The following is a 55,974-nucleotide window of genomic DNA, read 5'->3' as shown; positions in this document are numbered from 1 at the left end:
GGTGAATGGCCTGCCCATCGGCCTGACCTACGTCACCGGCGCCCTGTCGCGCTTCGGCCGCGGCCTGGGCCGCTGGCTGCTGGGCGAGCGGCGTAACGGCTGGCGGGTGCAACTGGTGCCCTGGGCCGGCATGCTGCTCGGCGCTGCCCTGGGTGCCTGGTTACAGCAGCGCCTGGGCCTGCAGGCAATGGCCGGCAGCGCCGCGCTGGCCTGCCTGCTGGCGCTGGTGTCGCGCTTCATTCCGCGCGCCTGGCAGCGCGGCTACATGCCGCGCTGAGCCTCAGTCGATACGCGGGTGCTGCTGCGCCAGCACCTGGCGCTTGGCCTCAAGCTCGGCGATCTGCGCGTCGATATCTTCGATCTTCTGCTCGATGTTGTCGTGATGCTCCTGCAACAGTTCGCGCGCTTCTTCGATGTCCGACGCCGCAGGCGCTGCGCCACGCAGCGGCTTGTTGGCGGTTTCCTTCATGGTCACGCCGGTGACCAGGCCGACCACGGCGATCACCATCAGGTAGTAGGCCGGCATGTACAGGTTGCCGCTGCTTTCCACCAACCAGGCGGCGAGCGTCGGGGTCAAGCCGGCGATCAGCACCGAGATGTTGAAGGCACTGGCCAGGGCGCTGTAGCGGATGTGCGTGGGGAACATCGCCGGCAAGGTCGAGGCCATCACACCAATGAAGAAGTTCAGCAGCACGGCGATGATCAGCAGGCCGGCGAAGATCAGCCCCAGCGCGCCGCTGTTGATCAGCATGAACGCCGGGATGGCCAGGGCGAACAGCCCGACGCTGCCGACCACGATGAACGGGCGGCGGCCATACTTGTCGCTCAGCAGGCCGATGATCGGCTGCACGAACAGCATGCCGACCATGATCGCGATGATGATCAGCACGCCGTGGTCTTCGCTGTAGTGCAAGTTGTGCGACAGGTAGCTGGGCATGTAGGTGAGCAGCATGTAATAGGTGACGTTGGTGGCGATCACCACGCCGATGCAGGTGATCAGGCTGCGCCAGTGCTGGGTGGCAACCTCCTTGAACGACACCTTCGGCCCCGAGGCCAGGCCTTCGCGGTCACCCTGCTCGAGTTTGTCCACGTGTTGCTGGAACGCGGGGGTTTCTTCCAGGGCGTGGCGCAGGTAGAGGCCGATGATGCCCAGCGGCAAGGCCAGGAAGAACGGCAGGCGCCAGCCCCATTCGAGGAACTTCTCTTCGCCGAGCACGGTGGAGATCAGCACGACCACCCCCGCCCCCAGGACAAAGCCGGCAATCGAGCCAAAGTCCAGCCAGCTGCCGAGGAAGCCGCGCTTGCGGTCCGGGGCGTACTCGGCAACGAAAATCGATGCCCCGGTGTACTCCCCGCCCACCGAGAAGCCTTGGGCCATCTTCGCCAGCAACAACAAGATCGGCGCCCAGATGCCGATCGAGGCGTAGGACGGAATCAAGCCGATGGCAAAGGTGCTCAGCGACATGATCACGATGGTTGCGGCGAGGATCTTCTGGCGCCCGAAGCGGTCGCCCAGGGCGCCGAAGAACAGCCCGCCCAGCGGGCGAATCAGAAATGGCACCGAGAACGTGGCCAGTGCCGCGATCATCTGCACGCTGGGGTCGGCATTGGGGAAAAACACTTTGCCCAGTGCATAGGCGACGAAGCCGTAGACACCAAAATCGAACCATTCCATGGCGTTGCCCAGAGCGGCGGCGGTGATCGCCTTGCGCATCTTGGCGTCGTCGACGATGGTGATGTCCTTCAAACCGATCGGCTTGACACTTTTCTTGCGAGATTTCATGCCCGTTTCCCTGTTGCTGATAGCTCTATGGGATCTGATACAACGGGACACTAAATAATTCAGCGCTTAGTGCTTTTTTGTCTGTGTTGAGTGATGTGGTGATGCGGGAACCGAGCGCCGCGCGGGCGGCGCTCGATCTCGCCGGCGACAAACCTCTAGAGGCGATCAGATCCCATCACGGGCCAGGTCCATGGCGAAATAGGTCAGGATCAGGTCGGCACCCGCGCGCTTGATCGCGCCGAGGCTTTCACGCACCACCCGGCCTTCGTCGATGGCACCGGCCAGGCCGCCGAACTTGATCATCGCGTACTCGCCACTCACCTGATACGCCGCCAACGGCAGGCGCGAGGCGGCGCGGATGTCGGCGATCACGTCGAGGTAGGCACCGGCCGGCTTGACCATCAGCACATCAGCCCCTTCCTGCTCGTCAAGCAGCGACTCACGCACCGCTTCGCGGCGGTTCATCGGGTTCATCTGGTAGCTCTTGCGGTCGCCCTTGAGCGCGGTGCCACCCGCTTCACGGAACGGCCCATACAGCGACGAAGCGAATTTGGTGGAATAGGCCATGATCGCGGTGTCGTGAAAACCGGCACCGTCCAGGGCGCTACGAATGGCCTGCACCTGGCCGTCCATCGCCGCCGACGGAGCGATGAAGTCGGCACCGGCTGCGGCGGCGATGACCGCCTGCTTGCCCAGGTTGGCCAGGGTGGCGTCGTTGTCCACGCCATGGTCGTGCAGCACGCCGCAGTGGCCGTGGCTGGTGTATTCGCAGAAGCAGGTGTCGGACATCACCACCATTTCCGGCACGGTGTCCTTGCAGATGCGCGACATGCGCGCGACCAGGCCGTTCTCGTTCCAGGTGTCGCTGCCGGTGGCATCCAGGTTGTGCGATACACCGAAGGTCATCACCGACTTGATGCCGGCGCGGGCATAGCGCTCGATTTCCTGTGCCAGGCGTTTTTCCGGGATGCGGTTGACACCCGGCATGCTGGTGATTGGCACGAAGTCATCGATGCCTTCTTCGACGAAGATCGGCAGGATCAGGTCTTCCAGGCGGAATTCGGTTTCCTGGAAGATCGTGCGCAGGGATTCGTTCTGGCGCAGGCGGCGGGGACGAACGGACGGGAAACGGTTGGACATGACAGCTCCAGGGCATTTTTTAACGGCGTATACCTTATGCCTGTCGGGCGCCAGTGAAAAGGCCGGATGACGAGATTATGTCTTGCGTCAAAAGTTATGAGCTTTTTCCTGTGCCGGCCTCTTCGCGGGCTCGCCCGCTCCCACAAGGATTGCTCAGGCCTTCGGGCTGGCGTCGTACCTGTGGGAGCGGGCAAGCCCGCGAAGAGGCCGGAACAGGAAAATCAATCTACTAACCTAGGCCCCCACCTCAGCCGCCTGTCGGTCCAGCCCATGGGTCTCGAGCATCCGCGCAATCTCGCCACTGCCATGCAATGCCTGGATGTTCGCATCCAGCGCCTTGCCCAGCTCGGCATTGCTCAACATCTACGGATCGATCACCGAGGCGATCCTCAACGTGTTGGACTGCTGGCTGAACAGCGAACTGTTCGACTCGCAATGTGAGCGTGGAACCGGCGGCACATGAGCTGGAGCGCTCCTGCCAGCGCAACGACTTTGTGCCGCTTGGCGCTTGAGCTCAATCATGCCGCGACGGCGATAGTCGAGTCCCAGCGCTGCATGGGCGCCTCGGCAAGCAGGTTGGTACTGGCTGCTTGCGGGGCGGCAGCCTCCTTGATCAATCACACATCACCCAGCCTTCTTGCTACTGACAAGAAACGCTTCGATCGCACGCCTGACCTCGTGCCATTGCACAAGTTTTTCTGGCGACATGGTAACTTTCACCTTCAAGATCCCGCTTATCAAAAACGTCATTTCACAAGCATAAAAATCGGGTTCCCGCGCCTGCCAATTGCAAATAATGACAGAGGAAACCTCCTCTAGTGCTTCGCTCCAAAAGATTCTCCTGCTTCGCCTCCCCCAAGCGTAATCGCTTCCCACATTCCGATAGAGACCTAGCTGACTGTCATATTCAACAATCGGCGCATCCCCAAATGAGCGCATCTCCAGCAATTGGTCTCGCCATTGCCGCAGGTCGATTTCATTGACCGCAATCGGAGTAACCGCAACCAACAAACCTCCCCGATCCAAAAGCCGTTCATAAATCCGATGGTTGCCTGCCGGCTCCAACTTCGGCCAATTCATCGCAATGAAAATTGACTTGATACTGATATCGCAGTCGTTTTTCTTTACATAGTATGCACCCTTTGTAGACCTTTCCTCGTATTCCGGCCAAAACGGAAAATAGAGCCGGGAGAACTCATACACCTCGCCCGCCAGTTTTCCGCAGAAAACTGGAGGAGACACATAAGACTGCGCTGGTTTTGTATACGCATGATAGATCAACCAAGCATATAGAATGACCCGCATCGCCAAGATCAAACCTGCACAGACTCTCAGCGTTTGCCATGCGACAACGTATAACCGAACCGCATAAGCCTTCAGCATTGGTGAACCGCCGTCAGTATTTGAGCAACTGAAAATGGCCAGTCATCAGTTGCGAACTCATGACTGAGCTGTTCGATTTCAGATAGTTCGGACATCTGCCCACCCCATGTGCGACTTGAAACAGGGGCAGATAGTAGCGCTTGGCAATAGGATAATAGCCCTACGCAGGCCAGACTTATCCTGTAGGAAGATTCCGAGAAGAGCGAATTTATGCGTAGGAATTTATTACCTGCAAAGTAGGATTATATGCAGGAACATTAGAATTGAAGCGGATTAGTGGCGCTTACTCAATTTACATGCCAGCTCCTTCAGAGCCCCACCCTACCCAGATAATGGTGGAGCCCCGAAAAGAGCGAAATGCTCGGCAGTGCACGTGCGGTCAAACCATTACTGCATCCAAGGCGGCGTCGGCTCTTCAGCCTTGGCCGGCCCATGCTCGGCCTCATCCCGCGCCGCACGGCGGCGGGCTTCATCGCGCAGAGTGGCGTCGATTTCGCGCATTACCCCGGCCACGTCGGCGGCATGGTCGTCTTCCTCGAATTGCCCGCTCAGCGGGCTGTCTGGCCGCAGTTCGCCAGCTTCGTACAACGCCCACATCTCATCGGCGTAGCGGGTGGCCTTGAGCTCCGGGGCAAAACGCCCGAAGTAATGCGCCATGTTCGCCACGTCCCGCTGCAGCATGCTGAACGCATGGTTGTTGCCCGCTGCGTCCACCGCCTGTGGCAGGTCGATGATCACCGGGCCGTCAGGGCCGAGCAGCACGTTGAATTCAGACAGGTCGCCATGCACCAGCCCGGCGCAGAGCATCAGCACGATCTGGCGGATGACGAAGGCATGATGCTCACGGGCCTCTTCGGCCTCCAGGTGCACGTCGTTCAAGCGGGGCGCGGCATCGCCGTCGGCGTCGGTGACCAGTTCCATCAGCAGCACGCCGTCCTGGAAGTCGTACGGCTTGGGTACCCGTACGCCGGCATTGGCCAGGCGGAACAGCGCCGCGACTTCGGCGTTCTGCCAGGCGTCTTCGGCTTCTTTGCGGCCGTACTTGCTGCCCTTGGCCATGGCCCGGGCCTGGCGGCTGTTGCGGACCTTGCGACCCTCCTGGTATTCGGCGGCCTGGCGGAAGCTGCGCTTGTTGGCCTCTTTGTAGACCTTGGCGCAGCGGACCTGGGCACCGCAGCGCACCACGTAAACGGCCGCTTCCTTGCCGCTCATCAAGGGCCGCAGTACTTCGTCGACCAGGCCGTCTTCGATCAGTGGTTCGATTCGTTTTGGTGTCTTCATCAGGCTGCGTTCGGGGGTCCTGGCTGGGGTGGTGGACATCCTCTCACAGCCTGCCGAGAGTTGCTCGTTTGTCTGCGCGGGCCCTTTCGCGGGTAAACCCGCTCCCACAGGTGAAACTCAAACTTCAGGCACTGCAAAACCCTGTGGGAGCGGGTTCACCCGCGAAGGGGCCGGAAGCCCTAGCCCAATACTTCTCGGCTGTAATCACCGTCGACCAACCGCAACAGCCCCAGCGGATTCCCGTCCTTCAACGCCTCCGGCAGCAAGCCATCCGGATAGTTCTGGTAACACACCGGCCGCAAGAAGCGATCAATGGCCAACGTACCCACCGAGGTCCCCCGCGCATCGGACGTGGCCGGATACGGCCCTCCGTGCACCATCGCATCACTTACCTCGACCCCGGTCGGATAACCGTTGACCAATAACCGGCCAGCCTTGCGTTCAAGCAACGGCACCAGCGCTGCGTACCGTTCCAGATCCTGAGGTTCGGCAATCAGCGTTGCGGTCAGTTGCCCATGCAAGGCGCCCAACGCACGGCGCAGCTCAGCTTCGTCAGCCACTTCGACCACCACCGTGGTGGGGCCAAAGACTTCTTCCTGCAGCAGTTCATCACCCTCCAACAGCAAGCTGACATCGGCCTGGAACAGCTGCGCATGGGCCTGATCACCGCCCTGCTCGGCCCCTGCCAGGTGGCGTACACCCGGGTGCTGGTGCAGGCGCGCCACACCACTGGCATAACTGCGCAGAGTGCCAGCATTGAGCATGGTCTGCCCCGGCTGGTCGGCCATGCGTGCAGCCAGTGCGGCCACGAACGCCGAGAAAGCGGGCCCGGCCATGCCGATAACCAGCCCCGGGTTGGTGCAGAACTGCCCGCAACCCAGTACCACCGAAGCCGCCAGCTCCGCCGCCACCTGCTCGCCCCTGGCCTGCAACGCCGCCGGCAGTACCAGCACCGGGTTGATGCTGCTCATCTCGGCAAACACCGGGATCGGCTGCGGACGCGCTGCCGCCAGGTCGCACAAAGCCCGGCCACCCTCGAGCGAGCCGGTGAAGCCGACCGCCTGGATCGCCGGGTGGCGCACCAGCGCTTCGCCCACGCCGGCGCCGTAGATCATGTTGAACACCCCGGCTGGCATGCCAGTGGCTTCGGCGGCGCGCTGGATCGCCTCGGCGACATACTCGGCGGTGGCCATGTGGCCACTGTGGGCCTTGACCACCACCGGGCAACCGGCAGCCAGCGCAGCAGCGGTATCACCGCCTGCCGTGGAGAACGCCAGCGGAAAGTTGCTGGCGCCGAATACCGCCACCGGGCCGACGCCGGTGCGGTACTGGCGCAGGTCAGGGCGCGGCAGCGGCTGGCGCTGGGGCTGGGCGCGGTCGATGCGGGCGCCCAGGTAGTCGCCACGGCGCAGCACCTGGGCGAACAGGCGCAACTGGTTGCTGGTGCGGCTGCGTTCGCCCTGGATGCGTGCGGCGGGCAAGGCGGTTTCGCGGCAGACCGTGTCGATGAAGGCCTCGCCAAGCGCATCCAGCTGCCCGGCAATGGCATCCAGAAACTGCGCACGGCGCTCTGGCGCCAAGCCGTTGTATTCGGCAAAAGCCTGCTCGGCGGCGCAGGCGGCGGCATCCACCTCGTCAGGCGTGGCCTGGGTGAAGACGACCGGCAGGGCCTCGCCCGTGCGTGCATCGAAACTCTGCAGGCGCACGCTGCCTGCGGCGCTGCGGGCACCGCCGATGAAGTTGCTTCCCGACATGCTTGACTCCTGTGACAACGATTGAAGGCTCAAAGGCTTTTCACCAGGCCTGGGCGCACCGCGTGTTCAGAGGCAACGATGCCATTGCGCAGCGGCTCGCCGAAGGCGTCCAGGCTGACCTCGAACGTGTCCCCCGGCCGGGCCTGGATGCCGTCGGCGAACGACAGCGTGGCGGTGCCGAAATAATGCACATGGACATCGCCCGGGCGCAGGAACTGGCGGTACTTGAAGTGGTGGAACTCCAGGTTTTCGAAGCTGTGACACATGTTCTGCTCACCGGACAGGAACGGCTTGCTCCACAGCTCCCGGCCGTCGCGCAAGATGCGGCTGCGGCCTTCCAGGTGCGCCGGCAGCGCGCCCAGGCGCAGTTCCGGGCCGAAGCTGCAGGCGCGCAGCTTGGAATGCGCCAGGTACAGGTAGTTGCGCCGCTCCATCACGTGGTCGGAGAACTCGTTGCCCAGCGCGTACCCCAGGCGGAACGGCGTGCCGGCCTCGCCAATCACATACAGCCCGACCAGCTCCGGCTCCTCCCCGGCATCTTCGGCAAAGGCCGGCAGCGGCAAGTCGGCACCGGGGCGCACGACAATGGCGCCATCGCCCTTGTAGAACCACTCCGGTTGCGCGCCCTGCTCGCCTGCGGGCGGCCGCCCGCCTTCAAGGCCCCACTGGAACATGCGCATGCTGTCGGTGACGGCACCCTCGGCCTGCTGCTGGTGCATCTTGTCGCGGGTGGCGGCGCTGCCCAGGTGAGTCAGGCCGGTGCCGGTGACCAGGCAGTGCGCCGGGTCTTCGTGGTCCAGAGGTGGCAGCACTCGGCCTTCGGCCAGGAGCGCCAGGTAGTCATGGCCCTCGCCCAGGCCCGCGGTCTGCACCTGGCTGACCAGGTCGCGGCCTGCCGCAATCGCCTGCAGCGCCAGTTCGCGGGTGCTGCTCACACCGCGGATTTCCAGGGCGCACTTGCCTTCCACCACGCCGACCCGGCGCTGGCCGGCGGCAGTTTCGAATTGGATCAGTCGCATGCTTGTGCTCGCTTGTCGGTTGCAATGTTCACGGATGCCTGGCGCTGGCGGCGCTCGAGGCGGTTGTAGACGACACCGGTCAGCACCAGCCCGAACAGCATCATCACGGCCAGGAAGTACAGGCCCGAGGACAGCTGGCCGGTGTGTTCCTTGAGCGCGCCGATGCCGAACGGGCCGAGGTAGCCGCCGAGGTTGCCGATCGAGTTGATCAGGGCGATGCCGGCCGCCGCGCTGGCGCCGGAAAAGAAACGCCCAGGCAAGGTCCAGAAAATCGCCGTGCAGGAGAACAGCGCGAAAGCCACCAGGCACAACGCGGCCAGCTGCATCGCCGGCAGGGTCAGCCAGGCGCTGAAAAACAGCCCCGTCGCGCCCAACGCATACAGCAAGCCCAGGTGGCCATAGCGGTCGTTGAGGCGGTCGGAGCTGCGCGGGATGATCAACAGGCCGATGATGCCGAACAGGTACGGCACTGCCGAAACGAAGCCAGTCACCAGGTCACTGCCACCGAACTGGTGGATCAGCGTCGGCAGCCACAGGCCCAAGCCATAGATGCTCAAGGTCACCGGCAGGTAGAACAGCGCCAGCAGCAGCACCCGGCCATCCTTCAGGGCGTGCAGCGGGTTGCCGTGGCGGATCTGGCCGAACGCACGCTGGTCTTCGGCCAACTGCTCCTTGAGCCAGTTGCGCTGCGCATCATCCAGCCAGCGCACCTTGTCCGGGCCGTCCGGCAGCAGGCGCAGGGTCGGCCAGGCCAACAACACGGCGGGTGCGCCGATGCAGACGAACAGCCACTGCCAGCCATGCAGGCCGAGGTTGCCATCCAGGCCCAGCAAGGCGCCCGACAGCGGCCCGGTGATCAGCATCGCCAGCGGTTGCGACAGGATGAAGAAGCCGAGGATCTTGCCGCGATGGCGCACCGGGTACCACTGGGTGATGTAGTACAGCACGCCAGGGAAGAACCCCGCCTCCGCCGCGCCGAGCAGGAAGCGCATCACGTAGAAGCCGCTGGGCCCGGTGACGAACGCCATGCCGACGGTGATCGCACCCCAGGTCAGCAGGATGCGGGCAAACCAGCGCCGTGCGCCAAAGCGATCGAGCAGCAGGTTGCTGGGGACTTCGAACAGAAAATAGCCGATGAAGAACAGCCCGGCACCCAGGCCGTAGGCCGCATCACCGAGGCCGATGTCGGCCCCCATGTGCAGCTTGGCAAAGCCCACCGCCGAGCGATCGACGTAGGCCACCAGGTAAAGCAGGACCAGAAAAGGGATGAGTTTCAGGGTGATCAGGCGGACGAGCCGCTGCTCCTGGATCATGGCGAGGTCTCCGATTGTTCTTGTAATGGGGACAGCACATGGCCGGGGTTTCAGGGGCAGGCCTCCGGCGCGGTAAAACGAGCATATAGTATTACTATTTAAACCAACAAGCCTTCACACTGATGATTTTTAGCGATAGAGTCGAGTGACAACGATAAATAGTAATACTAATAAGGTGTCCGTCATGTCTGATAGCAAACGCCCCCTGCGCTCCGCCCAATGGTTCGGCAGCGCCGACAAGAACGGCTTCATGTACCGCAGCTGGATGAAGAACCAGGGCATTCCCGACCATGAGTTTCAGGGCAAGCCGATCATCGGCATCTGCAACACCTGGTCCGAGCTGACCCCGTGCAACGCGCACTTTCGCAAGATTGCCGAGCATGTGAAGAAAGGCGTGCTGGAGGCCGGCGGCTTCCCGGTGGAGTTCCCGGTGTTCTCCAGCGGCGAGTCCAACCTGCGCCCCACCGCGATGCTCACCCGCAACCTGGCGAGCATGGACGTGGAAGAAGCCATTCGTGGCAACCCGGTGGACGCCGTGGTGCTGCTGACTGGCTGCGACAAGACCACCCCGGCCCTGCTGATGGGCGCCGCCAGCTGCGACGTGCCGGCGATCGTGGTCACCGGCGGGCCGATGCTCAACGGCAAGCACAAGGGCCGCGACATCGGCGCCGGCACCATCGTCTGGCAGATGCATGAGGCCTACAAGGCCGGGCAGATCGACCTCAACGAGTTCCTTTCGGCCGAAGCCGGCATGTCGCGCTCGGCGGGCACCTGCAACACCATGGGCACCGCCTCGACCATGGCCTGCATGGCCGAAGCCCTGGGCACTTCGCTGCCGCACAACGCAGCGATCCCGGCGGTGGACTCGCGCCGTTACGTGCTCGCTCATCTGTCGGGCATGCGCATCGTCGAGATGGTCAATGAAGACCTGCGCCTGTCGAAGATTCTCACCCGCGAAGCCTTCGAGAATGCCATCCGCGTCAACGCCGCCATTGGTGGCTCGACCAACGCGGTGATCCACCTCAAGGCCATCGCCGGGCGCATCGGCGTCGACCTGCAACTGGAAGACTGGACTCGCGTCGGCCGTGGCACGCCAACCCTGGTCGACCTGCAGCCGTCCGGGCGCTTCCTGATGGAAGAGTTCTACTACGCCGGCGGCCTGCCTGCGGTGATCCGCCGCCTGGGCGAACACAACCGGCTGCCCAACCCCACCGCGCTGACCGCCAACGGCAAAAGCCTGTGGGACAACTGCCAGAACGCACCGCTGTATGACGAAGACGTCATCCGCCCGCTCGACAAGCCGCTGGTGGCCGATGGCGGCATCTGCATCCTGCGCGGCAACCTCGCGCCCAAGGGCGCGGTGCTCAAGCCCTCGGCGGCAACCCCGGAACTGATGCGCCACCGTGGCCGTGCGGTGGTGTTCGAGAACTTCGAAGACTACAAGGCGCGCATCAACGACCCGGCGCTGGAGGTCGATGCCAGCTCGGTGCTGGTGATGAAGCATTGCGGCCCGAAGGGTTACCCGGGCATGGCCGAAGTCGGCAACATGGGCTTGCCAGCCAAGCTGCTGGCCCAGGGCGTGACCGACATGGTGCGCATCTCCGACGCGCGCATGAGCGGCACGGCGTATGGCACCGTGGTCCTGCATGTGGCCCCTGAAGCTGCGGCGGGTGGGCCGTTGGCGGCGGTACGCGAAGGTGACTGGATCGAACTGGACTGCCATGAGGGCCGCCTGCACCTGGATATTTCCGAGGCGGAACTGGCTGGCCGCCTGGCAGATCTGCAGGTGCCGCAGCCGTTGATCAGCGGGGGCTATGCGAAGTTGTACATCGACCATGTGATGCAGGCCGATGAAGGTTGTGACTTCGACTTTCTGGTGGGCTGCCGAGGCTCCGCTGTGCCCAGGCACTCCCACTGAACCTGCACTGGCACTGCTCTTGTAGGCGCGGCCTTTGTGGGAGCAAGGCCCGCGCTCGATCGGTGATGCTATGATGCCCACCCCGCTCCGATGGACCGCCAGCACCCCACATGAACTACCGCCAGCCCACCACGCGCAAGAGCATGCACGCCACCCTGGTCCAGGACCTCGGCCTGCAGATCGTATCCGGCCAGCTCCAGCCGGGGCAGAAACTGCCCGCCGAGGCCAGCCTCTGCGAGGCCTATGCGATCAGCCGGCCGGTGTTCCGTGAAGCGATGCGCGCCCTCACCGCCAAGGGCCTGATCGAAGCCCGCCCCCGTGCCGGCACCCTGGTGCGCCCGCGCCACGCCTGGCACATGCTCGACCCCGACGTGCTGCACTGGCTGATGCAGGCTACGCCGCAGCAAGAGTTCTTCAACACCCTGTCCAGCGTGCGTTGGGTCATCGAACCTGCCGCCGCCGCACTGGCCGCGACCAATGCCAGTGCCGAGGATGTCGCCTCGATCAGCGAGGCCTATCAGCGCATGGAAGCCGCACGCACCCACGAAGAGCGCCTGCAACCGGACCTGGACTTCCACGCACGTATCGCCGACGCCACCCACAACGACCTGCTCGCCTACCTGTGCAACATGCTCTCGCTGGCCTTGCGCGAGTCGGTGCGCTACTCCAACCAGCGCCCCAACTTCGACGAACTGGCCCTGCCGCGGCACAAGGCGATCCTCACGGCTATCCAGAACGGTGACGCCCTCGGCGCCCGGCATGCTTCGCTGGTGCAACTGGAAGATGCCCGGGTTGCGTTGAGCAAGGTGCTCGGCCAGGACCCGATCGGCTAAGCCTCACCGCCGCTGCAAGTAGCCCTGCAGGTAGTCGATGAACGCCAATACCTTGCCGCTGGCACGCCGGTGGCTGGGGTAAACGGCCAGGATGTCTTCACCGAACGCATCCGGCTCGATCACGCAGTGCTCCATCACCCGCACCAGCCGCCCCTCCTGCAGGTAGCGGCGCACGCTCCACTCCGGGGTGTGCAGGATGCCGTGGCCTGCCAGCGCATTGCGCAGCAACAAGTCGTAATTGTCGCTCTCCAGCCGCGCTTTCTGCGGGTATGGCAGGCGCATGCGTACGCCGTCGCACTGCATCCACCAGAACTTCGCATCCAGCGCCGGGTGAAGGTACTTGAGCCATTGGTGCTGGCCGATGCTGTGCGCCGTTATCGGCAGCGGGTTGCGTTCGAGATAGCCGGGGCTTGCGCAAAGAAAGATGCGGTTCTTGCCGATGACCCGGGCAATCAGGCCCGGCAGGTCGCTGTGCCCTTCGCGCAGCGCCAGGTCGTAACCGGCTTCGATCAGGTCGATGAAGGCATCGGACAATTCCACCCGCAGCTGAATCTGCGGATACTCGCCCATGAAGCCGGCACAGGCATCAGCCAGGAACGCCCGGCCAAATGCCAGCGGCGCGGTCAGGCGCAGCGTGCCGGACAACCCCTGCAGCTGGCTGATCTCTTCGCCGGCCTCGTGCAGGCTCTTCAACACCTGCCGGGCGGTGTCCAGGTACAGCCGGCCGGCTTCGGTCAGCACGATGCGCCGGGTGCTGCGCTCGAACAGCTGGCTACCCAGTTCACGCTCCAGGTGCGTGACCGCCTTGGTCAGCGCCGAAGGCGTCTTGCCCAGCGCCTCGGCGGCGCGGCTGAAGCTGCCGTGCTCGGCCGTGGCGACGAACATCGAAATCGCACCCAAGGTATCCATGCGGTTTTTCCTGAATGGCAAAAGGCTTTTTAGCGTTCTGGCGATTCTATGCCAGGCCTGCGCTGGTTAGGCTCGCGTTACACCAATAAATACAAGAGGCTACACATGTCGAGATGTCTCCCTGGCTTGCTGGCGCTGGCCGTGGCTTTTTCCTCGGGGCAAGTTCTGGCCGCTGCCGACCTGGTGCTGGTCAACGGCAAGATCTTCACCGCCGACCGCGCCAATCCGCAGGCGCAAGCCATTGCAATCGAAGGCGGCAGGATCGTTGCCGTGGGGTCCGACGTCCAGGCGCGGGCATTCGCTGACGGAAAAACCCGGGTGATCGACCTGCAGGGCAAACGGGTCACGCCGGGCCTGATCGATACCCACTCCCACGCCATTTTCGGCGGCTTGCAACTGAGTGGCGCCGACATGGGCGGCGAGGCGGTGCCGCTGGATGAGTTCGAAACCCGCCTGCGCGCCTGGCGCGACGACGGCCGTGCCCGGAGTGGCGATGTGCTGAAGGTACTGGGGGTCAGCTCGAACTACTGGGCGCAGGCCAAGGCGCTGAACGAGCATTTCAGCCACGGTGAATGGGCTGACACGCCCATCGTATTCATTGGCGAGGACTACCACACCGCCTGGGCCAACCAGGCCATGCTCAAGCGCGCCGGTATCGACAAGGCGTTGCTGGGTAGCCTGAGCAAGCAGGAAAAAGACACCATCGGTAGCTTCGACGATGGCCAGCCCAACGGCTTCCTGGTCGATGCCGGCTGGGACCGGGTCGCCAGCGTATTGCCCAAGGCCGATGCCGCTACCCTGCTCAAGGGTGCACAGGCAGCCGTGCAGTTCAACAACAGCCTGGGCATCACCGCGTGGATGGACCCAGCCGCCAACAGCATGCCCGGCGAGGCGATCTTCGCCATCAAGCCTACCGACCATACCGTGGGCGTGCTGCCCGCCTACAAGGCCCTTGCCGAACAGGGCGGCCTGAACGCGCATGTTGCTGCGCTGCTGGTGGTCAATCCGAAAAGTACCCCCGCCGACCTGCAGACCATCGACAACGTGCGCAAGCAGTTCGCCGGCGTGCCGAACCTGACCCTGCCAGGCATCAAGGTATTCGCCGATGGCGTGCTCGAATACCCGGCGCAGTCGGCCGCCTTGCTCAAGCCGTACCACAACACCCACAAGCCTGGCGAACTGCTGATCGACCCGCAACATTTCGGCGAGCTGGTCAGCGCCGCCGACCAGCGCGGCTGGCTGGTGCATGTGCACGCCATCGGCGACCGGGCGGTGCGTGAAGCGCTCAATGGCGTCGAGCAGGCGCGCAAGGCCGGCCACAGCGGCATCCACCATTCGATCACCCACCTGCAATTGGTCAACCCCCAGGATTTCGCCCGCTTCAAGGCCCTTGACGTGATTGCCTCGATGCAGTTGCTGTGGGCCGCTGGCGACGATTACACCGTCGATATGGTCAAGCCCTACGTCGACGCAGCGGCGTTCCGTTACCAGTACCCGGCCCATTCGCTACAGAAAAATGGCGCGACCATCGCCGGCGCCAGCGACTGGCCGGTGTCCTCGCCAAACCCCTGGCAGGCCATCGCCCAGGCGTCAACGCGCAAAGGCGAGCAAGGCGTGCTCAATGCCGATGAGCGCCTCGACCGCCAGACCATGCTGTATGCCTACACCGCCCATGCTGCCAAGGCTCTGGGCCTGGAGCAGCAGATCGGCTCGCTGAGCCAGGGCAAGCAGGCCGACTTCGTCATCCTCGACCGTGACGTGCTCGCGGTGAACGATCAGCAACTGGGTGAAACCCAGGTGTTGGCTACCTACTTCGGTGGCCGCGAGGTCTACGCCAAGTAAATCGAGCCCCTCGGCGTGCCCTTGGGCATGCCGCGTTTTTATCTGCCACAACAACTACAAGACAAGACAGGGCTACTCATGAAACACGCTACCCTGGCAGCCGTGTGTGCACTCGGCTGCGCCGCGCTCGCCCCCGCCGCCCTTGCCGTGCCGATCAACGATGACTTCGCGGTCGACATCGACCTTGCCGCGGTCAGTGACTACCGCAGCCGCGGCATATCGCAAACTCAGGGCGACCCGGCCGCGCAGGCCGACGTGATGCTCAGCCATGCCAGCGGCCTGTACCTGGGCGCCTGGACCTCAAATGTCGATTTCGGCTTCGACAGCAAAACCCGCCAGGAGGTCGACTACTACGCTGGCTGGGCATGGCAAGCCACTGAAGGCATCAACCTGGACCTGGGCTATCTCAAGTACACCTACCCCAAGGAGAGCCAGTACAACCTGTCCGAGCTCTACGCCATCCTCGATGTGCACGGCTTCAAGCTCGCGGCGTATTACTCCAACGATTCCAACACCCGCTATGGCAAGGATCAGGACAGCCTCTATACCTTCGTTGGCTACCATACGGTGCTGCCGCTGGAGGTCGGCCTGGAGCTGCGCTACGGCCGCGTCGACTTCAAGGACCCGAGCTATTGGTCACAAAGTGGCCAGTCGCGAGACACGTACCGTGAATGGGAAGCCAGGCTCAGCCGCGATTACCTCGGGCTGACCTGGCGCCTCAGCTACATGGACACCAACCTGTCGCAGGCCGAATGCGCCAGTAGCTATGGCTTCGACGACGTCTGCAGCGCCACCGTGGTGGCAGGTGTCAGCAGGCACTTCTGAGGCCTCAGGCCACGGCCCGGCGCTGCTGGATGAGGTGCCGGGCGCGGTCGAACACCCAGTTGTACAGCACGGTGTAGGGCAAGATGATCACGAAGAAGCCCAGCTCGACCATGAACGCCTGCAGCAGCGAGATCTCCAGCATCCAGGCCGCCACCGGCAGGCACCAGACCACCAGGCCCGCCTCGAAGCCCAGACCATGGACGAAGCGCGCCAGGGCTTTCCACTGAATGCGCGGCGTCGCCACGAAGCGGTCGACCAGCGCGTTGTAGACCATGTTCCAGGCCATCGCGATCAGCGACAGCGTGACCGCCAGGGTGCCAGCCGTTGCCAGCGACTTGCCCATGAGCCACGAGAGCAAGGGCGCACAGAGCAGCACGGCGAAGATTTCATAGCCGACGGCATGGACCATGCGTTCGGTGAAAGAGACTCTATTCATGGCAGATTCCATCATGTGGTTACGTCGTGGCCCCATTTTCTTTGATGGAACAGATGCTTTCGATATAGCTCCTATCGGTTTTATCAATACCACCGCAAGCCAAGGCACTCGCAAGTGCAGTCGACCCACGTCCCCAAAGTTGTACAGACACGGACTAAGAAGCCCACAAAGACCCATGGATGGCTATTTCGTCGCCCAATTTGGCTTATACACCGTCCGACGTGCCAAAAATAATTGTACAAATAGCTTTCCTTGTACAAGTATTGGGGCAATACTTCGCCTCAGGGTGTAAAGCACCTCCAAGACACCGGCACGGAGCCATACCACCGCCCCATACGAGGTGCCAGCTTGTCTATACAACTCATACCCGTCACGGCTCAGCGGCCCCACGGTTGCCGCAACTGCAAGGACAATCAAGGCTTTGATGTCGATTTCACCATGGCCTTTCAACCGATTGTAAATACCGCCAACAACACTGTATTCGCTTATGAATCTCTGGTTCGTGGCACAGACGGAGCGGGTGCCAAATCCATTTTGGACAAGGTCAGTGAGTCCAATCGATACCGCTTCGATCAAGCATGCCGTGTCAAAGCCGTTGAATTAGCAGCAAAAGCCAGTGTTCAAGACTTTTTAAGCATCAATTTTTTACCCAACGCGGTCTATCAAGCAGAAGCCTGCATACGCACCACACTGGAGGCCGCCGAGACATTCGGATTCCCGATTGATCGAATCATATTCGAAGTCACAGAAGGTGAGAGCCTCAGTGACAGATCTCATATCAAGAACATCATGAGCGCTTACAAGAAGCAGGGTTTCAAAACGGCTATCGATGATTTCGGCGCCGGCTACTCAGGCCTCAACTTACTTGCCGATTTTCAGCCCGACATCATAAAGATCGACATGGACCTCATCCGAGGGATTCAGCACAGCAAAGCCAAAAGAGTGATAACTCATGGGATCGTAACGATATCCAAGGCGCTCGGCATCGAGGTCATCGCCGAAGGCGTAGAAACCTTGGAAGAATTGACGACACTGCAAGACATTGGCGTCAACTTGTTTCAAGGATACTTTTTTGCAAAGCCCGCTATCGAGGCGCTCCCCCGTATTACTTGGCCTTAGCCGCGATACCGAGGACACAGAAGCACCGAGCCCACAATCAAAGCAGCACCAGGATAGCTTATGTTCAACACACGATTGAAGCTCGAACTTGAACATGCCTCATCGGCATTAAGGTACACGCAGGCAAGAACGCGCGCCATCGACCTGTCCAACCTGATGATGACGCTTACGCCGAACGGTATCATCATCAGCGCCAACCAGAACTTTCTACGCGCGCTCGATTACCATCAAGACGAACTGATTGGAAAGCATCACACCCTACTTGCCCCCGGGGATGACTCTCCGGCAGGCCTAAACGGCGACCTCTGGCAAAAGTTGCGCAGGGGTGAGTATGTTCGCGATCGGTTTGCGCTCTGTAACAAGGCGGGAACGAAAGTATGGATGGAAGCGAGCTACAATCCGATTCTCCGCTCAAGTGGCGACGTCGAAGAGATCCTGATGCTCGCGACCGTTGTAACAGACCGGGTAAAAATCGAACAAGAGCAAAGCGGTGTCATAGACGCCATTTATCGCGCCATGGCCATCGTCTCGTTCGACCTGAACGGACACCTCATTGAAGCCAATCAAAACTTTTTGCGCACATTCAAATATGAATTGAAAGACATCCAGGGCAAGCATCACCGACTGTTTTGCACGCCGCAGGAAGCGGACTCGGCTGAATACCAACAATTCTGGACGCGGCTGAATGCAGGTGAGTTTTTCTCTGGCCGCTTCCAGCGGGTTGACCGGCACAGCAATACCGTCTGGCTGAGCGCGACTTACAACCCAGTGTTCGATACCGAGAACAGGCTCTACAAAATTGTCAAATTTGCTCGCGACATAACACCTCAAGTCAACCATCAACAGGCTGAATCAGCGGCTGCCGCGCTGGCTTACGAAATCGCCCACAATACCGACCGCAACGCTCACCAAGGCGCACATATCGTTCGCCAGACCATCGCCACGGTGCGAGAAATTGCCGATGAGCTTTGCAAAGCCGCAGAGCAGATTCAGGCAGTCAACACGCAATCCGAAGCCATCACCCGCATCATTCAAACGATTCGCGAGGTTGCCGAGCAAACAAACCTCCTGGCCCTGAATGCTGCGATTGAAGCGGCCCGAGCGGGAGAGCACGGCAGGGGTTTTTCCGTGGTAGCAGACGAGGTTCGCAAGTTGGCAGTGCGAACCGCTCAAGCGACAACGGAGATCAAGGAGGTGGTAAAGCGAAACCATGATCTCTCCCAGGTCGCTGTCCAGGGCATGCAGAAAAGTCTTGGTAAAGCCGACCTCGGCGTCGAAATGGTTGGTCAGGCGGGACAGGTGATCGAGGACATTCAGAGCGGCGCGCGCCAAGTCGTGGAGGCCGTCAAGCTGTTCAGCAACGCTGTCGGGCACCCATGACAGTCCACCTCACAGCAACCCCGGGAAGGCCGCATCCAGCAGCCCCGCTTCCTTCAGGATCGCTGCACTGCTGACGATATCCGGGGCCAGCCATCGGTCCTGGGCATACGCCGGCACCCGCTCGCGCAGCAAGCGCCAGGCAACCTCCGTCCCTGCCCCAAAACGCTGCTCCTTGAGGAACTCGAAGGCCTGGGCCGCCAACAGGTACTCGATGGCAAGGATCTGCGTGCAGTTCTCCAAGGCGCGGTGCAGCTTCAACCCGGCATTGGTGCCCATGCTCAAGTGATCCTCCTGCAGCCCGGAGGTGACGTAGTTGTCGATGACGGCCGGTTGCGCCAACTGGCGGTTTTCCGCACACAGGGAAGCGGCCACGTACTGGACGATCATCATGCCCGAATTCACCCCAGGCTGGCTGACCAGGAACGCCGGCAAGCCACTGACCAAGGGGTTGATCAGGCGGTCGAGACGGCGCTCGGCAATCGCCCCGATCTCGGCCACCGCAATGGCCAGCAGGTCAGCCGCCATGGCCACCGACTGGCCGTGCGGGTTCGCCTGGGAAACCACTCGATACGACTCGGGCGTACCCAGCAACATCGGGTTGTCGGTCGTGGAATTGAGTTCGGTTTCGATCTGCCGCGCAGCGTGGGCCAACTGATCGCGGGCGGCGCCATGAACCTGCGGGATCGAACGAATGCTCAACGCGTCCTGGGTGCGGATGCCATGGCTGCTGGCAATGACTTCGCTGCCTTCAAGCAGGCGGCGCAAGTTGCTGCCCACACACTGCATGCCGGGGTGCGGTTTGAGCGCGATGATTTCCGCGTCGAAGGCATCGAGTTGGCCACGCAGGGCTTCGAAGCTCATTGCACCGATCACGTCCGCCCATTGGCTCAACCGCGTGGCGTCGTCCAGAGACAGGCAGCTCAGGCCGGTCATGCACGGGGTGCCGTTGACCAGGCACAGGCCATCCTTGGCGCCCAGCCTGACCGGCGCCAGGCCGACCTCGGCCAGGGCTTGCTGCGCGGGTACGATCTGGCCGCGATAACTGACCTGACCGACGCCCAGCAAGCTGATGCTGATATGGGCCATGTGGGTCAGATACCCCACCGACCCCTGCTTCGGAACCTGTGGGGTGATGTGCTGGTTGAGCAGTGTCAGCAGCGCTTCGACCACCTTGCGCTGCAGGCCGGAACGGCCCTGGCTGAAATTGACGACCGCCGCGCACATGATCGCCCGGGTCTGTTCATCCGACAGCGCTGCCCCCACGCCACAGGCATGGCTGAGCAAGGTATTGCGCGACAACTGGCTGAGCTGTTCGTCTTGCAATGACACATTGCACAAGGCGCCAAGCCCGGTGTTGACGCCATAGGCGCGTTCACCGCTGGCAACGATGCGCTGGACGATCGCCTGGGCGTTGTCGATCCGCGCCCAGGCCGAAGGCGCCAGCTCGAGCCTGGCGCCATGCCGCGCCACGGCCACCACGTCCTGCCAGTGAACAGGCGCATCGGCGATGATGATTTTTTCGGCAAACGACATACACGCGATTCCTTAAAGCGAAGCTACGCGGCGCTGCACGAAACGATCGACGTATTCGTCCGCAGGCTGATAGAGGATTTCCTTCGGCGTGCCGACCTGGATCAGGCGACCGTCTTTGAGAATGGCAATCCGGTTGCCGATACGCACCGCTTCATCGAGGTCGTGGGTGATGAAGACGATGGTCTTGTGCAGGGTCTTCTGCAGCTCCAGCAGCTGGTCCTGCATTTCGGCGCGAATCAGCGGGTCGAGCGCACTGAAGGCTTCGTCCATGAGGATGATGTCAGTGTCGGCGGCCAAGGCACGGGCCAGGCCGACGCGCTGGCGCATCCCGCCCGACAACTGGTGCGGGTACGATTTTTCATACCCCTTCAAGCCCACGGTGTTGATCCAGTGCTGGGCTCGCTCAATGCACGTGGCCTTGTTTTCGCCACGGACTTTCAGGCCATAGGCGACGTTGTCCAGCACGCTGCGGTGCGGCAGCAGGCCGAAGCTCTGGAACACCATGCTGATCTTGTGTCGGCGGAATTCACGCAGGGCCGGCAGGTCGTATTGCAGGATGTCCTCGCTATCGACCAGGATCTGGCCGCTGGTGGGGTCGATCAGGCGGTTGAAGTGGCGCACCAGGGTTGATTTGCCCGAGCCCGACAGCCCCATGATCACGAAGATCTCACCGCTGCCGATGGACAACGAAAGGTCGTTGACGCCGACCACGCAGCCGGTTTCGGCCAGCACCTGGTCCTTGGCCTTTTTCTGGCGGATCAGTGCCATGGCCTCTTCGGCGCGCGCCCCGAAAATCTTGAAGACGTTCTTCACTTCGATCTTGTTCATCATCTGCTTGGCGCTCATTTGCCCACCCCATGCCGTGGCCGGCCATAAGCCTGGGTAATACGGTCGATCACGACCGCCAGAATCACAATGGCCAGGCCCGCTTCGAGGCCGCGGCCGACGTTGAGGGTCTGGATGCCGACCAGCACGTCTTCACCCAGGCCACGGGCACCGATCATCGACGCGATGACCACCATCGACAGGGCCATCATGGTGGTCTGGTTGATACCGGCCATGATGCTCGGCAACGCCAGGGGCAGTTGCACGCCGAACAGTTGCTGCAGGCGATTGGCGCCGAAGGCATTGATTGCCTCCATCACTTCGCCATCCACCTGGCGAATCCCCAGATCGGTCAGGCGGATCAGTGGCGGAGCGGCATAGATGACGGTGGCAAAGATCGCCGGCACCTTGCCCAGGCCGAACAGCATCAAGACCGGAATCAGGTACACGAAGCTGGGCATGGTCTGCATGATGTCGAGCAGCGGCATCAACACCGCCCGCAGGCGGTCGTTGCGCGCCGACAGGATCCCCAGCGGAATGCCGACCAGCACGGAGATCAGCGTGGCCACCAGCATCAGCGCCAGGGTCTGCATCAGCTTGTCCCAGAGGCCTACCGCACCGACCAGGAACAGCAAGCCGACGATCACGGCGGTGGCCGCGACCTTGCGGGTGGCATGCCAGGCAATACCCGCGACGATGGCCAGCACCAGCCACCAAGGGGTCGCGCGCAGCAGGCCTTCGAGGTTGACGATGGCCCACAACAGGGTGTCGGAGACGTGCCGGAACACATCGCCGTAGTTGCTTACCAGCGCATCGACCCAGCCATTGACCCAGTCGGCAATGGAGAACGTGAAGTTTTTGGGAAACATGGAATTGTCTCGAGCAAGTGCATGGAGCGGACCGACGTGGGTATATCCGGCAACCGCCGGACGCCCCCGCTTTCAGAGTGCCGCATCGACCTTCTTGGCTGCGTCTTCGCTGACCCAGCTGTGCCAGACTTCCGGGTGCTCCTTGAGGAACAACCTGGCCAGCTCCGGCGACTCGATACGGTCTTTGCTCATGCGCGCCAGGTTCTGGTTCAGCAGGTCGATCGGCAGATTGACCTTTTCCAGTACTGCCACCAGTTCCGGCGCCTGCTCGTGGAAGGCCTTGGACACCCCCACCTTGATGGTCACGGATTTGTCCACGCCGGGCTTCTCGTCCAGCTTGACCAGGTCGGCCTGGCCCATCAACGGCGTCGGTGACCAGTAGTAGAACAGGATCGGCTCACCCCGCTTGTAGCTCGACAGCACGGCGGCATCCAGCGCCGGGCCGGTGCCCGGACGGAAGTTGGTATAGGTGTTTTCCAGGCCGTAGTGCTTGAGCATTTCGCTGTTGTCCAGCTCACAGGTCCAGCCGGCCGGGCAGTTGTAGAAGCGCCCCTTGTCCGGTTCTTCCGGGTCCTGGAAGACCTGAGCGTATTGCCCCAGGTCGGCGATGCGCTTGAGGTTCGGTGCCTTGGCTTCGAGTTTGCGCCTGGCATCGCCTTCGATCACATAACGCGGCACGAACCAGCCCTCGACCGCGCCTACCACCGGGGCGCCGACGCCGACGACCTTGCCGGCAGCCGCAGCCTTGTTCCAGACCTCGCTGCGCCCTACCCATTCTTCGGCGAACACCTGGATATCGTTGCTGCTCAGGGCGTTTTCCATGGAAATGGAGTTACCCGGCAGGCTATCGGTATCGCAGCCGTAACCGTTTTTCAGCACGAACTGCATCACGTCGGTGAGCAGCATCCCGCTTTCCCAGTTCAAACCGGCGAATTTGACCGGTTTGCCAGACTCGCACCAACTGGCGGCCTGGCTGCCGCCAGCGGACGCCAGCAACCCGAGAGAAAGTGTCGTGGTCAGCAGAGCCTTTGTAATTGTCATTGTGACGCTCCCAAACAAGAACATTGATTGCAGTATTCGAGGGCATCCGGCCCAAAGAGGGACGCCAGCCTGGCTGACGTGCCGTCCTTGGTGAGCACTGCGCAGGAGAAATATTTCACAATGTAAAAAAAGGATAAAATAATAAGTGCTGATGCATCACAAAGGAAAAACCTATGAAGTTCACACTGCGGCAACTGCGCTATGCGCTCACAGCGGCCAAGCACGGAAACCTGACGGCTGCGGCCATGGAACTGCATGTGTCACAACCCTCCATCTCGGCCGCCATCACCGAGCTGGAGGAGGTGCTTGGGCAATCGATCTTCATCCGCCAACGGGGCCTGGGCATATCGCTGACACCCTTCGGTCGCACAGTCATGGTCCAGGCCCGTCGCGTACTGGCAGAGGCGCAGACCTTTGCCGAAATCAATGCCAATGCAGGTGAGTGCGTCGGCGAACTGGTGGTCGGCTGTTTCGAAGACCTGGCGCCCTATTGCCTGCCGCAAATCGTGCGGCGGATGCAGGAGTCCTGCCCGCGGGTTACCGTCGACATGCGCGATGGCAGCTTCGATTTCGTGGGCAAGCGGCTCAGTGAAGGGGCGATAGAGCTGGCGATCACCTACGACCTGGGTTTGCCGCCGAACACCCACTGCACTCAGCTGTGCGAGCTGACCGCTCAGGTACTGCTGGCAGCCGATCACCCCTTGGCAAGGGAACCGCGCGTCAGCCTCAAGGCCCTGGCGCAATACACCCTGGTGGTCACCGATCAGGCGCAGAGTTGGCAGCATGTGCTGGACCTGTTCAGCTTCTACGACCTGTCACCGGCCGTTGTGCACCGTGTGCGCACCTTCGAGCTGCAGCGTAGCCTCGTCGCCAACGGCTTTGGCGTGGCGCTGATCTATACCCGGCCATTTGGTGACCGTAGCTATGATGGGCAAGCGCTGGTCTGCCGGCCGACCGAGGAGAAGCTGCCCACCCACAGCATCGTCCTGGCGCATGACCAGCGCTATCCGCTGACGCCTTCGGCCGAGGCGTTCAAGGCGCTGGCGGTGGCCTGGTTCGCCGAGCGGCCATCGTTTGCATCCGAGTGATCGCCAGGGGTCCGGACCGCTCAGAAATCGCACAACAGTTCGGTAATCGCACAAATTCCTCTCCGCCCTCTCTACTGTTTCACGCGATTGCGGCACGCTATGGGCAAGTCAGCACACAACGCCAACGCGCTGAATGGCCCCGCCGCGTCAACGCGGCAGGTCGACAATTCATACTCCAGGAAGAACCAGGAGCTCGCTGTGATCAATAAAACGTTTGAGTCCATCGCCAGCGCGGTGGAAGGGATTACCGACGGTTCGACCATCATGGTCGGTGGCTTCGGCACCGCCGGGATGCCGTCCGAACTCATCGATGGCCTGATCGCCACCGGTGCCCGCGACCTGACCATCATCAGCAACAACGCCGGCAACGGCGAGATCGGCCTGGCCGCTCTGCTGATGGCCGGCAGCGTGCGCAAGGTAATCTGCTCCTTCCCGCGCCAGTCCGACTCCTACGTGTTCGACGAACTGTACCGTGCCGGCAAGATCGAACTGGAAGTCGTGCCACAAGGCAACCTGGCGGAGCGTATCCGCGCAGCGGGTTCGGGCATCGGTGCATTCTTCTCGCCGACCGGCTACGGCACCCTGCTCGCCGAAGGCAAGGAAACCCGTGAAATCGACGGCCGCCAGTACGTGCTGGAAATGCCACTGCACGCCGACTTCGCACTGATCAAGGCGCACAAGGGTGACCGCTGGGGCAACCTGGTCTACCGCAAGGCCGCGCGCAACTTCGGCCCGATCATGGCCATGGCCGCCAAGACCGCCATCGCCCAGGTCGACCAGGTTGTCGAGCTCGGTGAACTGGACCCGGAGCACATCATCACCCCGGGTATTTTCGTCCAGCGCGTGGTCGCCGTTTCCGGTGCTGCCGCTTCTTCGATCGCCAACGCTGTCTGAGGCCTGCCATGACCATCACCAAAAAGCTCTCCCGCACCGAGATGGCCCAGCGCGTGGCCGCAGACATCCAGGAAGGCGCCTACGTCAACCTGGGCATCGGCGCACCGACCCTGGTGGCCAACTACCTGGGTGACAAGGAAGTGTTCCTGCACAGCGAGAACGGCCTGCTGGGCATGGGCCCGAGCCCGGCGCCAGGTGAAGAAGACGACGACCTGATCAACGCCGGCAAGCAACACGTGACCCTGCTCACCGGTGGTGCCTTCTTCCACCACGCCGACTCGTTCTCGATGATGCGTGGCGGCCACCTGGACATCGCCGTACTGGGCGCCTTCCAGGTCTCGGTCAAGGGCGACCTGGCCAACTGGCACACCGGCGCCGAAGGTTCGATCCCCGCCGTGGGCGGCGCGATGGACCTGGCCACGGGCGCCCGCCAGGTGTTCGTGATGATGGACCACCTGACCAAGACCGGCGAAAGCAAATTGGTGCCCGAGTGCACCTACCCGCTGACCGGCATCGGTTGCGTCAGCCGTATCTACACCGACCTGGCCGTGCTGGAAGTGACTGCCGATGGCCTGAAAGTGATAGAGATCTGCGCGGACATCGACTTCGACGAGCTGCAGAAGCTCAGTGGCGTGCCGCTGATTCAGTGATCTGCTGAACCTGACCGAACGGCTACAGCGGTCATTGCGCTAGTAGCCGCCCCGCGTCTAGCTGGCGATGTTTACTTCCCGGCTGCCGGCAAGCCATCTGCGGCCTTGCAGCCAAGGCTGCGCATCAGGTCACGGGTAGCGTCGAAGAAGATGTCGTTGAAGGCTTCGGCACACTCCGGGGTGAGCCGGCTGGATGGGCCGGAAAGCACCAGTGCGCCGACCAGCTCGTCGCCAGCGCCGTACACGGGAAAGGCGACCGATGCGGCATGCGGGTCTGTGGCTCCCATCGAGTAAAACGGCTTTTGCATGGCGATACCGCTGGCGAACGGCGCGCGCAACGCCTGGGTCCCAGCGGCGTCGTCCATCGGCCGCATGTCGCCGGGCTGGACGTGCATGCGCAGTCGATGGGGCGAATTGACGCGGTACTGACACATCCGATACGCGCCGTGTCGCACGTAGAACGAGGCCGTCTCGCCGGTACGCTCTGCCAACAGGTGCAGCCTGGGCATCACGTGGCGCTCCAGATCAATGCCCTCCTCATACACCGCATTGAGCCGCATGACCTCGCTGGCCAGCTGGTAGCGCCCATCTGCCATGCGATTGACGAAACCATGGTTCTCCAGCGAGACCATCAAACGCATGATGGTACTTTTGATCAGTCCGGTACGCTCGACAAGCTCCACAAGGGTCAAGGACGTGTCGCCCACCTGGAACGCCGAGAGCACTGTCAGCACGCGGTCAGCCGAAGCCACGCCATTCACCGCAGGACGCGGCCGAACATTAACCATCCGTAGATCCTCACCTTTGAATTGCCCAAGTCTTTGTCAGGGCGCCAGAAAATCATTATCCGCCAATGCCCTGGCAACCGCCATCATGCCAGCAAGAGCCGGATGCGGCACCATCATCGTTGAAGGTGAAGTGTCTCGAGCACAAGTGCAGCAGGCCAGCCATCACGCCGGCCGGCCAGGAGCAGGGCTTGCTCAGGTGGTGATGCTGCGCTCACCCGGCGCCATGTTTGTCATCCCTCGATCCTGTAGGTTTCTCTTGGCCTGCTGAACGAATAATCCGAGTTTGTCGGCGACAGTGACCGGCAAATAGGCATAACCCTACTGGATGGCCAAGACCACGCGGTCTTGCTCGGCCTGCACCGTGGCACTGGCAGCAGCAAGGCCAAGGGCCAGGGCAATCGAGAACGTTGCAAGTGATCGATGAGGGCAGCACAGCTTGCGCAATGAGCGGTTGTGCATAGCAAACTCCATTTACTGTTATTTTGGAACGCTATTTCTTTTTAGGCAGATCAAAAATACCATCCTTCCGTAATAAAGCAAAAAACCTGGGAAAAATGGATCGCGCTTTATCATTTTATGTTTTATTTTGAAATGACGTTGCGATAAACAAAAAAAACAATCAACGCCCGGGCGCCACCGCGCCCTTTGCCGCCAGGAGCACCCATGAGTTTTTTCGCTGCCCCGCCGACCGTCGAAACCACCCTCTTCACCCGCCTGCCCGAGCACTTTCGCCAACCGCGCCCCACTGCCTGGGCCAACGCCAACCGCCAGGGACGCGCAATCGACTCATTCCTCGAGGGCCCGTCTTTCGACCGTCAGGGGCGCTTGTACGTGACCGACATTCCCAACGGGCGCATCTTCCGCATCTCGCGCCAAGGCGAATGGGAACTGGTCTGCCAGTACGATGGCTGGCCCAACGGCCTGAAGATTCACCAGGACGGGCGCATCTTCATCACCGACTACAAGCGTGGGATCATGCTGCTCGACCCGCAGACCGGCGCCATCGAGCCGCTGCTGGACTCGGCCGGCTCCGAAGGTTTCAAGGGCGTCAACGACCTGGTGTTCGCGCCAAACGGTGACCTGTACTTCACCGACCAGGGCCAGACTGGGCTGCAGGACGCCACGGGCCGGGTATACAAGCTCGACGCCAAGAGCAACCTGACGTGTCTGCTGGGTACCATTCCCAGCCCCAATGGCATCGTCTACGACCCCCACCTCAACCACCTGCTGGTAGCCGTGACCCGCGCGCAGCAGATCTGGCGCATCCCGCTGGGTAACGGCTCGATCGTCGGCAAGGTGGGCGTTTTCGCGCAGTTGCATGGCGGCCTGGGCGGGCCCGACGGCCTGGCCCTCGATGCGCAGAGCAACCTGTACATCGCCCATACCGGCTTCGGCTCGGTGTGGAAGCTGTCGAAAGTCGCCGAACCGCTGCAACGCATCGTCTCCTGCGCCGGGATCAGCAACACCAACCTGGCCTTCGGTGGCGATGACGGACAGACCCTGTTCATTACCGAATCCGAGACCGGCAGCATTCTGCAGGTCCGTACCGCCACACCTGGGTTGCAGATGTATTCCCACAGCTGAACCCGCGCCTGTCAGCGCACACAACAACTACAAAAGAGTGACGACATGAACCACGATTCCCCTGCAGCCCAGGCGCCGCTCAGCGACGCCGAGGGCGACCGCCTGATGCGCCGCGTGCTGTGGCGCCTGGTGCCGTTCATCTTCATCTGCTACGTGATCAGCTACCTCGATCGCACCAACGTCGGCTTCGCCGCCATCAGCATGAACCAGGACCTGGGGCTGACCGCGACGATGTTCGGCTGGGCGGCCGGCCTGTTCTTCTTCGGCTACTTCATGTTCGAGATCCCCAGCAACCTGCTGATGCAGCGCTTTGGCGCACGGGTGTGGATTGCCCGGATCATGATCACCTGGGGGCTGATTTCCATGGCCACCGCCTTCGCCACCGGCCCCATCAGCTTCAGCATCGCACGGTTCCTGCTGGGGCTTGCCGAAGCAGGCTTCACGCCAGGGGTGTACCTGTACTTCACCTACTGGTTCCCCGGGAAGTGGCGAGCGAAAGCTACCGCAGCGTTCCTGCTGGGCATCCCGGTCGCCAACATCGTCGGCTCGCCACTGTCGGGCTGGCTGATGGAACAGCACGGTGTGTGGGGCCTGAAGAACTGGCAACTGCTACTGGTCACCGAATCGATGCCTGCCGTGTTGCTCGGTATTGCCTGCCTGTTCGTGCTGGTCGATGCCCCGAACAAGGCAAAGTGGCTGAACCCACGGGAAAAGGCCTGGCTGACCCAGCGCCTGTCCCAGGAGCAACAGGCCATTGGCGCCTCCCACGGCAACACACTGCGCGCAGCACTGACCAATCCCAAGGTGTTCACCCTGGCGGCCATCAACTTCTGCTGCATCGTCGGCTCCATCGGCATCGGGCTTTGGCTGCCGCAGATCATCAAGAGCCTGGGTATTTCCAGTGGCGTGGTCGGCCCGGTAGTGGCGCTGCCTTACCTGCTGGGCGCCGTGGCCATGACCTTATGGGCGCGCCTGGCCAACCGCAGCACGCACCGTCTGCCCTACGTGGCCAGCGCACTGGCGTTTGCTGCACTGGCCCTGGTGAGTGCTGCGCTGATCGACCAGCCGCTGCTGAAGATCGCCAGCCTGTGCCTGGCCGTGGCCGGCATCCTGTCTTTCCAGGCAACGTTCTGGGCGATTCCCTCGACCTTCCTCACCGGCCGCGCCGCAGCGGGCGGCCTGGCGCTGATCGTCTCGATCGGCAACCTTGGCGGCTTCACCGGGCCCTTCCTCATCGGCCTGATCAAGGATGCCACGCACAGCTTCACCCTGCCGTTCTTCGCCGTAGCCTCGATCCTGCTGATCGGTACCTGCCTGATGCTCTGGCTGGGTGACCCGGCCAAGCAGCAAACGCCGCAGGGCCAGGGTCAGGCTGCCTGACCGATCAACTGCGGCGACGCATGCCGTACTGCCCCAGCAACCCCAGCACCAGCACCCCACCGGCGATCCCCAAGGTCGCCGGTGCCCCCCAGCGGGCCGCGACCAGCCCGGCGATCATCCCGCCCAGAGCCTCGAAGCCAAAACGCATGGCGATGTAGAAGGCAATCACCCGGCCACGCAAGTGGCCCGGCGCACCGCTCTGCAGCTGCATGTTGGTGCTGACATTGCTCAGGGTGATGCCAAAACCCAGCAATGCCAGCGCCAGCAACGCCAATGGCAGCATGCCCCCCAGCCATAGGCCGACCAGGGCGACCGCGCACAGCAGCGCCCCGGCGTCGGTGAACTGGCGCAGGCGGGGCAATGCGCCGCCGAACGCCAGCACCAGGGTCGCCGCGAAGGCTCCCGCCCCCGCCGCCCCCCACAACCACCCCAGCACCTGGGCGTCACCGGCAAACACCGCCTTGGCGAGGATCGGCAATAGCGCTGCATAGCAGGACGCCAACAGGTTGACCATGATCACGTTGACCAGCAGTTGGCGCACATTGCGGGTCTGCCACATGTAGGCCAGCCCCTCGCGAAACACCTGAGCAGTCGAACCACTGGCCTTTGGGCTGGCGCTACCGCGCACCTTCAGCAAGCCGAACAGCAATGCCAGGAAGGCCAAGGCCGTCAACGCGAAGCAGGTCGCCTCGCCGGCGAGCGCGATCAGTGCCCCGGCCAATGGCGGGCCGACGAAACGTGCGCCGTTGATCAGCATGGCATTGAGTACCAGCGCATTGGGCAGGTCGGCCGGGTCATCGACGAAACTGCCGATCAACGCCTGGCGTAACGGTGTTTCCAGGGCGTTCAGCAAACCCAGCAGCAAGGCCATGCCGGCGATGATCGGGCCATCGACCCAGCCCAGCCAGGTAGAGAGCGCCAGCGCAGACGACTGCAGGGTCAGGATCACTTGCACGATGATCAGCAATCGACGTTTGTCGTGCCGGTCGATCCATGCACCGGCCAGCGGGCCAATCAGTAGTTGCGGCGCCAGCGAAAGGAAGGTGATCAGGCCCAGCAGCACGGCCGAACCCGTGAGGTGATAGGCGAGCCAGGCCAACGCCACCTGCTGCACCCACTTGCCAAGGGTGGAAACTCCCTGGCCGGCGAAATAGATCTGGAAATTACGGTGGGCGAGCGCCCGAATGGCCGAAGGCCATTGACTACGATGCGACGACGGTGAATCGGTCAAGTCTGCGAATCCTCATGAGACCCGCGCCAGTCCATCACCTGCTGCGCCCCCCATCGCAAGGTGCGCAGCAGGTTGTTGGGTCAGCCTGGCAGCAGGCAGCCTTTCTTCTTCAAGGACTCAATGACCCAGGAGCGGTCGTTGGTACCTTGGGCAATGTGCTCCATCTGAGCGGTTTCGGCAGCATGCTTGGCCGTGGCACGGGCATAGACGTCGGCAACCTGGTCGTACGGTACGCAGAGCAGGCCGTCTTCATCGCCGATCACCAGGTCGCCCGGCTCGATCACCATACCATCAATGGCAATCGGCACGTTGATCTCGCCCGGGCCGTCCTTGTACGGGCCACGGTGCGACACACCGGCGGCGAACAGCGGGAAGTCGCCCGCACCGATATTGGCCGCATCACGGATCGCGCCGTTGATGACGATGCCCGCCACACCGCGCTTGACGGCGTAGGCCACCATCATTTCGCCGATCAGGGCGTTGGTCAGGTCACCGCCGGCATCAACCACGATCACGTCGCCTGGCTGAGCGATGTCGAGGGCGTAGTGCAGCATGAGGTTGTCACCTGGGCGAGCCTTGACGGTGAGGGCCGGGCCGCAAAGCCCCCCTTCGCGGTGCATTGGGCGCAGCCGGGCACCGCCCGCCGTCATGCGGTTCATCGAGTCGCTGACGTTGGCGACCGGAACCTCACGGTAGCGTGCAACCCACTCTTCGCCAATTTTGCGCGTGCGCTCAAGCACTTGGAAGCCAATGCTCATGTGACATACCTCTATTGATGTTATTCGATGTCATCGGCGGCCGCCGAATCTGTTTTTTAGAATGTCATTGCATTATTCCTTTTTCAATCGCTTTTTTTAGCTGCCCTTGAGGTAGCGACGAGCAGTCAGTTTATTTTGTTGCAACGTCGTTTCATTATGGTAGGGTTGATTCCATCGCCGCCCATGAGCTGCAGCGACTGCCCTGACAATAAAAAGGTGTTCACGATGTCCCGTACCATTCTGATTACCGGCCCCGAACTCGCCGCCGAGGCCATGCAACTTGCCGCCGACCAGGGCATCAGGGTGGTCCCCACCACGCCCTACCTGCCGGCAGAAGAGCTGGTGGCCATCATTCGCGCAGAACAGCCCGATGCCATCGTGGTTCGCCAGGGCAGCCTGACCCGCGCCATGATCGAGGCTTGCACCAAGCTGAAGCTGATCACCAAGCACGGTGTCGGCTTCAACACCATCGATATCCAGGCTGCTGCCGAGCACGGGATACCTGTGTCGATCGCAGTGGGTGCCAACGCACAGTCAGTGGCCGAGCATGCCTTTGCCCTGATGTTCAGCGTCGCCCGCCAGACCGCCCTGCTCGATGCACGCATGCGGGAAGGCCACTGGGACAAGGCATCGGCCAACGGCATCGAGCTGTCCGGCAAGACCTTGGGCCTGGTGGGTCTGGGTTCGATCGGCAGCATTCTGATGGACCTGGTGGCGCCGCTGCACATGAAGGTCAAGGTGTTCGACCCTTACCTCAAGCAACTGCCGGCACGCGCCCATGTCGAGCGCGAAGAAGATTTCGATCGCCTGCTCGCCGAAAGCGATATCATCAGCCTGCACTGCCCGCTGACCGAGACCAATCACGGCCTGATCGGCGCTGACCAACTGGCACGCATGCGTCCGGGTGCCATCCTGATCAACACTGCCCGTGGCGAGCTGATCGACACTGACGCCCTGGTACAGGCACTCAGCGAGCGACGCATTGCCGGTGCGGGCCTGGACACCTTCAGCCCCGAGCCGCCACCCGCCGACAGCCCGCTGTGGGGCTTGCCGACCCTGGTCGCCACACCACACGTCGGCGCCAACACCACCGAAGCCCGCGACCGTGTAGCCCTGGTCTGTGTGAGGCAGGTGCTGGATATCCTGGCGGGCAATGCCCTTGATCCGCGTTGCGTGGTCAACCGCCACCTGATCGACAGCTGATTGCAGCCCTCTCGCGCCGCTTTGCGAGAAGCGGCGCCGATACCACGCGTCACTCCAGAAAAACAACAATTGGAGAGCACCATGAATTCAGCTACATCCGTGCCGGACGACCTCGAACGCAGCACCATGCGCCGTGTTGCCTGGCGCCTGCTGCCTTTTCTGATCATCTGCTACCTGATTGCGATCATCGATCGCGGCAACATTGGCATGGCTTCGCTACAGATGAACCAGGACCTGCAGCTCTCAGCCAAGGTCTTCGGTTTCGCCAGCAGCCTGTTCTTCTTCTCTTACTTCCTGGTCGAAGTACCCAGCAACCTGGCCATGCAGCGGTATGGCGCGCGGATCTGGATTGCTCGCATCATGATCACCTGGGGCCTGATTTCCGCCGGCACGGCGTTCGTCCAGGGCGCCAATTCGCTGTACGTGATGCGCTTCCTGCTGGGCGCCGCCGAGGCCGGCTTCTTCCCGGGCGTGCTGCTCTACCTCACCTACTGGCTACCGTCGGCCTACCGTGCGCGCATGGTGGCGCTGTTCATGGTGGCGATCCCGGCCGCCAACTTCATCGGTTCGCCCCTGTCGGGCCTGCTGCTGAGCCTGGATGGCTGGATGGGCATGCGCGGCTGGCACTGGCTGTTCATCCTCGAAGGCATCCCGGCAGTGCTACTGGGCATCGCCTGCCTGTTCGTGCTGACTGACCGCCCTGAACAGGCCAAGTGGCTGAGCGACGAGCAACGCGGCTGGCTCACCCAACGGCTGGCCAGCGAGGCCGCCAAGAAGACCGCCATCGGCCATATCTCGCTGTGGAAACTGCTGCGCCACAAGGATATCTGGGTACTCGCGTTGATCTACTCGGGCGCTTCCGCCGCAGGCAGCACCATGAGCGTGTGGGCGCCGCAGTTGCTGAAAACCTTCGGTCTCAGTGCCATGGAGATCGGCCTGGTCAATGCCATCCCGTATGGCATCGCCTCGGTCGCGATGATCATCTGGGGGCGTAGCTCCGACCGTACCGGTGAGCGCCGCTGGCACACTGCGATGACCATGCTGCTGATCGCCGCAGGCCTGCTGATGACCCTGTTCACCTCCTCGCTGCCGGCAACGGTCGTGATGCTGACAATGGTGCTGGTGGGCGCTTATTCGATGAAGGGGCCGTTCTGGGCACTGGTCTCCGGCTGGCTGTCGTCGTCCACGGCAGCCGCCGGGCTGGCGGCCGTCGGCGCCATGGCCAACCTGATCGGTGGCGGGCTGATGGTCAACGTCTACGGTGCCATCCACGACGCCACCAACAGCTATGCCCTGGCGTTGATGCCCCTCGCGACACTGTGCACGCTGGCCGCCATAGGGGTATTGGTGATCGGCCGCAAGCGCCAGCATGAGCAGGCTGAAGCCACTGCCACTGCAAGCGCCAAGCAAGCCTGAGCCTCAGTGCTTTGATGCCTGCCTTCCGCAGGGAACGTGGGCATCGTCTTTTCGATCCTCAGGCAGGCATCCATCGCCCCACGGATTACAGCAAGCTCAGCGGGTACTCCACGATCAGCCGCACTTCATCCAGGTCGTTATCGAATGAAGTGGAACGGTGGGTGGCCTGGCGCAGGCGGAACGAGAGGTCCTTGGCCATGCCGGCCTGGATGACATAGCGGGCTTCCATATCGCGTTCCCAGTGCTTCTGGTCATCTCCCGCCCATCCCGCGAACGGGCCGTTCGGGTCCACCCGGGTACCGTCGATCTGATCGCCCTTCACATACCTGGCCATGAGCGTCAGCCCCGGTACACCGAAGGCCACCAGGTTCAGGTCGTATCTCAACTGCCAGGAGCGCTCGTTGGGGGCGTTGAAGTCCGAGTACTGGACCGAGTTGGCCAGCCAGATCGAATCACCACCGATGTAGTCGAAAAAGTCGTCGCCGCTGATCTTCTGGTACGCCACGCTGAGCTTGTGCGGATCCTGGCTGTAAGCACCCTTGAGCGAATATGCCGTATTGTCCAGTTGCCCCGCCAACGCAGCGCCCTGATCGCGGGTGTTGTAAGCGACCAGGTCGAAGCTCACGGACTGGGTTTCAGCCAGGGGCAGTGTGTAGTAGACGTTGGCGAAATACTGGCGCCAGAGCTCTTCGGCTTGGCTGGCGTAGGCCGCCAGGCTGAGCCTGTCGGTGACGTGGTAGGTGGCACCGATGAAATCAACGCTGCGCGCTTCCACACCTGCGTATTCGGTGGTCAGAGCGCCATCGGCGTTGCTCGAGTCACGTCGGTTGATCGAAGTGAAGTGCCCTCCTTCCATGGACAGCTTCTCGTACTCCTGGCTGGCCAGGTGAACGCCGGTCGCGGTCTCCGGCAGCAGACGCGAATCGCTGGTGGCAAATACCGGGGCGGTGGTGCGTTGCTCGCCATATTTCAAGGTAGTGGACGACACCCGCAGCTTCACCGCACCGCCCAATTCGCCGGTACTGTCTTCTATGCGACCCTCGCTATCCACCGGCAGGATTCCGTTGCCGACGCTTCCGCGTCCACCATCAAGCTTGATGCCGCCATATGCATGCACATCGAAACCCAAGCCCAGCATGCCCGGGGTAAAACCCGACACATAGTGCGCCTGGATCCCCTGGTCCCATTCATTCCGGGTGTTGCGCCTGGCATTGCGATAGTCGCGGTGCATCCAGAAGTTGCGGTTGAGCAGGTTCAGCGTGCTGTCTTCGATCAAGCCTTTCGAGGCCTGCTGTTCGCCAGCACCTGCCCACTGGGCGTGAGTAGAGGCGAGGGCCACTGCGATCAGGGTCGCTTTTACGGTATTCATTGCTTGCTCCATTGTTCTTGTTATGGGGGTACGTGGCGGCTTGCACCGCCAGTCAGGACAGGCGCATCGGCCCTATGCCAATTGCTCCAGTGAGAATTCGGGTGGGCACGTCCCTTTGCTGATGACCGCCTCCAGGCACAGGGTGGTCGCCGACTCTGCCCAGCAAACGAAATAGCCCTTGGCTTTGGATTGCTTGAGCTTGAACAGCCACTTCAACTCTGCATCGTCGTGCAGGCTCTCCATGCTCGCTGGCAACTGGATGATCGAATAGAAGCCAGCCTTGGTTTGCGTCCGCTCCAGAACCTGGAACGCCGGCTGGGCGATGGCGAAGGCTTTCGGGCTTTGCGGTTGCAGCAATTTTTCCAGGGCGAACGCTTCCAACCTGCTGATTTTCATACAGGGCTCTTGTGTGGATTGACGGAGGGTCGATGCTGCGCCAGGCCAAGCGCGGCCAGGTTCAACTTACAGCGGTTGCAACCCGACGACCTTGGCCAGTACCTGCGCCACTTCGGCCCGGGTTACCGGGGCTTGTGGGTTGAAGCGGCCTTGCTCGGCCTGCAACCAGCCCTCACCCACGGTGAGGGTGGCCGCATCGGCATAGGCTTTGGCCAGGCCACCGATGTCCGACAACGCCGCGGTTCTGCTCAGGCGGATGCCCTGATAACGCTCTACCAGCGCCCGGCAGGCCAGCGCCCATTCCTTGCGGCTGACGAGCTGGTTGACAGAGAAGGGTTCGCTGCTGCTCATCCAGCCGTTGGACAGCACCACGTCGAGTTGATCACGCAGCGGGTGTTCGGCGCCGACATCGGTCAACGCGGGCAACCGGTCCCGCCTGGGCTCCGCGGCCAGCGTCATCTGCAGGGCATTGGCCAGTTCCAGACGGGTGATGGGCCGCCCTGGTTCGAAGGCGTTGCCGGCGTTCAAGGTCATCAGCCCCCTGAAACTGATGGCGCGAATCGCATCGCCGCTGCTCCCCGAGCCGGCGTCGGTCGGCGCGCTGGTTGCGGGCTCGCCGAGGGTGGCATTGACCGGGCGGATATCCAGGCGCACGCCACCCACGCTGTACTGGGTCAGCGCATCGTGCACCTGGCTATAGGCGCTGAAGTCAGGCGTCTTGCTAAACTCGAAACGGTAGCCGTAGTGGTAGCCGTTGAGCGGGTTGTAGCGGGTCATCAGGCCCAGCTGCCGCGAGGCGGTATTATCCGCCAGACCATAGATCACCGCCCGGTCGATCGCCGAAACGCCCGAAAGGTCTGTAATCAGCTGATTGCCCGACAGGTATTCGCTACCGGCCTGAATGACTGCCTTGCCTGGGGCGGGCTGCACCTTACCGCTGGCAAGGTCATAGCGATCGCCATGGCTGAGCATGGCCAAGCGCACATTGCTGAGCCGTGTGCCATACAGGCCGAAGGATTTCTCTGCCTGGCGGGTGTCCATCACGGTCAGATAGCCCTCGCCCAGCACCTCTACCTGCCCTTGAGGGTTGACCCACATGGCGGTGTTGGTGTCCAGGCCGAACCCGCGGTTGAGCGTGCCCCCGGTGAGGTAGGCTGCCATGCGCGCGACCCGCCCGGTGCTGGTTTCCTCGATCTGATCGAGGTGCTGATCGATCACACCACCTTTGAACAGGCCGGCCCCCTTGAGCAACGCCGTGCCGCGCTGGTCAGCTTTGCTGGCCACGCCGAAGTCCAGGGTATCCATCACGACGCCGAAGGCGGTTGGCATCTGTCCACCCAGAACGCTGGCACCGGCGCTGGTGCCGCCGACCACGCCACCGCGGTCATAGACGCTGCGCACAGCCTGCATCAGCAGCGACGGGGAGCCATCGGCGTTGAACAGGGCGCGGGCGATCCGGGCCTGGTCGCCACCGACAAACCACACGCCGCTGGCACCGCGCAGCGGTTCGACCACTGCGGCATCGTTCATGGTTCGCTGGTAGTTGAGCTTGTCGACCCCCACGATACTGATGCGCTTCGCGGCAACCCCGAGGGCAACCAGTTCCGCCATGAACCGATTGCTCGAGCTCAGGCTGCCGCTGGCCGTTGGGACGATGACGATGCGGGCGTCCTGACGACCACCGGCGAGTTCGATGAACTTGTCATAGACCGGAAGGTTGCTGGCACGCAGCATACCGCCCACGGCCAGCAAGTTGCCTTCAGCCAGGGCGGCCGGACTGGCACAGCAAAGCATCAGGGCGGCGATCATTGCCCCCGCGTTCAACGGTGTGTTCATGGATTGTCGCTCTTGTTAGGGAAATTCGTGCGAGCCGGCTGGCAGCGTGCGATGGAACTATATTTTCCAGATTCTGTTTTTTGAAAATTTATATATCAGCGCAGGCATGTCTTCAAGCGTTGCGCGCTGGCGTGCCCCCGACGCGTGCCAGGACAAAAACGTGAGAACGACCGGCAAGGCACGCGCTAGAGGCTTCTCGACCTGAAGAGGCAATAGAGAGGCAGATAATTTATTTTCACGAATGTAGATTTCTGAAAAAAATAATGTCATAAATCTGCGCACCAACGGCCCAGGTAACGCCATCGCCCAGGCGACCTGCGCGCACACCCAATCCGCCCCAGCTAGGAGTCAACAAGATGAACAAGATCGTACTTCTCGGCGCGCTGGCACTCAGCGCCGTCAGTGGCATCACCGCCGCCAGCGACGATACCCTGCGCATCGGTATCGAAGCGGCCTATCCGCCCTTCGCCTTCAAGACCCCGGAAGGCAAGATCAGCGGTTTCGACTATGACATCGGCAATGCCCTGTGCGCAGAAATGAAGGTCAGATGCGAGTGGGTCGAGCAAGAGTTCGACGGGCTGATCCCTTCGCTGAAGGTGCGCAAGATCGATGCGGTACTGTCATCGATGTCGATTACCGAGGACCGTTTGAAGTCGGTGGACTTCAGCAAGAAGTACTATCAGACGCCTGGCAAGCTGGCGATGAAGGCCGGCAGCGTGGTGAACGATCCGTTGGTGGACCTCAAGGGCAAGAAGGTGGGCGTACAGCGCGCATCGACCTACGACCGATTCGCCTCTGACCAGTTCGAACCCGCCGGCATCGAGGTGGTGCGCTACGCCTCGCAGAACGAAGCCTTCCTCGACCTGGCCGCGGGCCGACTGGACGCGACACTGGCAGACATCGTGAACACCAGCGAAGGCTTCATCAAGACCCCCATCAGCAAAGGCTTTGCTTTGGTCGGCCCCGACTTCAACGACCCACGTTACTTCGGCAAGGGGGCAGGCATTGCCGTGCGCAAGGGTGACAGCGACCACGCCGCCCGCCTCAACGCAGCCATTGACGCGGTTCGCGCCAACGGCACCTATCAGCAGGTACAGGCGAAGTACTTTGCGTTCGACATCTACGGCAAGTAAGAGGCCCGACCATGCTCCACGGCTACGGCCCGACCATTCTCCAGGGGGCTTGGCTGACGCTGAGTCTGGCCCTGATTTCGATGACAGTGGCGATCGCCCTCGGCTTGCTGGGCGCGACATGCCGCCTGTCGCCCTTGAAGTGGCTGGCCGTGCTTGGCGAAGGCTACGCCACGGTCATCCGCGGCATACCTGACCTGGTACTGATCCTGCTGATCTTCTACGGCGGCCAGGACCTGATCAATCGTGTCGCGCCGCTGCTCGGTCATCCTCGCTACATCGATATCAACCCGTTCATCGCAGGGGTCTGCACGATGGGCTTCATCTTCGGTGCCTATCTTTCGGAAACGTTCCGCGGTGCTTTCATGGCCATCCCCAGAGGGCAGGCCGAAGCCGGCGCGGCCTATGGGATGACAGGCATGCAGGTCTTCAGGCGAGTGCTGCTGCCGCAGATGGTCCGCTTCGCCCTGCCCGGCTTCACCAACAATTGGCTGGTGCTGACCAAGGCCACGGCACTGATATCGCTGATTGGCCTGCAGGACATGATGTTCAAGGCCAAGAGCGCGGCCGACGCTACCCACGAACCATTCACCTTCTTCCTGACCGTTGCCGCGTTGTACCTGACGCTCACCAGCGTATCGCTGCTCATCCTGCGCCTGGTGGAAAAGCGCTACAGCGTCGGCACCCGCCTGGCCGAACTTTGAGGACGCTCCATGCTGGACTTCAAGCTGATCGCCGACAGCCTGCCGCTCTTTGCAGGCGGTGTGCTAGTGACCTTCAAACTGCTGCTGATTGCCCTCGCCGCAGGGCTAGCGCTGGCCATCCCGCTGGCGCTGTTGCGCGTATCGCGCCAGCCATGGCTCAGCGCCCCGGCATGGCTGTATACCTACGTCATTCGTGGCACCCCCATGCTGGTGCAGCTGTTTCTCATCTACTACGGCCTGGCGCAGTTCGAGGCAGTGCGCACCAGCGTGCTGTGGCCGTACCTTTCCAGCGCCACCTTCTGCGCCTGCCTGGCGTTCGCCATCAACACCAGTGCCTACAGTGCCGAGATTCTCGCCGGCAGCCTGAGGGCCACGCCGCCTGGCGAGATCGAAGCGGCCCATGCCATGGGCATGCCACGCATTACCCTGTACCGCCGGATCCTGCTGCCGTCTTCGCTGCGCCGTGCACTGCCGCAGTACAGCAATGAAGTCGTCATGATGCTGCACACAACCTCGCTCGCCTCGATCGTCACCTTGGTCGACATCACCGGTGTGGCCAGGACCGTCAGCTCGCGTTACTACATGCCGTTCGAGGCCTTCGTCACTGCCGGGCTGTTCTACCTGTGCCTGACCTTGATCCTGGTGCGCCTGTTCAAACTGGCAGAAGGCCGCTGGCTGGCCCACCTGGCCCCGCGCAAGAACTGAGAGATCTACATGGAACATATTCAACACACCCTGCCCTGGAGCAGCGCTGGCATGGAACGTCGGGTCTCGGTGTTCCGCTTTGGCAGTGGCTCGCGCAAGGCTTACATTCAGGCAGCCCTGCATGCCGATGAACTTCCCGGCATGCGCGTCGCAGCGGAGCTCAAGCAGCGCCTGCTCGAACTGGAACGCCAAGGCCGCCTGGCTGGCGTGATCGAGCTGGTGCCGGTAGCCAACCCGATCGGCCTGGGGCAGGTTTTTCAGGCCACTCACCAGGGGCGCTTCGACCTGGCCAGCGGGCACAACTTCAACCGCGACTTTCCTGCTTTGGCAGCATTGATCGCACCACAGCTCGAAGGCCGTCTGGGTGACGATGCGCGGCACAACATCGGGTTGGTTCGCCGCCTGATGCGTGAGGCCATCAGCGCGATGCCGCCCGCGGCCTCGGCACTCGAAGGCCTGCGCCGGATACTGCTGCTACAGGCCTGCGACGCAGACGTGGTGCTCGACCTGCATTGCGACTTTGAGTCGGTCGTGCTGCTGTACGCCCTGCCCCAGCTCTGGCCAGCCCTGAAACCGCTGGCTGCGCGCCTGGACGCGGGCGCGGTGTTGCTGGCCGAGGACAGCGGCGGCAGCTCGTTCGATGAAGCCTGTGCCCTGCCCTGGCTGCGCCTGGCAGAACAGTTCGGGCACGCCCGCATCCCACTGGCCTGTGTCGCCACCACGGTCGAACTGCGCGGCATGGCCGATACCGACCGCCCCCAGGTGCAGCACAGTGCCGAAGCCATATTGGGCTTTCTGGCCGATCAGGGTCTGCTCAGCGGCGATTGGCCCGCCGCGCCTTCGACATGCTGTGACGCCACCCCGTTCTCCGGCGCGCAGTACGCCTGTGCGCCGCACCCGGGCGTGGTGAGTTTCCTGCAGCCCCTGGGCAAGCGGGTCGCTGCAGGCGATCCCTTGTTCGAGGTGATCGACCCTATCAGCGACCAGCACTCCGTGGTACACGCCACCACCGCCGGAGTCCTCTACGCCCGCGAGCGCTTGCGCTACGCCCAGCCCGGGCTGTGGCTGGCCAAGGTCGCCGGCGCACACCCGTTGCGCCATGGCCGCCTGCTTACCGACTGACAACAAGAGAGCCCCTGCCATGTACACCTTGCAAATCGAAGACCTGCATAAACGCTACGGTACCCACGACGTGCTCAAGGGCGTTTCCCTGAAAGCCAAGGCCGGTGATGTCACCAGCATCATCGGCTCCAGCGGCTCGGGCAAGAGCACCTTCCTGCGCTGCATCAACCTGCTGGAAGAACCGCACGGCGGGCGTATCCTGCTCAACAACGAGGAGTTGCAACTGGCGCGGCACAGGTCCCGTGGTACTCTCAGCGCCACGGACAGCAGGCAGCTGCAACGCATGCGCTCACGCCTGTCGATGGTCTTCCAGCATTTCAATTTGTGGTCACATATGACAGCGCTGGAAAACGTCATGGAAGCGCCGGTGCACGTGCTGGGTGTGGGCAGGAAAGAAGCCCGCGAACGGGCCGAGCACTATCTGGCGAAAGTCGGCGTTGGCCATCGCCAAGCCGCCTACCCTGGCCACATGAGCGGTGGAGAGCAACAGCGTGTGGCGATCGCCCGCGCCCTGGCCATGGAGCCGGAGGTCATGCTGTTCGACGAACCGACGTCGGCGCTGGACCCGGAGCTGGTGGGCGAGGTGCTCAAGGTCATGCGCGACCTTGCCCGGGAAGGTCGCACCATGGTGGTGGTCACCCACGAGATGGGCTTTGCCCGGGAAGTGTCCAACCAGCTGCTGTTCCTTCACCAGGGCCGCGTGGAGGAAAGCGGCTGCCCGCGTGAACTGTTGGCCCGGCCCAGCTCCGAGCGCCTGCGGCAGTTTCTGGCCGGCAGCCTGAAGTAGGTTGTGGCATGCCGCCCTGCAGGGCGCTACATTCGCGCCCTCCTTGGGATACACTGCGGTCTTTGCCATGACCGCCTCGACCAGGCGCGTACGCCCATTCCTCCAACGTGCCGACCCCAATGCCGACATCTGCCAAGAACCTGACCATCTACGCTGCGCCGGTGATGCGCAAGCTGGCGGAGGCCGCCCCCCACCTGCAACCTTCGCTGCGCAAGGTGGCAGACTTCATCCTGCGTCATCCTTTGAAAGCGGCGACGCTGACCATCGAGGAGATGGCCGTTGAAACCTGCACCTCGGCGGCCGCCGTCAACCGCCTGGCCAAAGCCATCGACATGGGCGGCTATACCGGGCTGAAAGCCGAGCTGGTGAGCACCCTGCAACAGATGGTGTCGCCGGTGGACAAGCTGCGCAATGAACTGGCACAACGCCCGGACGGCACCTTTGGCCTGCACGAGCAGATTCAGATCGCCACCGGCAACCTGCACACCACCGGCAGCAACAACACCGCCGACACCTTCGAAGCGTTTGTCCGTTGCCTGACCCAAGCCCGCAAGATCTACATACTCGGCTTTGGCAACAGCGCATACATGGCCGGCCTCGCCGCAGCCAACCTGGTGCCATTCTGCGCCGATGCCACGGCGGTGAGCATGGAAGGTGGCAACGAGAACGCCGCTTACCGCCTGGCGTCCATCACCAGACAGGATGTATTGCTGTCGATTTCCCTGCCGCGCTACTCGCTCGACACGTTGCAGCTGTCGCGCTTTGCCAGCGAACGCGGGGCAACCGTGCTGGCGATAACCGATTCGCCCGCCTCGCCCTTGGCCAGCATCGCCGAGCATGTGCTGTTTGCCCCGGCCGACCACCCTGTGCTGATCAGTTCCAACGGCGCCGTACTGGCCCTTATCGAAGCACTGGTCGCCGGGGTGATGGCCCGCAACACTGAAGCGGTGCAATTGGCGTCCGAATTGACCGAAAGCGTAATGTCCTATCTGCACATGCCAGGCAAAGACAAACCCGTACGAAAACCGGCCAAAGGACGCAGCTGAGGGCAGCATCGCTGTACGATCGATTACAGATCATGGGCGGCTGCGTCAGTCAGCGGTGAATGCTTGCGCAAGCCGATGCGGATCCAAGTCACCCAGGGCGCCGCACAGCTGCCTCGGCGCATGCTTGCCTTGCACATTGACAGGATCGATACTCATGGCCCTGTATCCATAGCATTTATCGATATCCATGCGCTACTCACCTGAAGCCCTCGTCGCCTTCGTCGAGGCCGCCGCCCTTGGTTCGTTCTCCGCGGCTGCGCGCAAGCTGCGCAAAAGCCAGTCGACCATCAGCATCGCCATCGCCAACTTCGAAGCCGACATCGGTTGCCCGCTGTTCGACCGCGCCGGCCGCCACCCCACGCTCAATGCCGCCGGCCATCAGGTACTGAAGCACGTCGAGGCGATTCTCGATGCCAGCGCCAAGCTGGATGCCCTGGCCGTGCGCCTGGCTGACCAGGTCGAACCGCTGGTGTCAGTGGTGATGTCCGACAGTTACAGCGTCACCTTCCAGGGCGCGGCGATGGGCCGCTTCGCCGAGCATTACCCGCACACCGAACTGCGCTGCGGCCCCTCGGAAGACGCCGACGTGATCGACCTCGTGCAGCAAGGCCTGGCGCATATCGGCATCCTCGCCGCACAGGACCGCTACCCGGCCGACGTCAGCGCGGCTCGCCTGCCCGAGCAGGCGGAGTTCTGTTTGTATGCCAGCAGCGAACACCCGCTGGCGAAGCTGCCGGCGTTACAGCCAGAGCACCTGGAGAACGCGCGCCAGCTGTACATCAAGACCTACGCCGCAAGCCTGCCCCATGGCCACGGCCAAGCCTGGTCGGCGCCGGACTACCTGACCTTGCTGGAGTTCGCCGTGCGCGGCTTCGGCTGGGCCGAACTGCCCAAAGCGCTGGTGGCGCGCTTCGGCAGTGGCCTGGTGGAGCTGCCCATGGCCGGCTACCCACGGCGGGTGGCCATGGATGTGGCCTGGTCGCGCCAGCGGGCGCTGGGGCCCGCCGGGCAGTGGTTGGTGGGGCAATTGCTGGGGTTAGCCTAGGCTGTGCAAGCCGGCGGGCTCGCCTGCGAGCGTCAATCGCTAGCGACCGGCCAGCGCAAGCACACTCGACAGCCCCGGCGCTGCTGCTCACAGGCATACCCCGCGCTCACCTCGCCCCCGGTGCGCTGAACGATAGCCCGCACGATCGACAGCCCCAGGCCGGCGCCCTCCCCGCGTTTCTCGCTACCCCGGTAGAACGGGTCGAAGATGCGCTCCCATTCCTCGGGAGGAATACCAGGTCCGTCATCACGCACACTCAGCACGATCCACTCAACGCTCTGCTCCGCTTGCAGGTCCACGTGCCCACCCACTGGAGCGTGGCGGATGGCGTTCTCGACCAGGTTCTTGATCACGGTCCGCAACTCGACTTCCTGCATCGGCAGCTGTGCATCGTCACCTTCCAGGCCGATGTCGAGCTGCTTCTGCTCCGCCAGGGGCATCAAGTCTTCCAGCACCAGGCGGCAGGCTTCATGCAGCGATACCGCGCCTGGCGACGCGTCGGCCAGTTGCGCGCTGGCCAGAGCCAACAGCTGCTCGATCAGCTTGCGGCTCCTGCCGATACCGCGCCGCAGCTTGGTCACTTGCAGCTGGGCACGCTCTGACATGGCCTCCTGTTCTAGGCCTTCTGCCTGCAGTGACAACGCGGTCAGCGGTGTGCGCAGTTCGTGGGCCGCATCGGCGACGAAGCGCTTCTGGCCTTCAAGGGTGCGCGAAACACGCCCGAGGAGCCGGTTTATCGCCTGTACGAAGGGGCGGATTTCAGAGGCCAACAGGTGCTCGTCGATCGGCCGCAGGTCCTGATCGTCGCGGGTGTCGAGCATTGCCGCCAAGGTCGAGACCGGCCGGAACAGCTCACGGATCAGGTTGGCCACCACCAGCAGCAGGATGGGAAAAAGGATGGCAAAGGGCAGCAACGCACGCCAGGCGCTGTTGCGCGCATCGCGGTTGCGGCTGTGGATCTCCTGCGCCACGGCAAAGCGCCTGCCGGACGCGTCAGTCTTGACCAGCACACGAAAAGGCTCGTTGCCCACCACCACTGTCGACAAGCCATCCGCCACCGAGCCCGGTATCGGCAGTGGCAGCTGGCTGTCATCGGCATGGCTGACCGCTTGGCCGTCGGCCAGGTACTGGATGACGATACGGGTTTCTTCATCGTCCGCAGGCGCTGCGTGCGCGGTATCCGGGTAGCGGAACGTCAGCCCCTGGCGCATGTACAACGCGGCAACCTGGTGCAGGCTGTTGTCCTGCAGTTCGAGCGCTTCGTGGTAGGCGCTGAAATAGCTGAACGTTCCGCTCACGGTCGCCACCAGCAGTATCGCCACCGACAGCGCCACCGACAGGCGCAGCTGCAGAGACTGCTTCAGGCGTCTTTTGAGACCATCCATCCCAGCCCCCTGATATTGCGGATCACGTCCTTGCCCAGCTTGCGGCGCAGCGCATGGATGATGAATTCCACGGCATTGCTTTCAACCTCGTTGCCCCAGCCGTAGATGCGATCTTCCAGTTCGCTGCGCGAGAGGATGGCGCCGGGGCGCACCAGCAACGCCTGGAGCAAGGCGAACTCGCGGTTGGAGAGCTGCACGGGCGGCTGGCCGAGCATGCGCGCGCATTTGCTGACCGGGTCCAGGCTCAGCGTCCCGTTGCCCAGTTCAGGCGCCGCGCGCCCGCCCTTGCGGCGCATGACCGCGCGCATCCGGGCGAGCAGTTCGGCCATCTCGAAAGGCTTTTGCAGAAAGTCATCCGCCCCGCCATCCAGCCCGCACACCCGGTCATCGAGCCCCGAGCGTGCGGTGATGATCAGCAGCGGCACCGGGTTGTCGGCTGCACGCAGCGCCTGCAGCAGCTGCAGGCCGTCCTGCCCGGGCAAACCCAGGTCGAGCAGTACCTGGTCGTAGTGTTGCGTGCGCAAGGCGGCCTCGGCCAGCAGGCCATTGTCGACCCAGTCCACGGCGTACCCCGCCGCGCCCAAGGCGTCCTGCAACGCCTGGGCGATCATGCCGTCATCCTCGACCAGTAATACCCGCATGGGCTTCCCCGCTGTGAACCTGTGGCGCCAACAATAGCGCGACCGGCCGGAGGCCGACAGGCAATCTTCAGCCCTGGCCCTGCAATGTGTCGAACGCTTTGAGCAGGTCGGTCATCGCCGCCTTGCACTGGTCTTGTTGGGGCTGGCTGGCCCGCAGCGCATCCAGGGCGTGGTCGATCGCCTTGTCCAGCACGTGCCAGTCACTGGCGGCACGCGGCTTGATCCCGGCCTCGGCGTCGTCCCAGGTCTTTTCCAGGTCCCTGATACGCGCCTTGGCGCCCGGCAGGTCCTGGGCATCCACCTTGGCGGCAACCTCCACGGCAATGGTGCGGAAGGCGCTGAGGTCACCCAGTTTGGTCGGGGCGTGGATGCCTGCGGCCTGGGCCGGCTCATCCGGTTTGGAACAGCCTTGGGTGGCCAGCAGTGCGCCAGCGACACAGGCAACGGCCAGCGATTTGAGCAAAGTGTTGGAGATCATGGGTGCTACCTCGCTATCAAGGGGTAATGCGTTTGGATTGGCTGGCGGCGAACTGGGCAGCGCAGACCAGGATGAAAATGACGCACAGGAAGATCGCACTGGTCCAGGTGGCACCCATGCCGAGGCCACCGTACTCATGGGATTGGGTCAGCAGGTCACCCAGCGAGGCACCGAGCGGGCGCGTCAGGATGTAGGCCACCCAGAACACCAGCACCGTACTGGCACCCAGGCGCCAGGCGAGCAGGCAGACCCCGATCAGCGCGGCGAAGACGACGCAACCGACACTGAAGCCAAGCCCCAGCGCCTCGGTGGCCAGGTCCCCGCCCGCAGTGCCCAGGGCGAAGGTGCACAGGACCGTGGCCCAGTAGAATCCTTCGCGCCGGGTGCTGATGATTTCGCGAATGGACAGGTTGCGCTCGACCGCGTACCAGAGCGCAAAATTGATCAGCAGCAACACCGAGAAGAACGCCGTGCTGGCGTACAGGCTGATGTCCAGTTCGTCGGTGAGGATGTCGGTGATCTGCGTACCCAGGATGCTCACCAACACCACACACAGCCAGTAGATCCAGGGTTCGCAGCTGCGCTTGCGCATTTGCAGGGCCAACGCGCCAGCCAACAGCACCGCCATCACCGCACTGGTGATGGCAAGGCCCCAACCGACGTCGACAGCGAGGAAGTCGGCGAAGGTCTCGCCGACCGTGGTGGACATGATCTTGATGATCCAGAAGGACAGCGTCACTTCTGGAACCTTGTTGAGCCAACCGCTGCTGGCAGCCTTCATCGGGTGTACCTCCTTCAGTCCCGTCAGGGTGTCTACGGCGGAAGTTACCGATGAAAACTTAGGTGAGCCTGAGGGCTGATGCAGGTCAGTCAAGCCAATTGGGGCCGCTTTGCGGCCCCGTTCCAGCCGTCAGGCAAAGCGTTCAACCTGCGCCGGGGTACGGCGCATCAGCACCTTGCCGTTGCGCACCGACACCAGCGCATGGCCCTGACTACGTACCATCTCGTAGTCATCCGGCGCCGACAGCAGCAGCAGGTTGGCCGGCCGCCCGACCTCGATGCCATAACGCTCGCCGAGGTTGAGGGTGCGGGCGCTGTTGTCGGTGATCAGGTCCAGGCTGCGTTGCAGGTCTTCGTAGCCGAGCATGTGGCAGATGTGCAGCCCGGCTTCGAGAATGCGCAGGATATTGCCGTTGCCCAGCGGGTACCACGGGTCGACGATGGAATCCTGGCCAAAGCATACGTTCATCCCGGCCCGGTCGATCTCGGCCACGCGGGTCAGCCCGCGGCGCTTTGGGTAGCCGTCGAAGCGTCCTTGCAGGTGGATGCTTTCGGTGGGACACGAGACGAAGTTGATCCCCGACATCTTCAGCAGGCGAAACAGCTTGTAACAGTAGGCGTTGTCGTAGGAGCCCATGGCCACGGTGTGGCTGGCCGTGACCCGCGCGCCCATGCCGCGTACCCGTGCTTCTTCGGCCAACACTTCGAGGAAGCGCGACTGCGGGTCGTCGGTCTCATCGCAATGCACGTCCACCAGGCAGCCGGTGCGCTCGGCCAGGTCCATGAGGAACTTGATCGACGCCACGCCCTGGTCGCGGGTGTTCTCGAAATGCGGAATGCCGCCGACCACATCGGCGCCCATGGCCACCGCTTCGGTCATCAGCGCCCGGCCATTGGCGTATGACTCGATGCCCTCCTGGGGGAACGCGACGATCTGCAGGTCGACCAGGTGGCGCACCTCGTCGCGCACCTCGACCATGGCCTTGAGTGCGGTGAGCTTGGGATCGGTGACGTCGACATGGGTGCGCACGTGCTGGATGCCATGATCCACCAGCATGCCGATGGTCTTCCTGGCGCGGGTCTTGATGTCGTCGTGGGTGGTGATTTCCTTGCGCTCGGCCCAGCGTTCGATGCCTTCGAACAAGGTGCCACTCATGTTCCACTTCGGCTCGCCCGCCGTGAGGGTGGCGTCGAGGTGGATGTGCGGCTCGACGAAGGGCGCCACCACCAGGTTCTGCCGGGCGTCCAGGTCATCGACGCTGGCCAGCACGGCCACGTCAGCCTGCGGCGTGATGGCGGCGATGCGCTCGCCGTGCAGTTCGATACGGAACAGGCCGGGCTTGCCACGCAGGCGGGCATTGATGATGTTCATGGCGTTACTCCTTACCTTGGGCTTCGTTCAGGCGCCATACCAGCATGGCAACAGAAGCGTTCATCCGAAACAGCGGGTCGTCAAGGGACTGCCCGCTCAGTTGTTCGATGCGTTGAATACGTTGGTTTATGGTATTGCGATGCAGGCCCAGGCGCTGGGCGGCCTTAAGCCCGTTGCCGTTGTCCTTGAGCAGGGCGTCGAGGGTATGCACCAGCACATGCGGCTGCTTGCGTCCAGGGGCGATCAGCGGGCCGAGGATCTGGGCAACGAAGTCATCGATCAGCGACCGGTCGACGATACCTTGCAGCAGGCGCAGCACGCCAAGCTCGCCGAAGTCGCAGAAACCGTTGGCCGGGTGCAGCTGCTGCGCCACCTCCAGGGCCTGGCGCGCCTCGCTGAGCGCCTGCCGGTAGTGGGCGCAGTCGGCAGCCAGGCGCGACAGGCCCATATACAGTGCCAGTTCCCCCACTACCGCGGCCAGCTGCCGGTGCAGCGCGGCCAACGTCAACGGCAGGTCGGCGGCATCTGCCAGCAACAGCACCTGCAGGTCGCCCGGCAATTGTGCGGTAACGGTTCCCGGTCGCTCGCGGCACCAGGCTTCGAGCTGGTCTGCCAGAGCCTGACGGGTTGCCTGCCAGAGGCGCTCGCCCTGGGCCAGGCCATGGCGCTCGAACAGCTGCTCGACGTGTCGCAGGCGCAGCGCCACCACGCGACGCGGCTCATCCAGTGCCAGTTCAAGATGCGCCGCACGCTGGCGGGCAATGGCCAGGCTCGGGTAGTCACCACTGAGCAGCTGGCCGAGAATATCGTTGCGCGAGCGGCGCACCTGGTTCATCTGCACCAGGGCCGTGCCGATCAGGTGGGTGACGATCACCATCTTCAGGGCATAGGGTTGCTCGATCAACGGCAGGCCCAGTTGCTCGGCACGGGTGATCACTGCTAGCGGAATGGTCTGGATGAAGGTGCCGCCCGTGAGGATCACCATCCCGGCAATGCCCACCGCCTCCCCATCCTCGACCAGGCTCAGCAGGTTGGCCTCGCCACGTGGGTGGTTGATGCCGGTGACGAACACCAGTTCGCCGCCCATCACCCACTCGGCGATGCCTTCGTTCTCGGCCACGTAGGGCCAGCGCACCCGCCGCTGCAGGTTGCGCGCACCGGCACGCACGGTCATCTCCTCCAGGCCCGGCAGGTGCAGGATTTCGTCCAGCGCCAGGCTCACGGCTCGACACCCGCCTGGCCCAGCGCCCGGCGCCGGCCGCTGACTTCAAGCAGGACGTTGTAGCACAGGGCCGAGGCGCCAATGCCTACCAGCGGCGCGACCCAGGGCGAGGCGTAGGCCAGCAGCGCACCCAGCGCATAGGCCCCCAGGCCCAACAGGTTGTAGCGCGGCAGGTGTACCGAGGCCAGCGCCGGGTACTTGCCACGGTGGCGGTACCAGAAATCGGCCATGATCACCCCGCCCACGGGCGGAATGATCGAACCCAGCAACACCAGGAACGGGATCAGCATTTCATACATGCCGCCAATCGCCAGCACGATGCCCACCGCTGCCGCGACCAGCGTGGCAGTGCGTCGGCGTTCGCTGCGCAGCAGGTGGCAGGCCGCCGCCGAGACGTTGTAGATGGTCGGCCCCTGGATGGTCCAGAGGTTCAGGCAGAGCATCACCACGGCTGCGAACGACAGGCCTTGCAGCATCATCACTTCGACGATGTCGGCCTGCTGGTAGACCATCGCGCACCAGGCCCCGGCCACCACCATCAGGCCATTGCCGAGCAGGAAGGCGACGATGCTGGCCACCACCGCCACCCGCCCGCTGCGCGACAGCCGGGTCCAGTTGGTGGCCTGGGTGGCCCCGCTGGCGAAGGTGCCGAAGACCATGGTCACCGCTGCCGAGAAGGTCATGGTTTCATGGGGCACCACCGCGGCCAGGCCGGCAAAGCCCCCGGCATCGGCGGTGGCGATGTACATCGACACCAGCAGCAGCGCGAACATCAGCGGCACCGACACCCGCGACAGCAGGTCCAGGCCCTTGAAGCCGATGATCGCGGTAATGCTGAAGCCCAGGCCGAACAGCACCATCAAGGGTACGGTGAAGCCACCCGCCAGGCCCAACAGCTTGACCAGCACGATCGCCACGGTCGCAGTGCCCCAGGCGTACCAGCCCAGTTCAGCAAAGCCCAGGAGGAAGTCGGAAAGCCGGCTGCCCGCCTCACCGAAACAGAAGCGCCCCATCAGCACGGTGTTCAAGCCGCTGCGTGAGGCGATGAAAGCCAGGGCTGCGGCATACAGCGCCAGCAGCGTGTTGCCGATGGCGGCGACCCACAGCATGTCGACGAAATTGAAGGCCATGCCCAGCTTGCCACCGGCGAACATGGTGCCGGTGAAGAAGGTAAAGCTGAACAACACCATGGCAATGGGCAGCAGCCCCTTGCGCGAGGATGGCGGGGCTTCGCATAGCGGGAATTCGGTAGGTGAGCTCATGGCACGGTGCTCCGGGTTGGCGTTGCGACCAGAGGAGCAATACGCGGGCCGCTTTTGCCTGGCGCGAAAAACCGGAAATTTGCGGGCAATCGGCACAACCTTCCCTGTTCACTCTGCACACTTATTGCCTGATTGCTTGACCAAACCTGTGCGATTGGACCTGTAATGAAGCAGGTGCGCACCAAAGCGGAACAGCACCGGGTAGTTTTCACCCAGCCTCCCGCGGTGCGCACGCTGTTCTCATTCGCTGGCGTCGACGTCTACCTCTTTCCAGCTGTCATCCGGGTCGAAGCGCTTCATGGCCTTGGCAATCTTGTCGCCCTGCGGCCCCAGGTCCTTCTCGAACACCTGGCCGTCGTGGCTGATCATGAAGCTCATCACCCCGGTGTCGTCGTATTTCGCCGGCCAGGCGACCAGGGCAAAGCCGCGGCTCATCTGGTTGCCGATCAGGTAGCTGTAGGCGCCACCCGGTGCCGACGGGCCTTGGCCATCGAGGATGCGGAAGTGGTAGCCGTACCAGGCATCCCCTAGCACATCCTTGCCGAACAGCGGCCCCAGCGGGCTGATCTCGCCGCCCGCTTCGTCCTCCCAGAACAGGCCGTCATGCTTGCCTGGCGTGCTGAAGATCTGCTGGGCATATTCCAGCGCGCCGTTGCCGTTGCGGTCCTTCGAGGCGTAGTCCATCTGCGCGTCGTGATAGGCCAGCACCGACTGCAAGGCTGCCAACTCGTTGCGGCCGATGCGCCGGGCACGGATTTCGGCGCTGCCGGCCTTGAGGTCGAAGCGCCAGCCGTTGCCAGCCTTGGTCAAGGGAATGGGCAAGGTCCAGTGATCAGGGCCGACGGCCAGGATGGCCTTGTCATCGCCCTGCTTGTCGATCAGATGCCCGGCCTTGTACTGCTCCAGGAAGGCATCGACATCACTGCGCTGCACGCCTTCACGTGGGATGTAGGTGCGCCAGTCTTCGCCGAGCAGCTGCGTCAGACGCGCTTCGTCGGCGTGCTCGACGCCCAGCGCCTGGACGAACGATTCGACGGCTTTCTCAGGCGTCGGGAAGGCTTCTTGTGCTGCGGCCAGGTGGGTGCAGGCCATGCCCAGGCTGATCAGCAACGTTGCAATAGATGTCTTGGTGTTCATCGACGGCCACCTCCACCACCGCGACGCGCCGGGGCGCTGGGCCTGGATATTTGGTGCCCCGCTGCGCGCGAAGCATTGGGCCGCTGGGCGAACGACTGGCTGGTACGGCCGCGGTTGGCCTGTGCCGTGGTACGCGACGGCGACCGTACCCCGTCAAAGGCGTTGTTGCGGGCGCGGCCTGCCGTGTTGCTCGGTCGGTTCTGCGCTGCCTGACGGGCCTGGCCTTCACCCTGCCGACGCTGGTTGACCTGGTTACGCGCTTGCTGGTTGTCACGGGTGTTCTCACGCGTGTTGCGCGGTTCCGCGCGACGATCGGCGGGGCGTGCGTTGTTGTTGGCGCCTTGCAGGCGATTGCCCGGGCCGCCTTCGGCGCGGGCCTGACGTGCACTGTCGCGGGCTTCGCGGTTGCTGGTGGCCGGACGCTCTATACCGGCACGGTCCATCGAGCTGCGGGCACGGTCACGGGCCTGGGCACGCTGGGCGTCATCGCCACGGAACGCAGCACGCTGGTTGGCGCCGTCGAGCTGGCGACCGTACTGCTGGCGGCTGCGGTTGTCGCGGTACGGCACGCCATCGCGGTGCGCGGGGTTGTGCTGCCACTTGTTCTGGTTGTTGGTGATGCGGTTGTTGCCGTTGATGTTGTTGTAGCGATTGACATCGATGTCGACATCGCCGTTATTCCAGTCGCAATCGCCCCACACCGAATCGATGATCGCCACGCCCGCGCCGAACGCCAGCCCGGCCATCAGCGCGGTGCCCGCGTAGTACATCGGCGACGGTGGGTAATACACCGGCGGCGAGGCCGGATAGGCCCAGGTGCCGTAGGTGGTGGTCGGGTTGTAGGTGGGCACGTAGACCACCTGTGGGTCGGCCGGCTGAATGATGATGGTGCTGGTCGAGGCACTGCTGGCAGGCGTGCTCTGCGAACTGCCCGAGCTGGCCGGGGCCGCTGCGGGTGCGGCCTGCACGGTGACGTTCTGGTACTGGTTGCTGGTCAGGTTGCCCGCCGCCTGGGCTTGGTGGCGCAGGCGCTGAACGCCGGCCATGACGTCATCGGGCTGGGCCAGGAAGGCGTCGCCCAGGCGCTGGACCCACACCGGGTCCTGGCCGAGCACCACCAGCACCTGCGGGAACGCCACCAACGACTGCACGCTTGGGTCCCAGGTCTGGTTGGCCACCTGCTTGACCGCCTCATCACCCTGGGCCTTGGGGTTGGCCTTGGACCAGGCCACCGCCTCGGTCACCTCGCCCGGGTAGGTCGACGCCATCAGCACCTGGGCCAGCAGCGGATCAGGGTACAGGGCGATCGGCGCGAGCATCTGGTCGAGTTGCTCCTGATCGAACACTGCCTGCTTGGCTTCGGCAGGCGCCGGGTCGGGCGCCGGCACATCCTCGGCCAGCGCCAGGCTGGCAACACCGTTAAAGTACAACACGACCGACAAGACGCATAACAATGGCATGCGCATCGCAGTTCCCCATCTGGCCATACCGCGTGAAAAGAATGGATTGCAAAACGGGCAGTCGCTGCCGTGCGGTAAGGGTAGCAAAGGCGGCATTTTCGACCACTTTTATGCATTGGATTTCAACGCACTAATGGCAACAGGGCTTACTGCGTTTAAATCTAGATCGCCTATTGAAACGGAACTGTACTAAACATGCCCTGAGTGCTTCGCGGTAATAAATCCATCCACCAGGAGGCCCGATCATGGCAACTTCAAGAGCCGGTCGTTTTTGCGTCGCGATGCTGTTGTGCGCCACGACCTTACAGGGTTGGGCGGCCGTTACCGAGCGCGCCGAACGGCGCCAGCCAGCCCGCGAAGTGCGCCAGGAAACCCGCCAGGATGCGCGCCAGACCAAGCAGGACTGCCGCCACGCCGACCTGAAGAGCAACGCCGGTTGCCGCCAGGACAAACGCCACAGCAAACAGCAAGGCCGCGAACGCGCCAGGGACATCAAGTACTGACGCCTGGCTCAGCCACCCAGGGCGATGATGGCCAGGATCAGCGCCACCCCGACCAGCGACATGATCACCCCCGTGAGCACTCGGCGCCCACCGGAATAGCGGGCCAGCAGCCAGCCGGCGAGGAACAGCATGATCAGGGCGACCAGGTTTGATACGCGAATGGCGGTGCCGGTATGGGCGATCACCAGGAACGGTATGACCAGCGGGAAAGTCGCCAGCACCACCAGCAGAAAGGTCGCCAGGGCCGCCTTGAAGTCCTGCAGGCCAAGCCGTGCCGGCAGCGGTTGCTGGCCGTTGCGCATGAGATGGACCCTGAGCAACTCCAGGCCGTTCTCGTCCACCACCTCGCCGATGCGCGCCGGCAATGCATCGGCAATCAGCTGACGCCCCTCCTGCCCTTTCTCATCGGCGAGCAGCCGGGCCAACAAGGTGCGGCTGCGGGTCCGTTCGGTCCAGGTGCGCAACAGGTAGATCACCGCATCGGCCAGGCCCCACGCCAGGTTGCAGCCAAAGGCCGCGATCAGCATCAGCCGGGCATCTTCGCGGCCGGCCGTGGCCACGCTCAACGAGCCAGTGAAGGTGGTGGCCATCAACAGGCCGAACATCACTTCGGTAATGCGATCGATGGGTTCCAGTGCACGTCCACTCATACGTTGCCCTCCCGGGTTGCCCTGAACTAACGGATGCCATGTTTCAAACGAGCATGTTGCGCATTCCAGTACTTCAGTGTTTCTTGCGGCAATTGATGAGGCGCGTCGACCCGCTCTGCCAGCTTGCTGGCAAAACTGTGCGCCGAATCCTGAGTGGGGAAGGTAAAGGTCATGCCACAGGCATGCACCAACCAGCCTGGCCGTCCCTGTACGCTGGCCTGTTCGATAAGGAAGTTCATGTTGCGCTCCTGCGGGCAGGTAAAGCGCCACGGCAATGTTTTTCCAGCGTAGCGCAACTGGGCAGACGCTCAACTAACCAATCATTATCAAGCGCATTTTGACATTCACTTTGCATCTACCAGAGGGCAGTTTGCCGAGGACATGGCCATGCGTTGGGTCAAGCCAGAGACGTGCCACCGTGTCACTTTGCCAATCAACATGAGGGTCGGCCCCTATGAAAGGTTATCGGTGACACACATCAGCGTGCGGGTTTCGATCTGGCGACGTTGAGCCAGCGGTTGCAGCAAAAGGCAAATATCTAGGCGAAAATTCCTACGATATTTTAGGAAGCGCTCAACTCCTCTGTGAATTGATTCCTCGGTAGTGTTCAGGCTCATCTTGATCGAGCCTGAATGACTCATGAGCATCACGCAAGATATTGCCGACGCCGTCGACGAAGTCGAATTCCTCCTGACCCCGTGCAAAGCCTGCCAGCGCCAGGGCCTGCCCATCCTCCCCCTGCGCCACGC

54 protein-coding genes and 3 pseudogenes (1 of these 57 only partly in view) are annotated in these 55,974 nt (G+C 62.9%); 24 read left to right on the top strand and 33 right to left on the bottom strand.

Annotation, left to right across the window (positions count from 1 at the left end; genetic code table 11):
- On the top strand, positions 1-277 hold the 3' portion of the coding sequence (locus L6D64_RS24310) for a YoaK family protein (RefSeq protein WP_176509857.1). The gene continues 425 nt to the left of window position 1, outside the view; only the last 277 of its 702 coding nucleotides appear in the window; the start codon falls outside the window, past its left edge; the stop codon is at positions 275-277.
- Positions 278-280: 3 nt separating this feature from the next.
- On the opposite strand, the gene proP is transcribed toward L6D64_RS24310, so the two are convergent.
- The 3 genes and pseudogenes from proP to L6D64_RS28315 form a co-directional block, all read right to left on the bottom strand.
- Positions 281-1,783 carry a glycine betaine/L-proline transporter ProP gene (proP, locus tag L6D64_RS24305; protein ID WP_176509856.1) on the bottom strand — a complete coding sequence of 501 codons (1,503 nt, stop codon included), beginning with the start codon at positions 1,781-1,783 and terminating at the stop codon, positions 281-283.
- Positions 1,784-1,948: 165 nt separating this feature from the next.
- Positions 1,949-2,923, bottom strand: a complete 975-nt coding sequence (gene hemB, locus L6D64_RS24300; protein WP_054887370.1) for a porphobilinogen synthase — start codon at positions 2,921-2,923, stop codon at positions 1,949-1,951.
- 234 nt (positions 2,924-3,157) lie between these two features.
- Positions 3,158-3,280, bottom strand: a pseudogene (locus tag L6D64_RS28315) (amino acid ABC transporter substrate-binding protein); the annotation flags it as partial.
- A gap of 13 nt (positions 3,281-3,293) precedes the next feature.
- Between L6D64_RS28315 and L6D64_RS24295 the strand changes: the two are divergent.
- Positions 3,294-3,365 (top strand): annotated as a pseudogene (locus L6D64_RS24295) (TetR/AcrR family transcriptional regulator); the annotation flags it as partial.
- 182 nt (positions 3,366-3,547) lie between these two features.
- Here L6D64_RS24295 and L6D64_RS24290 read toward each other — a convergent pair.
- The 5 genes from L6D64_RS24290 to L6D64_RS24270 form a co-directional block, all read right to left on the bottom strand.
- Positions 3,548-4,306, bottom strand: a complete 759-nt coding sequence (locus L6D64_RS24290) for a hypothetical protein (RefSeq protein ID WP_176509855.1) — start codon at positions 4,304-4,306, stop codon at positions 3,548-3,550.
- A gap of 387 nt (positions 4,307-4,693) precedes the next feature.
- Positions 4,694-5,587 carry a PA4780 family RIO1-like protein kinase gene (locus L6D64_RS24285; protein WP_099815733.1) on the bottom strand — a complete coding sequence of 298 codons (894 nt, stop codon included), beginning with the start codon at positions 5,585-5,587 and terminating at the stop codon, positions 4,694-4,696.
- 179 nt (positions 5,588-5,766) lie between these two features.
- Positions 5,767-7,341 carry an aldehyde dehydrogenase (NADP(+)) gene (locus L6D64_RS24280; RefSeq protein ID WP_176509854.1) on the bottom strand — a complete coding sequence of 525 codons (1,575 nt, stop codon included), beginning with the start codon at positions 7,339-7,341 and terminating at the stop codon, positions 5,767-5,769.
- Positions 7,342-7,370: 29 nt separating this feature from the next.
- On the bottom strand, positions 7,371-8,360 hold the full coding sequence (gene araD1 / locus L6D64_RS24275) for an AraD1 family protein (RefSeq protein ID WP_176509853.1): 990 nt from the start codon (positions 8,358-8,360) through the stop codon (positions 7,371-7,373).
- On the bottom strand, positions 8,351-9,673 hold the full coding sequence (locus tag L6D64_RS24270; protein ID WP_176509852.1) for an MFS transporter: 1,323 nt from the start codon (positions 9,671-9,673) through the stop codon (positions 8,351-8,353). The genes araD1 and L6D64_RS24270 overlap by 10 nt, the downstream gene beginning before the upstream one ends.
- A gap of 184 nt (positions 9,674-9,857) precedes the next feature.
- Here L6D64_RS24270 and L6D64_RS24265 point away from each other — a divergent pair, with 184 nt between their 5' ends.
- Together L6D64_RS24265 and L6D64_RS24260 are read left to right on the top strand one after the other, a co-directional pair.
- Positions 9,858-11,591 carry an IlvD/Edd family dehydratase gene (locus L6D64_RS24265; protein WP_176509851.1) on the top strand — a complete coding sequence of 578 codons (1,734 nt, stop codon included), beginning with the start codon at positions 9,858-9,860 and terminating at the stop codon, positions 11,589-11,591.
- 110 nt (positions 11,592-11,701) lie between these two features.
- On the top strand, positions 11,702-12,424 hold the full coding sequence (locus L6D64_RS24260) for a FadR/GntR family transcriptional regulator (protein ID WP_176509850.1): 723 nt from the start codon (positions 11,702-11,704) through the stop codon (positions 12,422-12,424).
- 3 nt (positions 12,425-12,427) lie between these two features.
- Here L6D64_RS24260 and L6D64_RS24255 read toward each other — a convergent pair whose 3' ends face one another.
- Positions 12,428-13,333, bottom strand: coding sequence for a LysR family transcriptional regulator (locus tag L6D64_RS24255; RefSeq protein WP_176509849.1), 906 nt, complete (start codon positions 13,331-13,333; stop codon positions 12,428-12,430).
- Positions 13,334-13,438: 105 nt separating this feature from the next.
- Between L6D64_RS24255 and L6D64_RS24250 the strand changes: the two genes are divergently transcribed.
- Positions 13,439-15,175 (top strand): amidohydrolase, encoded by a 1,737-nt coding sequence (locus L6D64_RS24250; protein ID WP_176509848.1) that lies wholly within the window; start codon positions 13,439-13,441, stop codon positions 15,173-15,175.
- A 78-nt stretch (positions 15,176-15,253) separates the two neighbouring features.
- Positions 15,254-16,000, top strand: coding sequence for a TorF family putative porin (locus L6D64_RS24245; protein ID WP_176509847.1), 747 nt, complete (start codon positions 15,254-15,256; stop codon positions 15,998-16,000).
- A gap of 4 nt (positions 16,001-16,004) precedes the next feature.
- Here L6D64_RS24245 and L6D64_RS24240 read toward each other — a convergent pair whose 3' ends face one another.
- Positions 16,005-16,436 carry a multidrug/biocide efflux PACE transporter gene (locus L6D64_RS24240; RefSeq protein WP_176509846.1) on the bottom strand — a complete coding sequence of 144 codons (432 nt, stop codon included), beginning with the start codon at positions 16,434-16,436 and terminating at the stop codon, positions 16,005-16,007.
- A gap of 348 nt (positions 16,437-16,784) precedes the next feature.
- On the opposite strand from L6D64_RS24240, the gene L6D64_RS24235 reads away from it, so the two are divergent.
- The 3 genes and pseudogenes from L6D64_RS24235 (at position 16,785) to L6D64_RS28605 (ending at position 18,935) form a co-directional block, all read left to right on the top strand.
- Positions 16,785-17,555 (top strand): EAL domain-containing protein, encoded by a 771-nt coding sequence (locus L6D64_RS24235; protein ID WP_236192596.1) that lies wholly within the window; start codon positions 16,785-16,787, stop codon positions 17,553-17,555.
- A 60-nt stretch (positions 17,556-17,615) separates the two neighbouring features.
- Positions 17,616-18,392 (top strand): annotated as a pseudogene (locus L6D64_RS28610) (PAS domain-containing protein); the annotation flags it as partial.
- The gene (locus tag L6D64_RS28605) at positions 18,375-18,935 is read left to right on the top strand and encodes a methyl-accepting chemotaxis protein (RefSeq protein WP_371870332.1); all 561 of its coding nucleotides are present in this window, start codon (positions 18,375-18,377) and stop codon (positions 18,933-18,935) included. The pseudogene L6D64_RS28610 and the gene L6D64_RS28605, both read left to right, overlap by 18 nt.
- A 9-nt stretch (positions 18,936-18,944) precedes the next feature.
- Here the strand turns inward: L6D64_RS28605 and L6D64_RS24225 are convergent, their stop codons facing one another.
- The 4 genes from L6D64_RS24225 to L6D64_RS24210 form a co-directional block, all read right to left on the bottom strand.
- Entirely contained in the window at positions 18,945-20,468 is a 1,524-nt protein-coding gene (locus tag L6D64_RS24225; protein ID WP_176509844.1) for an HAL/PAL/TAL family ammonia-lyase, read from the bottom strand.
- Between the two features lie 12 nt (positions 20,469-20,480).
- Positions 20,481-21,314, bottom strand: coding sequence for a quaternary amine ABC transporter ATP-binding protein (locus L6D64_RS24220; protein ID WP_176509843.1), 834 nt, complete (start codon positions 21,312-21,314; stop codon positions 20,481-20,483).
- Positions 21,311-22,162: an ABC transporter permease gene (locus L6D64_RS24215; protein ID WP_054887382.1), complete on the bottom strand. Its 852-nt coding sequence runs from the start codon at positions 22,160-22,162 to the stop codon at positions 21,311-21,313. The genes L6D64_RS24220 and L6D64_RS24215 overlap by 4 nt, the downstream gene beginning before the upstream one ends.
- A gap of 72 nt (positions 22,163-22,234) precedes the next feature.
- Complete coding sequence (locus tag L6D64_RS24210; protein WP_176509842.1) at positions 22,235-23,203, bottom strand: ABC transporter substrate-binding protein; 969 nt, start codon at positions 23,201-23,203, stop codon at positions 22,235-22,237.
- A gap of 173 nt (positions 23,204-23,376) precedes the next feature.
- On the opposite strand from L6D64_RS24210, the gene L6D64_RS24205 reads away from it, so the two are divergent.
- From L6D64_RS24205 to L6D64_RS24195, 3 genes are all read left to right on the top strand, one after another.
- Complete coding sequence (locus L6D64_RS24205; protein ID WP_176509841.1) at positions 23,377-24,291, top strand: LysR family transcriptional regulator; 915 nt, start codon at positions 23,377-23,379, stop codon at positions 24,289-24,291.
- 198 nt (positions 24,292-24,489) lie between these two features.
- Positions 24,490-25,185 carry a 3-oxoacid CoA-transferase subunit A gene (locus tag L6D64_RS24200; protein WP_176509840.1) on the top strand — a complete coding sequence of 232 codons (696 nt, stop codon included), beginning with the start codon at positions 24,490-24,492 and terminating at the stop codon, positions 25,183-25,185.
- Between the two features lie 8 nt (positions 25,186-25,193).
- Positions 25,194-25,835 (top strand): 3-oxoacid CoA-transferase subunit B, encoded by a 642-nt coding sequence (locus tag L6D64_RS24195; RefSeq protein ID WP_110677133.1) that lies wholly within the window; start codon positions 25,194-25,196, stop codon positions 25,833-25,835.
- A 71-nt stretch (positions 25,836-25,906) separates the two neighbouring features.
- Here the strand turns inward: L6D64_RS24195 and L6D64_RS24190 are convergent, their stop codons facing one another.
- Both L6D64_RS24190 and L6D64_RS24185 read right to left on the bottom strand, forming a co-directional pair.
- Positions 25,907-26,623 carry an IclR family transcriptional regulator gene (locus L6D64_RS24190; protein WP_176509839.1) on the bottom strand — a complete coding sequence of 239 codons (717 nt, stop codon included), beginning with the start codon at positions 26,621-26,623 and terminating at the stop codon, positions 25,907-25,909.
- A 318-nt stretch (positions 26,624-26,941) separates the two neighbouring features.
- Positions 26,942-27,082, bottom strand: coding sequence for a hypothetical protein (locus tag L6D64_RS24185; protein WP_176509838.1), 141 nt, complete (start codon positions 27,080-27,082; stop codon positions 26,942-26,944).
- Positions 27,083-27,286: 204 nt separating this feature from the next.
- Between L6D64_RS24185 and L6D64_RS24180 the strand changes: the two genes are divergently transcribed.
- Together L6D64_RS24180 and L6D64_RS24175 are read left to right on the top strand one after the other, a co-directional pair.
- Positions 27,287-28,207 (top strand): SMP-30/gluconolactonase/LRE family protein, encoded by a 921-nt coding sequence (locus L6D64_RS24180; protein ID WP_176509837.1) that lies wholly within the window; start codon positions 27,287-27,289, stop codon positions 28,205-28,207.
- Positions 28,208-28,252: 45 nt separating this feature from the next.
- Entirely contained in the window at positions 28,253-29,587 is a 1,335-nt protein-coding gene (locus L6D64_RS24175; protein WP_054887391.1) for an MFS transporter, read from the top strand.
- Positions 29,588-29,591: 4 nt separating this feature from the next.
- Here L6D64_RS24175 and L6D64_RS24170 read toward each other — a convergent pair whose 3' ends face one another.
- A complete protein-coding gene (locus L6D64_RS24170) occupies positions 29,592-30,773 on the bottom strand; it encodes an MFS transporter (protein ID WP_176509871.1) in 1,182 nt (393 codons plus the stop codon).
- A 125-nt stretch (positions 30,774-30,898) separates the two neighbouring features.
- Positions 30,899-31,576, bottom strand: a complete 678-nt coding sequence (locus tag L6D64_RS24165) for an RraA family protein (protein ID WP_054887392.1) — start codon at positions 31,574-31,576, stop codon at positions 30,899-30,901.
- Positions 31,577-31,801: 225 nt separating this feature from the next.
- Between L6D64_RS24165 and L6D64_RS24160 the strand changes: the two genes are divergently transcribed.
- Both L6D64_RS24160 and L6D64_RS24155 read left to right on the top strand, forming a co-directional pair.
- Entirely contained in the window at positions 31,802-32,779 is a 978-nt protein-coding gene (locus L6D64_RS24160; protein ID WP_176509836.1) for a hydroxyacid dehydrogenase, read from the top strand.
- A gap of 81 nt (positions 32,780-32,860) precedes the next feature.
- A complete protein-coding gene (locus L6D64_RS24155) occupies positions 32,861-34,195 on the top strand; it encodes an MFS transporter (RefSeq protein ID WP_176509835.1) in 1,335 nt (444 codons plus the stop codon).
- Positions 34,196-34,280: 85 nt separating this feature from the next.
- On the opposite strand, the gene L6D64_RS24150 is transcribed toward L6D64_RS24155, so the two are convergent.
- The 3 genes from L6D64_RS24150 to L6D64_RS24140 form a co-directional block, all read right to left on the bottom strand.
- Positions 34,281-35,564, bottom strand: coding sequence for an OprD family porin (locus L6D64_RS24150; RefSeq protein ID WP_176509834.1), 1,284 nt, complete (start codon positions 35,562-35,564; stop codon positions 34,281-34,283).
- A 72-nt stretch (positions 35,565-35,636) separates the two neighbouring features.
- Positions 35,637-35,960, bottom strand: a complete 324-nt coding sequence (locus L6D64_RS24145) for a hypothetical protein (protein WP_054887396.1) — start codon at positions 35,958-35,960, stop codon at positions 35,637-35,639.
- A 66-nt stretch (positions 35,961-36,026) separates the two neighbouring features.
- The gene (locus L6D64_RS24140) at positions 36,027-37,796 is read right to left on the bottom strand and encodes a cyanophycinase (protein ID WP_176509833.1); all 1,770 of its coding nucleotides are present in this window, start codon (positions 37,794-37,796) and stop codon (positions 36,027-36,029) included.
- A gap of 356 nt (positions 37,797-38,152) precedes the next feature.
- Between L6D64_RS24140 and L6D64_RS24135 the strand changes: the two genes are divergently transcribed.
- From L6D64_RS24135 to L6D64_RS24110, 6 genes are all read left to right on the top strand, one after another.
- Entirely contained in the window at positions 38,153-38,929 is a 777-nt protein-coding gene (locus L6D64_RS24135; RefSeq protein ID WP_099815720.1) for an ABC transporter substrate-binding protein, read from the top strand.
- Positions 38,930-38,940: 11 nt separating this feature from the next.
- Positions 38,941-39,630: an ABC transporter permease gene (locus L6D64_RS24130; RefSeq protein WP_176509832.1), complete on the top strand. Its 690-nt coding sequence runs from the start codon at positions 38,941-38,943 to the stop codon at positions 39,628-39,630.
- 9 nt (positions 39,631-39,639) lie between these two features.
- Positions 39,640-40,335 (top strand): ABC transporter permease, encoded by a 696-nt coding sequence (locus L6D64_RS24125; protein WP_054887400.1) that lies wholly within the window; start codon positions 39,640-39,642, stop codon positions 40,333-40,335.
- A 9-nt stretch (positions 40,336-40,344) separates the two neighbouring features.
- Positions 40,345-41,457 carry a succinylglutamate desuccinylase/aspartoacylase family protein gene (locus tag L6D64_RS24120; RefSeq protein ID WP_176509831.1) on the top strand — a complete coding sequence of 371 codons (1,113 nt, stop codon included), beginning with the start codon at positions 40,345-40,347 and terminating at the stop codon, positions 41,455-41,457.
- A 19-nt stretch (positions 41,458-41,476) separates the two neighbouring features.
- On the top strand, positions 41,477-42,244 hold the full coding sequence (locus tag L6D64_RS24115) for an ABC transporter ATP-binding protein (protein ID WP_176509830.1): 768 nt from the start codon (positions 41,477-41,479) through the stop codon (positions 42,242-42,244).
- A 119-nt stretch (positions 42,245-42,363) separates the two neighbouring features.
- A complete protein-coding gene (locus L6D64_RS24110; RefSeq protein ID WP_176509829.1) occupies positions 42,364-43,290 on the top strand; it encodes a MurR/RpiR family transcriptional regulator in 927 nt (308 codons plus the stop codon).
- A 45-nt stretch (positions 43,291-43,335) separates the two neighbouring features.
- On the opposite strand, the gene L6D64_RS24105 is transcribed toward L6D64_RS24110, so the two are convergent.
- Entirely contained in the window at positions 43,336-43,479 is a 144-nt protein-coding gene (locus L6D64_RS24105; RefSeq protein WP_176509828.1) for a hypothetical protein, read from the bottom strand.
- Here L6D64_RS24105 and L6D64_RS24100 point away from each other — a divergent pair.
- Positions 43,478-44,335 carry a LysR family transcriptional regulator gene (locus tag L6D64_RS24100; protein WP_176509827.1) on the top strand — a complete coding sequence of 286 codons (858 nt, stop codon included), beginning with the start codon at positions 43,478-43,480 and terminating at the stop codon, positions 44,333-44,335. The genes L6D64_RS24105 and L6D64_RS24100 overlap by 2 nt on opposite strands.
- 32 nt (positions 44,336-44,367) lie before the next feature.
- On the opposite strand, the gene L6D64_RS24095 is transcribed toward L6D64_RS24100, so the two are convergent.
- The 9 genes from L6D64_RS24095 to L6D64_RS24055 all read right to left on the bottom strand — a co-directional run bounded on the left by L6D64_RS24095 (position 44,368) and on the right by L6D64_RS24055 (position 54,078).
- Positions 44,368-45,720, bottom strand: a complete 1,353-nt coding sequence (locus L6D64_RS24095; RefSeq protein WP_176509826.1) for a sensor histidine kinase — start codon at positions 45,718-45,720, stop codon at positions 44,368-44,370.
- Positions 45,696-46,361, bottom strand: coding sequence for a response regulator (locus L6D64_RS24090; RefSeq protein ID WP_176509825.1), 666 nt, complete (start codon positions 46,359-46,361; stop codon positions 45,696-45,698). Before L6D64_RS24090 ends, L6D64_RS24095 begins: the two co-directional genes overlap by 25 nt.
- Positions 46,362-46,428: 67 nt before the next feature.
- Positions 46,429-46,839: a hypothetical protein gene (locus tag L6D64_RS24085; protein WP_176509824.1), complete on the bottom strand. Its 411-nt coding sequence runs from the start codon at positions 46,837-46,839 to the stop codon at positions 46,429-46,431.
- A 16-nt stretch (positions 46,840-46,855) separates the two neighbouring features.
- Positions 46,856-47,620 carry a COG4705 family protein gene (locus L6D64_RS24080; RefSeq protein ID WP_176509823.1) on the bottom strand — a complete coding sequence of 255 codons (765 nt, stop codon included), beginning with the start codon at positions 47,618-47,620 and terminating at the stop codon, positions 46,856-46,858.
- Positions 47,621-47,749: 129 nt separating this feature from the next.
- Complete coding sequence (codA, locus tag L6D64_RS24075; protein ID WP_176509822.1) at positions 47,750-48,991, bottom strand: cytosine deaminase; 1,242 nt, start codon at positions 48,989-48,991, stop codon at positions 47,750-47,752.
- Between the two features lie 4 nt (positions 48,992-48,995).
- Positions 48,996-50,213, bottom strand: a complete 1,218-nt coding sequence (locus L6D64_RS24070; protein ID WP_176509821.1) for a PucR family transcriptional regulator — start codon at positions 50,211-50,213, stop codon at positions 48,996-48,998.
- Complete coding sequence (gene codB / locus L6D64_RS24065; RefSeq protein ID WP_176509820.1) at positions 50,210-51,475, bottom strand: cytosine permease; 1,266 nt, start codon at positions 51,473-51,475, stop codon at positions 50,210-50,212. The genes L6D64_RS24070 and codB overlap by 4 nt, the downstream gene beginning before the upstream one ends.
- A gap of 240 nt (positions 51,476-51,715) precedes the next feature.
- Complete coding sequence (locus L6D64_RS24060; protein ID WP_176509819.1) at positions 51,716-52,612, bottom strand: DUF2950 domain-containing protein; 897 nt, start codon at positions 52,610-52,612, stop codon at positions 51,716-51,718.
- Positions 52,609-54,078: a DUF3300 domain-containing protein gene (locus L6D64_RS24055; RefSeq protein WP_176509818.1), complete on the bottom strand. Its 1,470-nt coding sequence runs from the start codon at positions 54,076-54,078 to the stop codon at positions 52,609-52,611. The genes L6D64_RS24060 and L6D64_RS24055 overlap by 4 nt, the downstream gene beginning before the upstream one ends.
- A gap of 239 nt (positions 54,079-54,317) precedes the next feature.
- Here L6D64_RS24055 and L6D64_RS24050 point away from each other — a divergent pair, with 239 nt between their 5' ends.
- Positions 54,318-54,575, top strand: coding sequence for a hypothetical protein (locus L6D64_RS24050; RefSeq protein WP_176509817.1), 258 nt, complete (start codon positions 54,318-54,320; stop codon positions 54,573-54,575).
- An 8-nt stretch (positions 54,576-54,583) separates the two neighbouring features.
- Here L6D64_RS24050 and L6D64_RS24045 read toward each other — a convergent pair whose 3' ends face one another.
- A complete protein-coding gene (locus L6D64_RS24045; RefSeq protein ID WP_176509816.1) occupies positions 54,584-55,225 on the bottom strand; it encodes a VIT1/CCC1 transporter family protein in 642 nt (213 codons plus the stop codon).
- Between the two features lie 26 nt (positions 55,226-55,251).
- Positions 55,252-55,464 (bottom strand): hypothetical protein, encoded by a 213-nt coding sequence (locus tag L6D64_RS24040; RefSeq protein ID WP_176509815.1) that lies wholly within the window; start codon positions 55,462-55,464, stop codon positions 55,252-55,254.
- Positions 55,465-55,974 lie beyond the last annotated feature (510 nt).

This window comes from Pseudomonas urethralis (assembly GCF_021602465.1).
Lineage (GTDB): Bacteria > Pseudomonadota > Gammaproteobacteria > Pseudomonadales > Pseudomonadaceae > Aquipseudomonas > Aquipseudomonas vlassakiae.
Note: the sequence above shows the minus strand (reverse complement) of the source record. Positions and strands in the feature narration are given on the sequence as shown.

Excerpts from the sequence above, each read along its gene's own strand:
- L6D64_RS24220 (WP_176509843.1), bottom strand. The coding sequence starts at position 21,314 with ATGAGCGCCAAGCAGATGATGAACAAGATCGAAGTGAAGAACGTCTTC.
- L6D64_RS24190 (WP_176509839.1), bottom strand. The coding sequence starts at position 26,623 with ATGGTTAATGTTCGGCCGCGTCCTGCGGTGAATGGCGTGGCTTCGGCT.
- codA (WP_176509822.1), bottom strand. The coding sequence starts at position 48,991 with ATGAACATCATCAATGCCCGCCTGCGTGGCAAGCCCGGCCTGTTCCGT.
- L6D64_RS24080 (WP_176509823.1), bottom strand. The coding sequence starts at position 47,620 with ATGAAGGCTGCCAGCAGCGGTTGGCTCAACAAGGTTCCAGAAGTGACG.
- L6D64_RS24095 (WP_176509826.1), bottom strand. The coding sequence starts at position 45,720 with ATGGATGGTCTCAAAAGACGCCTGAAGCAGTCTCTGCAGCTGCGCCTG.
- L6D64_RS24180 (WP_176509837.1), top strand. The coding sequence starts at position 27,287 with ATGAGTTTTTTCGCTGCCCCGCCGACCGTCGAAACCACCCTCTTCACC.
- L6D64_RS24110 (WP_176509829.1), top strand. The coding sequence starts at position 42,364 with ATGCCGACATCTGCCAAGAACCTGACCATCTACGCTGCGCCGGTGATG.
- L6D64_RS24270 (WP_176509852.1), bottom strand. The coding sequence starts at position 9,673 with ATGATCCAGGAGCAGCGGCTCGTCCGCCTGATCACCCTGAAACTCATC.
- L6D64_RS24280 (WP_176509854.1), bottom strand. The coding sequence starts at position 7,341 with ATGTCGGGAAGCAACTTCATCGGCGGTGCCCGCAGCGCCGCAGGCAGC.
- L6D64_RS24150 (WP_176509834.1), bottom strand. The coding sequence starts at position 35,564 with ATGAATACCGTAAAAGCGACCCTGATCGCAGTGGCCCTCGCCTCTACT.
- L6D64_RS24115 (WP_176509830.1), top strand. The coding sequence starts at position 41,477 with ATGTACACCTTGCAAATCGAAGACCTGCATAAACGCTACGGTACCCAC.
- L6D64_RS24125 (WP_054887400.1), top strand. The coding sequence starts at position 39,640 with ATGCTGGACTTCAAGCTGATCGCCGACAGCCTGCCGCTCTTTGCAGGC.
- L6D64_RS24265 (WP_176509851.1), top strand. The coding sequence starts at position 9,858 with ATGTCTGATAGCAAACGCCCCCTGCGCTCCGCCCAATGGTTCGGCAGC.
- L6D64_RS24245 (WP_176509847.1), top strand. The coding sequence starts at position 15,254 with ATGAAACACGCTACCCTGGCAGCCGTGTGTGCACTCGGCTGCGCCGCG.
- L6D64_RS24130 (WP_176509832.1), top strand. The coding sequence starts at position 38,941 with ATGCTCCACGGCTACGGCCCGACCATTCTCCAGGGGGCTTGGCTGACG.
- L6D64_RS24160 (WP_176509836.1), top strand. The coding sequence starts at position 31,802 with ATGTCCCGTACCATTCTGATTACCGGCCCCGAACTCGCCGCCGAGGCC.
- L6D64_RS24040 (WP_176509815.1), bottom strand. The coding sequence starts at position 55,464 with ATGAACTTCCTTATCGAACAGGCCAGCGTACAGGGACGGCCAGGCTGG.
- L6D64_RS24085 (WP_176509824.1), bottom strand. The coding sequence starts at position 46,839 with ATGATCTCCAACACTTTGCTCAAATCGCTGGCCGTTGCCTGTGTCGCT.
- codB (WP_176509820.1), bottom strand. The coding sequence starts at position 51,475 with ATGAGCTCACCTACCGAATTCCCGCTATGCGAAGCCCCGCCATCCTCG.
- L6D64_RS24105 (WP_176509828.1), bottom strand. The coding sequence starts at position 43,479 with ATGGATATCGATAAATGCTATGGATACAGGGCCATGAGTATCGATCCT.
- L6D64_RS24100 (WP_176509827.1), top strand. The coding sequence starts at position 43,478 with ATGCGCTACTCACCTGAAGCCCTCGTCGCCTTCGTCGAGGCCGCCGCC.
- L6D64_RS24215 (WP_054887382.1), bottom strand. The coding sequence starts at position 22,162 with ATGTTTCCCAAAAACTTCACGTTCTCCATTGCCGACTGGGTCAATGGC.
- L6D64_RS24155 (WP_176509835.1), top strand. The coding sequence starts at position 32,861 with ATGAATTCAGCTACATCCGTGCCGGACGACCTCGAACGCAGCACCATG.
- L6D64_RS24250 (WP_176509848.1), top strand. The coding sequence starts at position 13,439 with ATGTCGAGATGTCTCCCTGGCTTGCTGGCGCTGGCCGTGGCTTTTTCC.
- L6D64_RS24260 (WP_176509850.1), top strand. The coding sequence starts at position 11,702 with ATGAACTACCGCCAGCCCACCACGCGCAAGAGCATGCACGCCACCCTG.
- L6D64_RS24225 (WP_176509844.1), bottom strand. The coding sequence starts at position 20,468 with ATGTCGTTTGCCGAAAAAATCATCATCGCCGATGCGCCTGTTCACTGG.
- L6D64_RS24120 (WP_176509831.1), top strand. The coding sequence starts at position 40,345 with ATGGAACATATTCAACACACCCTGCCCTGGAGCAGCGCTGGCATGGAA.
- L6D64_RS24195 (WP_110677133.1), top strand. The coding sequence starts at position 25,194 with ATGACCATCACCAAAAAGCTCTCCCGCACCGAGATGGCCCAGCGCGTG.
- L6D64_RS24185 (WP_176509838.1), bottom strand. The coding sequence starts at position 27,082 with ATGCACAACCGCTCATTGCGCAAGCTGTGCTGCCCTCATCGATCACTT.
- L6D64_RS24090 (WP_176509825.1), bottom strand. The coding sequence starts at position 46,361 with ATGCGGGTATTACTGGTCGAGGATGACGGCATGATCGCCCAGGCGTTG.
- L6D64_RS24205 (WP_176509841.1), top strand. The coding sequence starts at position 23,377 with ATGAAGTTCACACTGCGGCAACTGCGCTATGCGCTCACAGCGGCCAAG.
- L6D64_RS24045 (WP_176509816.1), bottom strand. The coding sequence starts at position 55,225 with ATGAGTGGACGTGCACTGGAACCCATCGATCGCATTACCGAAGTGATG.
- L6D64_RS24175 (WP_054887391.1), top strand. The coding sequence starts at position 28,253 with ATGAACCACGATTCCCCTGCAGCCCAGGCGCCGCTCAGCGACGCCGAG.
- proP (WP_176509856.1), bottom strand. The coding sequence starts at position 1,783 with ATGAAATCTCGCAAGAAAAGTGTCAAGCCGATCGGTTTGAAGGACATC.
- L6D64_RS24145 (WP_054887396.1), bottom strand. The coding sequence starts at position 35,960 with ATGAAAATCAGCAGGTTGGAAGCGTTCGCCCTGGAAAAATTGCTGCAA.
- L6D64_RS24135 (WP_099815720.1), top strand. The coding sequence starts at position 38,153 with ATGAACAAGATCGTACTTCTCGGCGCGCTGGCACTCAGCGCCGTCAGT.
- hemB (WP_054887370.1), bottom strand. The coding sequence starts at position 2,923 with ATGTCCAACCGTTTCCCGTCCGTTCGTCCCCGCCGCCTGCGCCAGAAC.
- L6D64_RS24240 (WP_176509846.1), bottom strand. The coding sequence starts at position 16,436 with ATGAATAGAGTCTCTTTCACCGAACGCATGGTCCATGCCGTCGGCTAT.
- L6D64_RS24290 (WP_176509855.1), bottom strand. The coding sequence starts at position 4,306 with ATGCTGAAGGCTTATGCGGTTCGGTTATACGTTGTCGCATGGCAAACG.
- L6D64_RS24165 (WP_054887392.1), bottom strand. The coding sequence starts at position 31,576 with ATGAGCATTGGCTTCCAAGTGCTTGAGCGCACGCGCAAAATTGGCGAA.
- L6D64_RS24285 (WP_099815733.1), bottom strand. The coding sequence starts at position 5,587 with ATGAAGACACCAAAACGAATCGAACCACTGATCGAAGACGGCCTGGTC.
- L6D64_RS24050 (WP_176509817.1), top strand. The coding sequence starts at position 54,318 with ATGGCAACTTCAAGAGCCGGTCGTTTTTGCGTCGCGATGCTGTTGTGC.
- L6D64_RS24055 (WP_176509818.1), bottom strand. The coding sequence starts at position 54,078 with ATGCGCATGCCATTGTTATGCGTCTTGTCGGTCGTGTTGTACTTTAAC.
- L6D64_RS24060 (WP_176509819.1), bottom strand. The coding sequence starts at position 52,612 with ATGAACACCAAGACATCTATTGCAACGTTGCTGATCAGCCTGGGCATG.
- L6D64_RS24210 (WP_176509842.1), bottom strand. The coding sequence starts at position 23,203 with ATGACAATTACAAAGGCTCTGCTGACCACGACACTTTCTCTCGGGTTG.
- araD1 (WP_176509853.1), bottom strand. The coding sequence starts at position 8,360 with ATGCGACTGATCCAATTCGAAACTGCCGCCGGCCAGCGCCGGGTCGGC.
- L6D64_RS24140 (WP_176509833.1), bottom strand. The coding sequence starts at position 37,796 with ATGAACACACCGTTGAACGCGGGGGCAATGATCGCCGCCCTGATGCTT.
- L6D64_RS24255 (WP_176509849.1), bottom strand. The coding sequence starts at position 13,333 with ATGGATACCTTGGGTGCGATTTCGATGTTCGTCGCCACGGCCGAGCAC.